General features: G+C 70.7%; 46 protein-coding genes. 28 read left to right on the top strand and 18 right to left on the bottom strand.

Annotated elements, in window-relative coordinates; translation table 11 throughout:
• Positions 1–147: 147 nt before the first annotated feature.
• The gene (locus tag D7W81_RS07195; protein ID WP_120554583.1) at positions 148–1,320 is read right to left on the bottom strand and encodes a metallophosphoesterase; all 1,173 of its coding nucleotides are present in this window, start codon (positions 1,318–1,320) and stop codon (positions 148–150) included.
• A gap of 133 nt (positions 1,321–1,453) precedes the next feature.
• On the opposite strand from D7W81_RS07195, the gene sitA6 reads away from it, so the two are divergent.
• Positions 1,454–2,125, top strand: coding sequence for a SitA6 family polymorphic toxin lipoprotein (gene sitA6 / locus D7W81_RS07200; RefSeq protein WP_120554584.1), 672 nt, complete (start codon positions 1,454–1,456; stop codon positions 2,123–2,125).
• A gap of 3 nt (positions 2,126–2,128) precedes the next feature.
• A complete protein-coding gene (sitI6, locus tag D7W81_RS07205; RefSeq protein ID WP_120554585.1) occupies positions 2,129–2,848 on the top strand; it encodes a SitI6 family double-CXXCG motif immunity protein in 720 nt (239 codons plus the stop codon).
• Here the strand turns inward: sitI6 and D7W81_RS07210 are convergent, their stop codons facing one another.
• From D7W81_RS07210 to D7W81_RS07220, 3 genes are all read right to left on the bottom strand, one after another.
• Positions 2,849–3,385 (bottom strand): FHA domain-containing protein, encoded by a 537-nt coding sequence (locus D7W81_RS07210; RefSeq protein ID WP_120554586.1) that lies wholly within the window; start codon positions 3,383–3,385, stop codon positions 2,849–2,851.
• Between the two features lie 85 nt (positions 3,386–3,470).
• Positions 3,471–5,105, bottom strand: a complete 1,635-nt coding sequence (locus tag D7W81_RS07215) for a long-chain fatty acid--CoA ligase (protein WP_120554627.1) — start codon at positions 5,103–5,105, stop codon at positions 3,471–3,473.
• Between the two features lie 104 nt (positions 5,106–5,209).
• On the bottom strand, positions 5,210–6,247 hold the full coding sequence (locus tag D7W81_RS07220; RefSeq protein ID WP_120554587.1) for a 6-phosphofructokinase: 1,038 nt from the start codon (positions 6,245–6,247) through the stop codon (positions 5,210–5,212).
• A 229-nt stretch (positions 6,248–6,476) separates the two neighbouring features.
• Here D7W81_RS07220 and D7W81_RS07225 point away from each other — a divergent pair, with 229 nt between their 5' ends.
• Complete coding sequence (locus D7W81_RS07225) at positions 6,477–7,250, top strand: glucosamine-6-phosphate deaminase (RefSeq protein WP_120554588.1); 774 nt, start codon at positions 6,477–6,479, stop codon at positions 7,248–7,250.
• Between the two features lie 372 nt (positions 7,251–7,622).
• Here the strand turns inward: D7W81_RS07225 and D7W81_RS07230 are convergent, their stop codons facing one another.
• From D7W81_RS07230 to D7W81_RS07240, 3 genes are all read right to left on the bottom strand, one after another.
• The gene (locus D7W81_RS07230) at positions 7,623–8,432 is read right to left on the bottom strand and encodes a lytic transglycosylase domain-containing protein (RefSeq protein ID WP_120554589.1); all 810 of its coding nucleotides are present in this window, start codon (positions 8,430–8,432) and stop codon (positions 7,623–7,625) included.
• 114 nt (positions 8,433–8,546) lie between these two features.
• Positions 8,547–9,098 (bottom strand): hypothetical protein, encoded by a 552-nt coding sequence (locus tag D7W81_RS07235; protein ID WP_120554590.1) that lies wholly within the window; start codon positions 9,096–9,098, stop codon positions 8,547–8,549.
• A gap of 18 nt (positions 9,099–9,116) precedes the next feature.
• A complete protein-coding gene (locus D7W81_RS07240) occupies positions 9,117–9,662 on the bottom strand; it encodes a hypothetical protein (RefSeq protein ID WP_244227029.1) in 546 nt (181 codons plus the stop codon).
• A 381-nt stretch (positions 9,663–10,043) separates the two neighbouring features.
• Between D7W81_RS07240 and D7W81_RS07245 the strand changes: the two genes are divergently transcribed.
• The 6 genes from D7W81_RS07245 (at position 10,044) to D7W81_RS07270 (ending at position 17,255) form a co-directional block, all read left to right on the top strand.
• Positions 10,044–10,721, top strand: coding sequence for a carboxypeptidase-like regulatory domain-containing protein (locus D7W81_RS07245; RefSeq protein ID WP_120554592.1), 678 nt, complete (start codon positions 10,044–10,046; stop codon positions 10,719–10,721).
• A gap of 2 nt (positions 10,722–10,723) precedes the next feature.
• Positions 10,724–11,440 (top strand): hypothetical protein, encoded by a 717-nt coding sequence (locus D7W81_RS07250; protein WP_120554593.1) that lies wholly within the window; start codon positions 10,724–10,726, stop codon positions 11,438–11,440.
• A gap of 33 nt (positions 11,441–11,473) precedes the next feature.
• The gene (locus tag D7W81_RS07255) at positions 11,474–12,766 is read left to right on the top strand and encodes a hypothetical protein (protein ID WP_147445375.1); all 1,293 of its coding nucleotides are present in this window, start codon (positions 11,474–11,476) and stop codon (positions 12,764–12,766) included.
• A gap of 159 nt (positions 12,767–12,925) precedes the next feature.
• Positions 12,926–15,730 (top strand): beta-propeller fold lactonase family protein, encoded by a 2,805-nt coding sequence (locus tag D7W81_RS07260; protein WP_438503351.1) that lies wholly within the window; start codon positions 12,926–12,928, stop codon positions 15,728–15,730.
• Between the two features lie 302 nt (positions 15,731–16,032).
• The gene (locus D7W81_RS07265) at positions 16,033–16,491 is read left to right on the top strand and encodes a PadR family transcriptional regulator (RefSeq protein ID WP_120554595.1); all 459 of its coding nucleotides are present in this window, start codon (positions 16,033–16,035) and stop codon (positions 16,489–16,491) included.
• On the top strand, positions 16,488–17,255 hold the full coding sequence (locus D7W81_RS07270) for a siderophore-interacting protein (RefSeq protein WP_120554596.1): 768 nt from the start codon (positions 16,488–16,490) through the stop codon (positions 17,253–17,255). The genes D7W81_RS07265 and D7W81_RS07270 overlap by 4 nt, the downstream gene beginning before the upstream one ends.
• A gap of 236 nt (positions 17,256–17,491) precedes the next feature.
• Here the strand turns inward: D7W81_RS07270 and D7W81_RS07275 are convergent, their stop codons facing one another.
• Together D7W81_RS07275 and D7W81_RS07280 are read right to left on the bottom strand one after the other, a co-directional pair.
• Positions 17,492–19,276 carry a hypothetical protein gene (locus D7W81_RS07275; protein WP_120554597.1) on the bottom strand — a complete coding sequence of 595 codons (1,785 nt, stop codon included), beginning with the start codon at positions 19,274–19,276 and terminating at the stop codon, positions 17,492–17,494.
• Between the two features lie 34 nt (positions 19,277–19,310).
• Positions 19,311–19,664 carry a hypothetical protein gene (locus tag D7W81_RS07280; protein WP_120554598.1) on the bottom strand — a complete coding sequence of 118 codons (354 nt, stop codon included), beginning with the start codon at positions 19,662–19,664 and terminating at the stop codon, positions 19,311–19,313.
• A 128-nt stretch (positions 19,665–19,792) separates the two neighbouring features.
• Here D7W81_RS07280 and D7W81_RS07285 point away from each other — a divergent pair, with 128 nt between their 5' ends.
• Positions 19,793–21,196, top strand: coding sequence for an FAD-binding oxidoreductase (locus tag D7W81_RS07285; protein ID WP_120554599.1), 1,404 nt, complete (start codon positions 19,793–19,795; stop codon positions 21,194–21,196).
• Positions 21,197–21,303: 107 nt separating this feature from the next.
• Positions 21,304–21,630, top strand: coding sequence for a hypothetical protein (locus D7W81_RS07290; protein ID WP_120554600.1), 327 nt, complete (start codon positions 21,304–21,306; stop codon positions 21,628–21,630).
• Here the strand turns inward: D7W81_RS07290 and serA are convergent.
• The 3 genes from serA to D7W81_RS07305 all read right to left on the bottom strand — a co-directional run bounded on the left by serA (position 21,608) and on the right by D7W81_RS07305 (position 25,165).
• Positions 21,608–22,861: a phosphoglycerate dehydrogenase gene (gene serA / locus D7W81_RS07295; protein ID WP_120554601.1), complete on the bottom strand. Its 1,254-nt coding sequence runs from the start codon at positions 22,859–22,861 to the stop codon at positions 21,608–21,610. The two genes, D7W81_RS07290 and serA, sit on opposite strands and share 23 nt — an antisense overlap.
• Before the next feature lie 161 nt (positions 22,862–23,022).
• Positions 23,023–24,660, bottom strand: a complete 1,638-nt coding sequence (locus D7W81_RS07300) for a trypsin-like peptidase domain-containing protein (RefSeq protein ID WP_120554602.1) — start codon at positions 24,658–24,660, stop codon at positions 23,023–23,025.
• 127 nt (positions 24,661–24,787) lie between these two features.
• Complete coding sequence (locus D7W81_RS07305) at positions 24,788–25,165, bottom strand: SpoIIAA family protein (RefSeq protein ID WP_120554603.1); 378 nt, start codon at positions 25,163–25,165, stop codon at positions 24,788–24,790.
• Positions 25,166–25,452: 287 nt separating this feature from the next.
• On the opposite strand from D7W81_RS07305, the gene D7W81_RS07310 reads away from it, so the two are divergent.
• On the top strand, positions 25,453–26,484 hold the full coding sequence (locus tag D7W81_RS07310) for a class I SAM-dependent methyltransferase (RefSeq protein WP_120554604.1): 1,032 nt from the start codon (positions 25,453–25,455) through the stop codon (positions 26,482–26,484).
• On the opposite strand, the gene D7W81_RS07315 is transcribed toward D7W81_RS07310, so the two are convergent.
• Complete coding sequence (locus D7W81_RS07315) at positions 26,485–31,443, bottom strand: GAF domain-containing sensor histidine kinase (RefSeq protein WP_120554605.1); 4,959 nt, start codon at positions 31,441–31,443, stop codon at positions 26,485–26,487.
• 446 nt (positions 31,444–31,889) lie between these two features.
• On the opposite strand from D7W81_RS07315, the gene D7W81_RS07320 reads away from it, so the two are divergent.
• The 5 genes from D7W81_RS07320 to D7W81_RS07340 all read left to right on the top strand — a co-directional run bounded on the left by D7W81_RS07320 (position 31,890) and on the right by D7W81_RS07340 (position 35,332).
• Complete coding sequence (locus D7W81_RS07320) at positions 31,890–32,870, top strand: fumarylacetoacetate hydrolase family protein (RefSeq protein WP_120554606.1); 981 nt, start codon at positions 31,890–31,892, stop codon at positions 32,868–32,870.
• Positions 32,867–33,526: a maleylacetoacetate isomerase gene (gene maiA / locus D7W81_RS07325; protein ID WP_120554607.1), complete on the top strand. Its 660-nt coding sequence runs from the start codon at positions 32,867–32,869 to the stop codon at positions 33,524–33,526. Before D7W81_RS07320 ends, maiA begins: the two co-directional genes overlap by 4 nt.
• A gap of 37 nt (positions 33,527–33,563) precedes the next feature.
• Positions 33,564–34,727, top strand: a complete 1,164-nt coding sequence (gene hppD / locus D7W81_RS07330; protein ID WP_120554608.1) for a 4-hydroxyphenylpyruvate dioxygenase — start codon at positions 33,564–33,566, stop codon at positions 34,725–34,727.
• 72 nt (positions 34,728–34,799) lie between these two features.
• Positions 34,800–35,093, top strand: a complete 294-nt coding sequence (locus D7W81_RS07335) for a hypothetical protein (RefSeq protein WP_147445376.1) — start codon at positions 34,800–34,802, stop codon at positions 35,091–35,093.
• A complete protein-coding gene (locus tag D7W81_RS07340) occupies positions 35,090–35,332 on the top strand; it encodes a hypothetical protein (protein WP_120554610.1) in 243 nt (80 codons plus the stop codon). Before D7W81_RS07335 ends, D7W81_RS07340 begins: the two co-directional genes overlap by 4 nt.
• Before the next feature lie 565 nt (positions 35,333–35,897).
• On the opposite strand, the gene D7W81_RS07350 is transcribed toward D7W81_RS07340, so the two are convergent.
• From D7W81_RS07350 to D7W81_RS07365, 4 genes are all read right to left on the bottom strand, one after another.
• A complete protein-coding gene (locus D7W81_RS07350) occupies positions 35,898–36,266 on the bottom strand; it encodes a hypothetical protein (RefSeq protein ID WP_120554612.1) in 369 nt (122 codons plus the stop codon).
• A gap of 132 nt (positions 36,267–36,398) precedes the next feature.
• Positions 36,399–37,190 carry a sulfite exporter TauE/SafE family protein gene (locus D7W81_RS07355; RefSeq protein ID WP_120554613.1) on the bottom strand — a complete coding sequence of 264 codons (792 nt, stop codon included), beginning with the start codon at positions 37,188–37,190 and terminating at the stop codon, positions 36,399–36,401.
• A gap of 14 nt (positions 37,191–37,204) precedes the next feature.
• Positions 37,205–37,525, bottom strand: a complete 321-nt coding sequence (locus D7W81_RS07360; protein ID WP_120554614.1) for a rhodanese-like domain-containing protein — start codon at positions 37,523–37,525, stop codon at positions 37,205–37,207.
• Between the two features lie 31 nt (positions 37,526–37,556).
• Complete coding sequence (locus tag D7W81_RS07365; RefSeq protein ID WP_120554615.1) at positions 37,557–38,258, bottom strand: MBL fold metallo-hydrolase; 702 nt, start codon at positions 38,256–38,258, stop codon at positions 37,557–37,559.
• 99 nt (positions 38,259–38,357) lie between these two features.
• On the opposite strand from D7W81_RS07365, the gene D7W81_RS07370 reads away from it, so the two are divergent.
• The 9 genes from D7W81_RS07370 (at position 38,358) to D7W81_RS07410 (ending at position 45,289) form a co-directional block, all read left to right on the top strand.
• On the top strand, positions 38,358–38,783 hold the full coding sequence (locus D7W81_RS07370) for a YeeE/YedE family protein (RefSeq protein ID WP_120554616.1): 426 nt from the start codon (positions 38,358–38,360) through the stop codon (positions 38,781–38,783).
• A gap of 12 nt (positions 38,784–38,795) precedes the next feature.
• Positions 38,796–39,257, top strand: coding sequence for a DUF6691 family protein (locus D7W81_RS07375; RefSeq protein WP_120554617.1), 462 nt, complete (start codon positions 38,796–38,798; stop codon positions 39,255–39,257).
• A gap of 44 nt (positions 39,258–39,301) precedes the next feature.
• Positions 39,302–39,823: an RNA polymerase sigma factor gene (locus D7W81_RS07380; protein WP_120561369.1), complete on the top strand. Its 522-nt coding sequence runs from the start codon at positions 39,302–39,304 to the stop codon at positions 39,821–39,823.
• Positions 39,810–40,568 carry an anti-sigma factor family protein gene (locus tag D7W81_RS07385; protein ID WP_120554619.1) on the top strand — a complete coding sequence of 253 codons (759 nt, stop codon included), beginning with the start codon at positions 39,810–39,812 and terminating at the stop codon, positions 40,566–40,568. Before D7W81_RS07380 ends, D7W81_RS07385 begins: the two co-directional genes overlap by 14 nt.
• A gap of 75 nt (positions 40,569–40,643) precedes the next feature.
• The gene (locus D7W81_RS07390) at positions 40,644–40,985 is read left to right on the top strand and encodes a rhodanese-like domain-containing protein (RefSeq protein ID WP_120554620.1); all 342 of its coding nucleotides are present in this window, start codon (positions 40,644–40,646) and stop codon (positions 40,983–40,985) included.
• A gap of 94 nt (positions 40,986–41,079) precedes the next feature.
• The gene (locus tag D7W81_RS07395; RefSeq protein WP_244227031.1) at positions 41,080–42,699 is read left to right on the top strand and encodes a bifunctional metallophosphatase/5'-nucleotidase; all 1,620 of its coding nucleotides are present in this window, start codon (positions 41,080–41,082) and stop codon (positions 42,697–42,699) included.
• A gap of 57 nt (positions 42,700–42,756) precedes the next feature.
• Positions 42,757–43,797 carry a YeiH family protein gene (locus D7W81_RS07400; protein ID WP_120554622.1) on the top strand — a complete coding sequence of 347 codons (1,041 nt, stop codon included), beginning with the start codon at positions 42,757–42,759 and terminating at the stop codon, positions 43,795–43,797.
• 27 nt (positions 43,798–43,824) lie between these two features.
• Positions 43,825–44,295, top strand: coding sequence for a DsrE family protein (locus D7W81_RS07405; RefSeq protein WP_120554623.1), 471 nt, complete (start codon positions 43,825–43,827; stop codon positions 44,293–44,295).
• A 184-nt stretch (positions 44,296–44,479) separates the two neighbouring features.
• Entirely contained in the window at positions 44,480–45,289 is an 810-nt protein-coding gene (locus D7W81_RS07410; protein ID WP_120554629.1) for a sigma-70 family RNA polymerase sigma factor, read from the top strand.
• Here the strand turns inward: D7W81_RS07410 and ygfZ are convergent.
• On the bottom strand, positions 45,276–46,343 hold the full coding sequence (ygfZ, locus tag D7W81_RS07415; RefSeq protein WP_120554624.1) for a CAF17-like 4Fe-4S cluster assembly/insertion protein YgfZ: 1,068 nt from the start codon (positions 46,341–46,343) through the stop codon (positions 45,276–45,278). The genes D7W81_RS07410 and ygfZ overlap by 14 nt on opposite strands.
• Before the next feature lie 38 nt (positions 46,344–46,381).
• Between ygfZ and D7W81_RS07420 the strand changes: the two genes are divergently transcribed.
• Positions 46,382–46,708 (top strand): cupin domain-containing protein, encoded by a 327-nt coding sequence (locus D7W81_RS07420; protein ID WP_120554625.1) that lies wholly within the window; start codon positions 46,382–46,384, stop codon positions 46,706–46,708.
• The coding region (locus D7W81_RS07425) for a vitamin K epoxide reductase/DsbA family protein (RefSeq protein WP_120554626.1) at positions 46,705–48,085 on the top strand (1,381 nt) is incomplete at its 3' end. The genes D7W81_RS07420 and D7W81_RS07425, both read left to right, overlap by 4 nt.

The raw sequence follows: 48,085 nt of genomic DNA on the forward strand, positions 1-48,085 counted from the left end.
GAGGACAGGCTTGGAAGCCGGGGTCAGCGAGAGGGGGCGGGACAGAAGCTTCGTGAGCATGGAGGACTCTCCTTGCCCCCTGTACGAAATGCGTCCGCGCCCGGTTACACCCGGACTTCCGTGGACCCTGATTCACCCACGGCGAACTCAGGCGCTGCGCAGCGTGAGGAGCGTCACCTCGGGCGGGACGCCGAGGCGGAAGGGGAGCCAGTGCCCCGTGCCGCCGGAGACGTAGAGGTGGTGGTCGCGGAAGCGGTAGCGGCCCAGCATGTGCTTGAAGGCGAAGCCGAACAGCGGGACCCCCAGGAAGGCCACCTGTCCGCCGTGGGTGTGGCCCGCGAGCGTGAGGCGCGCGCCGCGCTCGGCGGCGTAGGGGAAGAAGTCCGGGTGGTGCGAGAGGCAGAGCACCACGTCGTCCGGGTGTCCGTCCACGAAGGCGGTCTCCGCGGAGCGCTGCCAGCGCCGGTCGCGCCCGGTGCGGCTGCCGCCGGACATGGGGAAGTCCACGCCCACCACGCGCACGCGCTGGCCGCCGTGCTCCAGCACATGGGCTTCATCCACGAGCAGCCGGACCGGAGCGCCACGCTCGGCCAGCTGCGCGTAGCCGCCCAGGACCTCATCGAGCCCGCGCCAGTGCTCGTGGTTGCCGAGCACCGCGAGCATGCCGTGGCGGGCCGTCGTGGAGGCGAGGGCGGCCATCGTCTCGTCGATTTGATTCACATCGTCGATGAGGTCCCCGGTCATCACCTGGAGGTCCACGCCAGCGGTGTTCATCACCTCCACGGCACCGCGCAGGTACTCGGCGGAGATGAAGGGGCCCACGTGGACGTCGGTGATCTGCCCGATGCGGAAGCCGTCGAGCGCGGCGGGGAGGCCCTTCAGCTTCACCTCCACCTCGCGCACGGTGAAGCCCAGGCTGCCGCCGACGACGCCCACGGCGCTGGCGCCCATGGCGAGGACGGGCATGGCCTGACCGGCCTTCACCAGGAGGCTCCGGCGCTCCAGGTCCACACCCGGGGGCGCTGCCTTCTGCCGGCGTTCAGCGCGCAGCTTGAGGATGAGGAACGGCGGGCCCATCAGCATCACCATCAGCGCGGCGATGCTCCACACGACGGCGAACAGCTTCACCGGCACGAGCAGCGGGGGCGTGTGGTGCAGGCCGTAGCCGGTGACGGCGGGCACGGTCCAGGCCGCGAACGCGAAGACAGAGAGGCCCACCAGCACGCCATGGCGCCAGCCCCGCGTGACGGCGGGCAACAGCCTGCGCAGCACGAGGTACGCGCCCAGGTAGACGAACAGCAGGACCAGCAGTCTTCCCATCGTGGCAGCGCTCTTCCGTGTGAGGAGTCCCGAGGATAACGGACCCCCTGACAGCGCGCTGTCCTCCGTCACCGGGCTGCTCGCCTGGGCTCCACGGGCTTGAGCGTGGAATAACCGGGAAACCGGAGGCGGCATGCGGATGGGGTGGCTGTGGCTGGTGATGTTGCTGGGGTGTGCATCCGCACCCGGGCCCTCACCGGCGGAAGCGCGGGAGTGCGAGGACCGCGATGAGGACCAGTGCCTCACGCATGTCTGTGAGGACGACGTCTGCGCGCTGTTCCGGTGCGAGGACCTGTCACCGGACCGCATCGTGCGGACGCGAGGGGCCATGCCGGTGGCGCCCATCTTCGTGGCGCCCGGCAGTGGGCCTCAACGGACGTGGGGGAGTGCGCAGGGCCTGCCAAGAGACGCGGTGCCCGTCATGGTCTTCCGCTGGCACCGGCGCGAGAAGCTGCCCAGCGAGCTACGCCGCGAGAAGGCCCAACAGGAGTGGGCGAAGCGGCCGAAGGAGCGGCACCACATCTTCCCGCAGGCGTTCAAGGCGCATTTCGATGATAAGCGCATCGACATCCACAAGTACGTCTTGATGATCGATGCGGAAGTGCACGCGCGCATCCATCGGGGCAAGCAAGGTGGACCCTGGAATGAGGACTGGCGCACCTTCATTGCGCAAGATCCGGCTTCCATACCAATCCCTGAGTACTTTGAGCATGCCTCCTGGATGATCCAGAAATATGAGCTCTTTGGCCTGCCCATGACGTACTGGCAGCAGATAGAGCTCTCACCCGGGCCCTTCGAGGACTGAGCCATGCGCTACTTCACGGTGGAGAGCTTCAGCTTTGATGAGCCCGGGCACTGGAGTGGGGAGTACCGGGCGCGCCATCGATGGCACCTGTCAGGCGTCGACTGCCCTCGGTACGGTATCTGGTCAGGGCTGAGCGCGTTCCCTTCCGTGGACCTGTCAGCGGTGGATGAACCGGTGCTCGCCAACCCAAAGGGCCCCACGTCCCTGGAGGAGTACAATCGACTCGTTGCGCTGGTGCGTCCTTTTGTTCCTCCTGAGCTCCCCGTCCTTGCAGGTGGCTCGTTCGGGCCCATGGTCGGAACCGCTCAAGGCAGGTTCGGCCCGGTCACTTGTTGCCCTTCGTGGGAGCTGATCCTCCGTGAGGACGCGGTCGAACTGCTCAAGGCTGAAGGGCTGCAAGGCATCATCGCGGTCCGAATGGAGCTCAGATCCCGCCGGAGCACCATGCCGGCACTCTACGAGCTGGAAGCGCGCCCCCTGGCGAAGCTGCATCCGGACTGCATCGGCGAATTCAAGACGCCCGCCTGTGACATCTGCGGCAAACCCGAATCGTTCCGACTCCCTCCGAAGCGCTGGCTGCTGCGCTCCTCCATCCCGGAAGGGCTCGACTTCTTCGGCATCAAGGGAGCCAGTCCACGCGTCGTCAGCGAGCGCTTCGTTGAAACCGTGCAGCGGCTGGGCCCCAGCGACGTGCACTACCAGGAACTTCCCGCCGCCGATTAGTTACATCCCCCCGCCCGGGCTCGCGAGCCGCAGGTGCGAGTGCAGCGTCTCCGCCCGCAGGTACAGGAACTGCGCATCCCCGAAGGCCAGCGCGTCCCCGTCCGTGAGTATCCGCTCCTCGCCCTCGCCCAGCTCCGCGGCGTTCAGCCAGGTGCCGTTCATGGACCCCAGGTCCTTTACGGAGCACGTCCCCTGCGCCGCGTGCCAGCGCAGCACCGCGTGCTGCTTGGACACGGACGGGTCGTGCACCATCAGCGTGCACCCCTCCGTCCGGCCCACCCGCAGCTCCTGCCCGTCCCGCTCCGGCCCCAGGAAGTGGACCTCCAGCGAGTCGAACGCCTGGAGCATCACCAGCAGCCGGTCCACCAACCGCGAACGGTGCGCCATCCCCACCGTGCGCGCCTCCGCCAGCCGCAATGCCACCTGCTGGAACACCGGCTCCGGCGGCTGCTGGATGAGCACCACCGGCCCGGAGGCTTGCAGGAACGCCTGCACGGGCGCGTAGGCGAACGGGCGCAGTTGTTGGACGGAAGGCATCACGCACTCCAGGTTACCCCCAGCCCCGCCCCCGCGCGAGCCGCCGGGCCCCAGTGTCAGGTGCCCGGCGATTGCTTCAATCACTTCAGGACGCGACGGACGCCTTCATCAGGTGGTCCCCGTAGTCCTCCCGCAGCTTCATCTTCAGGAACTTCCCCGTCGACGTGCGCGGAATCTGGGTCACGAAGAGGATGTCATCCGGCAGCCACCACTTCGCGAACTGCTTCTCCAGGTGCGCCGTCAGCTCCGCCTTCGTCGCCTGCTGTCCCGGCTTGAACACCACCGCCGCCAGCGGGCGCTCGTCCCACTTCGGATGCCGCCCCGCGAACACCGCCGCCTCCAGCACGGAGGGATGCGCCATCAGCGCGTTCTCCAGCGCCACGGAGCTGATCCACTCGCCGCCGGACTTGATGACGTCCTTGCTGCGGTCGGTGATGTGCAGGTAGCCCGCCGGGTCGATGGTCACCACGTCGCCCGTCTTGAACCACCCGTCCTGCGTGAACCGGTCCTTGCCCTCGTCGCCGTAGTACGACGCCGCCACCATGGGCCCGCGCACCTCCAGCTCGCCCATGGCCTTGCCGTCCCAGGGAAGGATCTCCCCGCTGTCGCTCACGTGGCGCGTCTCCACGAACGGCACGGAATAGCCCTGCGACGCGTACGCCTCCAGCTGCGTCTCCGGCGAGGCCGTGTGCAAATCCCCCTTGAGCCGCGCGAGCGTGCCCACCGGGTTCATCTCCGTCATGCCCCACGCGTGCAGCACGTTCTGCCCGTGGCGCTTGCGGAACCCGTCGATGAGCGCCGGCGGCGCCGCGGAGCCACCAATCACCATGTGCCGCATGGTGCTCAGGTCCCACTTGCCGGGCTCGCGGTCCAGCTGCGCCAGGATGCCCAGCCAGATGGTGGGCACGCCGCCCGCCACCGTGACCTTCTCGTTCTGCATCAGCTCCAGGAGCGACTGCGGATCCAGGTGCGGCCCGGGCAGCACCTGCTTCGCCCCCGTGAGCAGCGCGTCGAACGGCAGGCCCCACGCCGCCGCGTGGAACATGGGCACCACCGCCAGCACCGTGTCGGCCTCCCGCAGCCCCAGCACCTCCGGCAGGCAGCACACCAGCGTGTGCAGCACGATGGAGCGGTGGCTGAAGAGCACGCCCTTCGGGTTGCCCGTCGTGCCGGACGTGTAGCAGAGCATCGCCGCGCTGTTCTCATCCAGGCGGGGGAAGTCGAACGTGGGCGACTCCGCGGCGAGCAGCTTCTCGTAGTCCAGCCGCCCTTCCGGCACCGGCCCGTCGTCCGGGATGACGATGACGTGCTTGATGTTGCCCGCGGCCTTCTCGAACTTCTCCACCAGCGGCAACAGTGAGCGGTCCACCACCACCACGGTGTCCTCCGCGTGGCGCGCGATGTAGCCCAGGTCGTTGGGGTGCAGCCGCAGGTTGAGCGTGTGCATCACCGCGCCCATCGCCGGCACGCCGAAGTAGACCTCCAGGTGCTGGTGGTGGTTCCAGCTCAGGGACGCCACGCGGTCCCCGGGCTTCACCCCCAGCCGCGTGAGCGCGTTCGCCAGCTGGCAGACGCGCTTGTGGAAGTCCGCGTACGTGTAGCGGTGCAGGGACTTGTCCGGCCTGCGGCTGACGATCTCCTGAGCGGCGTAATAGGAACGCGCGCGCTCCAGGAAGTGCGTCAGGGTGAGCGGGAAATCCATCATGCGACCGGTGAGCATCGGCACCATCCCTTCGGGAGAGGGGGAAGGGCCGGATGCTACCGGATGCGCGGCGCCATGCCCGCCACTCCCAGTGGGGGCAGGCATGGCGCATGACGTCAATGTCAGCCGAAGAAAACCTGCGCGACCTCGAAGAACTCCTTGGGCACGCGCTTGAGCTCCCGGGTGGCCTCGGCCAGCTCCTCGCTGACGATGTCGTTGCCGCGCAGGGCGGCCATCTTCCCGAACTCGCCGCGAGCGACCATGTCGCACGCATGCACGCCAAACCGGGTGGCGAGCACGCGGTCGTGCGCCGTGGGGGCGCCGCCGCGCTGGATGTGGCCCAGCACGGAGACGCGCGTCTCGAAGCCGGTGCGCCGTTCAATCTCCGAGGCGACGATGTTGCCCACGCCGCCCAGGCGCGGCCGGCCCGCTTCGTCCAGGGCGCCCGTCGTCACGAGCTGTTCGTTCTGGTCCGCGGACAGCTTGATGCGCGTGCCCTCCGCCACCACGACGATGGAGAAGGTGCGCCCGCCTGCGTTGCGGCGCACCAGGTGCTGGGCGACGGCCTCCAGGTCCGCGGGAATCTCCGGGACAAGGATGACGTCCGCGCCGCCCGCGATGCCCGCGTAGGTGGCGATCCACCCGACGTGCCGGCCCATCACCTCGCAGACGATGACGCGCTTGTGGGACTCGGCGGTGGAGTGCAGCCGGTCCACGGCCTCCGTGGCGATGTGGACCGCGGTGTCGAAGCCGAAGGTGAAGTCCGTGCCGTTGAGGTCGTTGTCGATGGTCTTCGGCACGCCGACGATGCGCAGTCCTTCCTGGGACATGCGCGTGGCGGCGGACAGGGTGCCCTCGCCACCGATGGCGATGACAGCGTGGATGCCATTGCGCTCGATGGCGCGCTTCACGCGCTCGAGGCCGTTCTCCACCTTGAACGGGTTGACGCGCGACGTTCCCAGGATGGTGCCACCCCGGTGGAGGATGCCGGACGTGGTCTCCCGCGTGAGGCGGAAGTGGTTGTCGTCCAGCAGGCCCTTCCATCCATCGCGCAGGCCCATCATCTCGAAGCCGTGCTCGCTGGCACGGCGGACGATGGCTCGGATGACCGCATTGAGGCCGGGGCAATCACCCCCGCCGGTGAGCACGGCGACTTTCATGTCTCAGGTTCTAGCGCGACCCGGCCTCCGCGCGTGAGGACGGATTGCACGGAACGCCCGTGGGAAACCCTTCCCGGTCCCCGGGCGTGCGGGGGACCTGGCCTGTCAATCGCCGGCGGAGTGCAGGTGTAATTCCCGGAAGCGGGTGGCCTTGCCGCGCGGCGCCACGCACCGGGCGGCTGGGGGGCCAGCGACCGGCGCGGGGAGGGCGGCGTATGCTGGCCAGCCCATGAACCCAAGGGTGTTCCAGACGGAGCAGGAGGCGGCCAGCACCTGCGCCGCGCGCATCGCCGAGGCGGTGCGCCACACACCGGAGCTGGTGCTGGGGCTCGTCACGGGGCGCTCGCCGCTCAACGTGTACCGGAACCTGGTGGAACTGGCGGCCCGGGGGGCGCTGGACCTGTCGCGGGCGACGACGTTCAACGTGGACGAGTTCCTGGGACTGCCGCCGGAGGACGCGGGCAGCTTCCGCGCGTACATGGACCGGCACCTGTTCCGGCATGTGAATCTGTCAACGGAGCGGATCCACTTCTTCGACGGGTGCGCGCCGGACGCGGAGGCGGAGTGCGCGCGCTATGACGCGGCGCTCGCGGCGGCCGGGGGGCTGGACCTGCTGCTGCTGGGCGTGGGGCCCAACGGGCACATCGCGTTCAACGAACCCGGGGAGGTGCTGACGGCGGCGAGCCACCGCGCGCGCCTGTCGCGGGAGACGCGGCTGTCGCACGTGATGGCGTTCGGGGATGATCCGTCGAAGGTGCCCATGGCGGCATTGACGCTGGGCATGGCGGCGGTGCTCCAGGCGCGCAAGGTGGTGGTGCTGGCCTTCGGCGTGAACAAGGCCGCGGCGGTGACGGCGATGGTGCACGGGCCGCTCACGCCCAGGTGGCCCGCGTCGTTCCTCCAGCTCCACCGCGACGTGGAGCTGTGGCTGGACACGGGCGCGGCCAGCGGCCTGCAAGGGCGCGGGCTGGAAGAGGCCCGGCCCCGCCACATCGGCACCTGACGGCGGCACCGCGAATCAGACCCGTTGGGCGAACCGTGGCCGCCCGCTCCGCCCGAGCCGCGCGAACTGGTCCGATAGTCGGACCAGTTGGGAGAGCCGTGGCAGGGGGGGACCTGCTCCCCGCCCGAGCCGCGCGAACTGGTCCGACAGTCGGACCAGTTGGGAGAGCCGTGGCCTGGAAGGGGGCCCGCGCCGCCCAAGCCGCGCGAACTGGTCCGACAGTCGGACCAGTTGGGGGAGCCGTGGCCCGGAAGGGGACCCGTTCCGCCCGAGCCGCTCGAACTGGTCCGACAGTCGGACCAGTTGGGAGAGCCGTGGCCCGGAAGGGGCCCGCGGCCTGACCTGTTTGCCGGAGAGCCGGCGAGGGCTTCGTCAGTGCGTCGCGGACGCGAGCCGCGCGGGAGGCTTGCTGGCCGGGGCAGGGCGGGACGCGGGCTTCGCGGGGACCCGCGCCTTCGGTGCGGCGGGCGGCTTCGCGGCGGCGGCGCCGGCCGGACGGGCCTTCCTCGCGGCGGCCTTCACGGCAGGAGCCTTCACGGTGACCGCCTTGGCCGGGGACTCGGAGACGGCCGGACGCTTTGCCACGACAGGCGTCCTGGGCCGGGTGTGCTCATAGGCCGCGAGCACCTTGGCCACGTAGAACTCCGTCTCCCCGTTGCGCGGCACGCGCCCGTTCACCGACCCCGGACCCGCGTTGTACGCGGCCACCGCCAGCCGCACGTCGCGGAACCTGCGCAGCTGCTCGGCCAGGTAGCGCCCGCTCGCGTCGACGGACGGCGCCGGGTCGAAGGGGTCGTCCACCCGCATCATCGCCGCCGTGTCCGGCATCAGCTGTCCCGGGCCCATGGCCCCCGCGGGCGAGATGCGGTGCACCCGCGTCTCCGACTCCACCTGGATGAGCGCCCTCAAGAGCCCCGGCGGAATCCCGTGGCGCCGCTCCGCGTCCACGATGAGCGGCTCCAGCGGCGGGTGGTCATCCAGCACGCACGCGGGCCGGTGCGCCACGTAGGCCCCCAGGGCCCTCGCCTTCGTCTGGAGGAAGGAGAAGGACAGGGGCGACACCTGCGTCCCACCCAGCCACGCCACGCCCACGTTGAGCAACACCACGGGCACCAGCGCGCACGGCACCAGCCACGCCCACTTCGGAATCTCGATGCCGCCCACGGTCCGCTTGCGTCCCACCCTCCCCACTTAAGGGCCCTGCGCGTCCCCGTCCAGCTTCCGGCCCGCGCGAGTGGACACACCGGGCCCGCCACCCGCCCCGGCGTCGTGAATCCGGGGCAGGGAGCGTGCGCGCTAGAACAGCAGGCCGAAGTAGTTGGCGCTCGCCTTGGCGCCCACGCAGACCTCGACGTCCGCGGTCCACGACTGCGTGGGGGGCGACCCCGTGGCCTGGAAGAGGAACTCCAGCTGCTCCTGTTTGGCCAGGTCCAGCACGTCCACCGCGCCGCTGCTGGTGAGCTGGAGCTTGTTGGTGGAGCCGCCGGTGCCGGTGCGCCGGAACTCGCCCAGCAGCACGTACTCCGCGGAGCCCGGCTTGCGCACGGACAGGCTCGCACGCTCGATGCCGCTGATGTCCGTGCTGGCGGTGGCGTCGAAGAGCTTCAGCCGCAGCTCCGTCTCCACGTCGGCGTCCTCGGGGAGCGCGCTGGCGAAGTCGCCCAGCGGAATCTCGAAGGACTGCTCCACGGAGCCGCTGATGGGCGGGGCGGCGGGGAAGGACAGGTCGTTCTCGGTCTTGCAGATGCGCTCGGCCTCCACCTCGAGGGTGAAGAGCGAATCACAGCCCGTGCCCAGCAGGGTCACGGCGCCGGCGAGCAGGAGGGTGCGGAAGGAATTCGTTCGCATGGGGGAAGGTCTCCTGGCTCAGAAGAAGTAGACGATGAAGCCCAGCTTCACGGACGGGATGGTGGCGCGCACGTGCAGCGGCCCGGAGGTGACGCTGTCGTCGCCGGACGCGTCCTGGATGAGCGGCGTGGGGTCCGGCACGGTGAGCGCCACGTAGCTCAAGCCCACGTTGAAGAAGAAGTTGAAGCGGCTCTTCGTGCCCACCTCCAGGCCCACGCTGCCCGTCACGTAGTTGTAGGTGACGTCGCGGATGGCCTCCGACGTGGCGCTCGGCTCCCGGCCCAGCCAGTCCAGCACCTCGCTGTACTCCGAACCGAAGTAGTGCCCGACCTCCGCGTTGAGCGTCGGCGCGATGAAGGTGTCCATCGGCAGGATGCTCAACCCGCCACGCACGCCGAAGCTGAGCGTGTTGGTGGTGGGGCCCGCGTGCAGCCGCAGCCAGTTCGTGGGGCGCACCACCGCGGACAGGCCGATGCCGTGCGGAGCGCCCACGTCCAGCAGCAGGCCCACCCGGTGCGGCGCGTCGTCGTCCTGCGCCTGCGCCGGGGTGGCAATGCCCAACATCGCCAGGCATCCCAGGGCGATGCCGGAGGAAAGAAGCGAAGGGTGTCGTCGTCTCAAGGAAGGGGAGTCCATCGTCATGACGAAAGTTCCACGGTGAATGCCGGCCCAGCGGACATTCTTCGCGGAAGGCGCACGGGAAATGAAGCGGGACGCGCGAATCCGGTACGGGGTTTCCGGGATGCCACGGCACGCGGCGGGTGGACTGCCCGGTTCCCGACACGCTGAGTCACCCGAAGAGACCCGGGAATGCGTGCAATGCCTGTCAAATCACTGGCGTCCTGTTCAATCCCGTGGGGGATGTGCAGCCAAACCCCGGCATGCGAGCGTATGATGAGAGGACACGGTGACGTGGCGTTCAGGGCCGGAACCGGGGGGCCAAGGATGATCGACGAAGTCGATCTGCGCATGAAGGCGTGGGTGGGACGCATTGCCTCGGAAGCGCCTGTCCATCTGGGCGTGCCCGACCGTGAGTCCCTGGACCGGGGTGTCTGTCTTTACCTCCTGGAGCTGGGGCCGGCGCCGCTGAACCGGGCGGGGAAGCGGGGCGCCCTGCAATTCACTGTCTGTTACCTGGTGACGGTGGGCGCGGAGACGCCCGAGCGCGCGCACCGGCTCCTGGGCGACCTGGTCTTCGCGGCCATGAGCGACAAGGAGCTGGAGGTGGACCTGAGCCCGGTGCCGGCGGCGCTGTGGGCGGGGCTTCGCTCGGTGCCGCGTCCGGCCTTCCGCCTGCGGGTGCAGGTGCGCAGGGAGCAACCCGTGGCGGAGGTGCGGTGTCTGTCATTGGTGGGCGGAGCGGCCCCTCCGGTCCCCCTGCTGGGGCGGGTGGTGGGGCCCGGTGACGTGCCCATCCGGGACGCCTGGGTGGCGCTGCCCTCGCTGCAGTTGAGCACGCGCACGGATGCGGAGGGGCAGTTCCACTTCCCCCGCGTGCCGGCGGTGGAGTCGCTGGGCCGGCTGGAGGTGCGCGCGGAGGGCGAGACGCTGTCGGTGGAGTCAGAGGTGCTGGCCACGGGGACGGCGCCGTTGATCATCCGGATGCCGGTGAAGGAGGAGTGACGATGCACGCGTGTCCGCCAGCCGAGGCCGTGGAGGCGCGGCCCCGCGCACGGCGGCACTTGGCGTGGGTGCTGGCCCTGGCGCGGTGGTTGAAGGCCTGGGCGGAGCGGGTGCTGGCGGAGCACTCCGCGGCGCTGACGAAGGCGGCGGCGGGACTGGGCGGCGCGCGGGTGCGCTCGCTGCCCTTGCGTGAGCCGGCCGTGAGGCTGCTGCCGCCGGTGCCCCTGTGGCCTCCCAGGCTGGAGCCCCTGCCGGACGCGGCATCCTTCGCGACGTACCCGGAGGCGCCCACGCCCCGCCTGAACACGCTGCGGTGCATTCCGAAGGAAGAGGGGACCGCGCCGGACGTGGAGGGCGCGGAGGGTTCCTTGCCGGCGACGCCCCGGGTGCCCTTCGGGTTCGATCCGGATGACCTGCTGCCCCCGGAGCCCGTGGCGGTGGTGGCCCTGGTGCCTTCGCCCGCGGCGCTGCTCCAGGCCGCCGCGAGGGAGGTGCCGGCGCTTCAGCCCGCCGCGCCGCGACCGGTGCGGACGGTGACCTCGTTTCCCAGGGACCCCGCGAGGGACCTCATCGCGCTCCTGAAGGAGTCACTGGGAACGCCAGTCCAGCCGTCCGTGCCCTGGTCCGAGGCCGTGCCTCCAGCGTCCGACGAGCCCACCGACGCGGAGGAGATGCTGCGCCAGTGTGAGCGGCTGGAGCTGGAGCCGACGGTCGAGTAGCCCCGGTCCGCTGCCGCTATGATGGCCGGCGCGATGTCCGAGCGCTCACGCCCCAGCGCTGTTCCTCCTGGCCTCACGGTGGCGGACGTCGAGCGCCAGCTGGAGGGTCGCGCGGAGGTGCTCGCGGCGGCGCGACGTCCCCATGCGGAGCTGGAGAAGGCGCTGTCGGGCCGGCGGTGGCGGCGCGCGCTGGTGCAGCGGCCGGAGCTGGTGCCCGCGCTCGTGGCCGAAGCTCGGGCGGTGGAAGAGGCACTGGAGCGCGTCCAGCGCCGCGCGGCACAGGAGGCCTGGCCGGACGACACGCCCGTGTGGAAGGAGGTTCGGGAGCTGTCGGCGCGGCGGGCGCGGCTGACGCGACTGGCCCGGCGCAGGCTGGCCGCGCTGACGGTGGCGCCCGGGGATGTTTCGCTGGAAGAGGCGCTGACCCGGCTGGATGCGCTGGTGCGCCACGAGGTGCGCTGGGCGCTGAAGCCGGGGGAGGTGCTTGTCCACGAGGACCATACCTGGCGGCGTTCGTTCTCCCCGCTCGTGCAGTCGCGGCGGGAGCTGCCGCGCCAGGACCTCGCCTGGGCAGCGCTGGGCATGCTGTGCGTCCTGGGGCTGCTCGTGGCTTCCAACTCGAGTGTGCTCCAGGTCATGGGCTTCCTGGTGACGGGCTGCATGGGCTTCGTGGTCTCGCAGCTCCTGCGCGGAGGCCAGCTCAGGCTCACCAGCGAGCGGCTCATCTGGAGGCCGGTCTTCGGTGAGCCGCAGGAGGTGCGGCTGGGCGCCATTGCCCCCGACGGCCTCCGGCTGGAGCAGGGCTCGGACCTCAGGGTGGAAGGGGAACGGCGGCTCCATGCGCGCTCCGTGCGAGGGGTCACGGCCGTCGCGCTGCTCGTGGAGCTGCACCGTCAGCCCCCCTTGCGCGGCGCGGCCCGGGCGGGCGTGCGGCTGGACTCGGTGGCGGTGTTTCCCGCGAAGCTCGGCAAGCGGAAGGGCTTCTGCGTGCTGGGCCCCCAGGGCCTCTCCTTCATCCCGGAGGAAAAGGGCCCCCAGGCGTTGAGGGCCGTCACCGGCCATCCTTCATCGCTGCGGAACTTCGAGTCCGACCAGGTGCTGGACGCGCTGCGCTGGCTGCCAGAGGCGGAGTTCGACGCCTGCGTGATGCGCATGGTGGAGGCCACCGGCGGCGCGGCCTGGGCCCGCGCGGAGGCTCGCTACGTGCCCGGCACCCCGGTGTGGCAGGGGATCCGCATCCAGCACCGGGACCTGACGCTGACCGGCCGCGTGCAGTGGAGCCAGCAGGATGCCGCCGAAAAGCTCCTGCGCGACTGGCCCCGTTAAAGGCAGTCCGACCAGGGAACGCCGCTCACTGCGTATGCGGAAAGGGGGGCGTTGCGCCGCGCAACGAGTCCGCCGGGTCCGGGTCCACCCGTTCCCCCATGTCAGACGCCACACCTACAGTCATGAAGGGGTCCCCAGCCCCCTTCCCCGAGAGACATCATGAAAGCCAGACACCCGGTGGTGCGCCGAGTCTTCCAGCGCACCGCATCCGCGGCGATGTTGCTGTTGGGCCTCGCCTACGGCCGCTCGTCGCACGCGCAGCACTTCACCGTCTTCGAGAGTGGCCAGGTGCGTCCCCTGGCCCTGTCTCCCAACGGCCAGTGGCTCTACGCCGTCAACACGCCCGACAACCGGCTGGAGATCTTCCAGGTCGGCGCCAGCGGCCTGTCCCACAAGGGCTCCGTGCCCGTGGGGATGGAGCCCGTCGCCGTGGCCGCGCGCACCAACAACGAGGTCTGGGTCGTCAACCACCTGTCCGACAGCGTGAGCATCGTGAAGGTGGACGCGAACGGGCAGGGCGGCAGCGTGACGCGCACGCTGCTCGTGGGCGACGAGCCCCGCGACATCGTCTTCGCGGGCACCGGCAAGAAGCGCGCGTTCATCACCGCCGCGCACCGGGGACAGAACACCGGGTTCGACCCGCAGCTCACCACGCCGGGCATCGGCCGCGCGGACGTCTGGGTGTTCGACTCGGACAACCTGGGGACGACGCTGGCCGGCACGCCGCTCACCCGGCTCACCCTGTTCGGTGACACGCCGCGCGCGCTCGCGGCCACGCCGGATGGCAGCCGGGTCTACGCGGCGGCGTTCCACTCCGGCAACCGCACCTCCGTGGTCCACGAGAGCCTGGTGCCCAACGGCGGCGAGTCCGTGGGCGGCGTCCCCGGCCCCAACGTCAACCACCAGGGCCTGCCCGCCCCGGAGGTCTCCGTCATCGTGAAGTACAACGGCGAGGACTGGTTGGACATCCTCAACCGGCCGTGGACCGACTCCCTCCGCTTCACGCTGCCGGACAAGGACGTGTTCGCCATCTCCGCCACGGCCAACCCGCCCGTGCAGGTGTCCGGCGCGGCGGGCACCTACGCGGGCGTGGGTACCATCCTGTTCAACATGGCCGTCAACCCGGTGAGCGGGAAGGTCTACGTGAGCAACACCGAAGCGCGCAACGACCTGCGCTTCGAGGGCCCCGGCACGATGACGGGCCAGACGCTGCGCGGCCACCTGCACGAAAGCCGCATCACCGTGCTGGGCGGCCCCAGCGCCCCTTCCGTCACGCCCCGCCACCTCAACACGCACATCAACTACGCGGCCTGCTGCGCGGCCACGCCCAACACGGAGAGCGAGAAGAGCCTCGCGCAGCCCACGGGCATGGCGGTGTCGTCCAACGGCGCCACCCTCTACGTCGCCGCGTTCGGTTCGTCGAAGCTGGGCGTGTACGCGACTTCGCAGCTGGAGGCCGGCACGTTCACGCCTTCCACCGCGAACCAGATTCCGCTGACGGGCGGCGGCCCCACCGGCCTGGTGCTGGATGAAGCCCGGGGGCGCCTGTACGTGCTCACCCGCTTCGACAACGCCGTCTCCGTGGTGGACACCGCGACGAAGACGGAGGTGGCGCACCTGCCCATGTTCAACCCGGAGCCGCCGAGCGTGGTGCAGGGCCGCCCGTTCCTCTACGACGCGCGCACCAGCTCCAGCCACGGTGATTCGTCCTGCGGCAGCTGCCACATCTTCGGCGACTTCGACAGCACCACCTGGGACCTGGGCAACCCGGACGGTGACGTGAAGACGAGCTACAACCCCATCGTCCCGGTGCTGCCGGAGTTCGGCACGGACCCCACCTTCGGCCAGGACACGGCGTTCCACCCGATGAAGGGCCCCCTGTCCACGCAGAGCCTGCGCGGCATGGCCAACCAGGGCCCCATGCACTGGCGAGGGGACCGCACCGGCGGCGACAGCGCGCCCAGCGTGCAGCCCAACGGCGGCACCTTCGACGAGGTCGCGGCCTTCAAGCAGTTCAACCCCGCGTTCAAGGACCTGCTGGGCCGCAGCTCGCAGCTCACGGAGACGGAGATGCAGAAGTTCTCCGACTTCATCCTCCAGGTCGTCTACCCGCCCAACCCCATCCGCAAGCTGGACAACTCGCTCACGGCGTCGCAGCAGGCGGGCAAGGACTTCTTCACGAACACGACCAGCTTCTTCCAGGGGTCGTGCGAGTCCTGCCACCGCGTGGACGTGAACGCGAACCCGGGCGAGGGCCCCTTCAAGGGCTTCTTCGGCACGGACGGGAAGAGCTCCTTCGACGCGGAGCCGCTGTTCCCCAAGGTCCCGCACCTGCGGAACATGTACCAGAAGGTCGGCATGTTCGGAGCGGGCTTCCCCTTCGGCACCACGCCGGTGGATCCGTTCCTGGGGGACCAGGTGCGTGGCACGGGCTTCAACAGCGACGGCGCCATCCCCACGCTGTTCCTCTTCAACAGCGGGTTCGACTTCCACCCCATCTTCAACCAGGTGGGCATCCCGGACACGCCCGCGGGCTTCCAGGCGAAGAAGGACATGGAGGAGTACATGTTCGCCTTCGAGACCAACCTGGCGCCCATCGTCGGACAGCAGGTGACGCTCACCGCGACCAACGCGGCGGTGGTGGGGACGCGCATCGACCTGCTGATGGCGCGCGCGGACGCGGGTGAGTGCGACCTGGTGGCCAAGGGGCGCGCGGGCACGTACGAGATGGGCTTCCGCTACCTGGGCAGCGGGCAGTTCAAGGCGGACCGCGCGGCGCTGCCGCTGGTGCCGTCCGCGTCGCTGCGCTCGGCCGTGGCCACGAACCAGGGCGTGCTGACGTACACCTGCACGCCGCCTGGCTCCGGCCAGCGCGTGGGCATCGACCGGGACCTGGATGGGTTCCTGGATGGGGACGAGCGGACCGCGGGCACGAACCCCGCGGACCCCGCCAGCCACCCGTAGCGGCGGCTCCAGCAGTCAGCGGCTGAAGACACTCGGCGGCCCGGGCACCTGTTGCCCGGGCCGCTTGTCGTTTCAGGGGTTTACGGAGCAGGCGGGCAGGCCAGGGGCTCAAGTCGAGTTGCATTCGATAATACTGAGATATATCTCAGACCCATCTGGAAGGTATCTTGAACTCCCTGGAAGGACATGACATGCGCGGCGGACACGGAAGAGGCCGAGGCGACCCGGAGCACTGGCATCACGAGGGGAGAGAGGGCCCCCGGGGACGGCACGGCGGCCATGGCGGCGGCGGGCGTCACCGGATGTTCGAGGGCGGCGAGCTGCGGCTCGTCCTGCTCCACCTCATCAATGAAGAGCCCCGGCATGGTTATGACCTGATCCGGGCCATCGAGGGCTTGAGCCGGGGCGTTTACGTCCCCAGCCCCGGGGTCATCTACCCCACGCTCACCCTGCTCAAGGACATGGGGCTGGTGGGCGAGCCGGACACGACGGACACCCAGCGCAAGCTCTTCGCCATCACGGAGCAGGGCAAGGCGCTGCTCGCGGAGAACGCGAAGGCGGTGGAGGGGCTGCTGCGGCGGCTCGGGGAGGCCGCGGAGCTGCGCGAGCGCACGGACGCGGCTCCGGTCCGGCGCGCGATGCAGAACCTGAAGAGCGTGCTGTTCGACACGCTGTCACCCGGTGCCGACAAGAAGGTCGTGCTCGACGTGGCGGCGTTGATCGACGAGGCCGCGCAGAAGATCGAGAGGCTCCGCTCATGAACACGGACACCCAGGGCCTGCATCAAATCGTTCGCGTGCGCCATGAGCTGAAGCGGCGCAGGTTGGTGGTCAGCGGCGTGGAGTCCGTGACGCCTCGCATGCGGCGCATCCACTTCGCGTCGCCGGACCTGGCGGACTTCATCAGTCCGTCACCGGATGATCACATCAAGCTGTTCTTCCCGCAGGCGGGGGAGCAGGTGATGCGGGACTTCACGCCGCGGGCCTACGACAACAGTGGCAAGACGCTGACCATCGACTTTGCCCTGCACGGCACCGGGCCCGCGACGGAATGGGCCGCCGGGGCGCAGGTCGGCTCCACGCTGGAGATCGGCGGACCGAAGGGCTCGCAGGTCGTGCCTGACGACTTCGACTGGTACCTCCTGGTCGGTGACGAGAGCGCACTGCCTGCGCTCGGGCGCCGGGTCGAGTTGCTGCGTCCGGGCGTGCCCGTGACGACCATGGCGGTCGTGGCGAACGAGGCCGAGAAGCAGACCTTCGTCACGAAGGCTTCATGGCAGCCGACCTGGATTGTTCGCGGAGAACCGGGACCGGGTGACGGTGACTTGCTGCGGCGCGCGCTCGAAGGATTCACGCCTCCGGCCGGGGACGGCTTCGTGTGGATCGCGGGCGAGGCGGAGTGGGTGCGCGAGCTGCGGACCTACGTCATCGAGGAGCGCAAGCACCCGGCGGAATGGGTCAAGGCTGCGTCCTACTGGCACCGCGACGGAGATGCCGGACACGAAGGCCCCGGGCCTCGTCATTGAGGACGCGGGAGGACGCCCTCTCTTGATGGATGCCGCGTCTGGGGGCCGGGGCTCCACGAAGACGCGCTCGCGAGGCGCAGCCGCGGACCGCGACGGGCTGCTTGAGCGGACACGGCAACGTGGGGCCATGGGCAGGGGCGTCCGCCGGGCGCGGCTCCGGGCAACTGGTCCGACAGTCGGACCAGCTGGCGGGCTTCGCCTCCGGAGGGGAGGGGCGCCGGAGCTCCGTCCTCCCGTCACAGGTCCAGGATGAGGCTCAGTTCCTCCTCCGCGGCCTCGTCCCTCTGCTCGGTGGCGTCCTGGTCATCCACGTCGTCCCCGTACAGCGACCAGCCGGCGAGTACCGCCGGGCCCAGGCACGTCATCTGCCGGGGCGTGGCTCCGACACCGTCGGCGTCCTGGTCGCGGTAGAGGTAGGTCCACCGGTAGCGGTCCGTGTCCGCGTCGTCGCAGTCGTTGCCCACGGCCTTGGCGAAATAGGGCGCGGGCAACGCCGTCCCCGTGCAGAAGGTCCGGGCGGGGATGGGCGCGGTGAAGCCGTCCCCGTCGTGGTCCGCGTGGGCGGCCGACAGGTCCTGCCAGCGGGTCGCGTCCTGCGCGTCGCAGTCCGTGCCCGTGGCGGACCAGGGGTTGGGAACCTGGCCGTTGGTGCACAGGAGCGTCGACGCTCCCGCTCCCACGCCGTCCCCGTCCGTGTCCGCCCAGGCCGTCACGTTCCGGTACACGGTGGCGCTCGTGTCGTCGCAGTCCTCGCCCGACAGCGGCTGGGTGGCGTAGCCCGTGGGCAGAGCGGAGCCCGCGCACAGCTCGCCGGTCTGGGCCACGGTGTACGTGTCTCCGTCGGCATCGCGGCGGGTGAAGCCCAGCATCCGCCACGTGGTGGCGTCCTGTGGCGCGCAGTCCGTGGCCTGCGGGGAGTAGCCCGTGGGCACGGCCGCCGTGCCGCAGATGGAGGTCGCCGCGCCGGAACCCACGCCGTCACCATCCGCGTCCGTGTGGACGCTCCAGGCGCGGAACAGCGCCCTGTTCCCGTCATCGCAGTCTTCGTTCCGCACCTCCTGGGAGTAGCCCTGGGGCAGCCAGAAGCCACTGCAGACCTCGCCCGTCGCCGGGGAGAGGCGGCCGTCACCGTCCCCATCCCGTGAGGCATAGGTCCGCGGCCGCCAGCGGGTGCCGTCACCCGGCGCGCAGTCCCCGCCCCGGAAGGTCTCTCCTGGCGAGGCTTCTTCCGGGCCCACGCAGCGGAGCACCGGCGCTCCATCGCCGTAGCCGTCCCCATCCGGATCCCACCAGCGCTCGACCCGGACCGTGCGACTCGCGTTGCGGTCATCGCAGTCCTCCTGGCCGGACACGGTGTCGTAGCCCTTGGGCAGTTGCTCGCCCGAGCACACGGTGCCCTCCATCGCCACCGCGAAGCCGTCCCCGTCCTGGTCCCGGTGCATGAAGGGCAGCTGTTGCCAGAGGCGGGTGTCTCCGGGCGCGCAGTCGCCCGCGGTGCGGACGTATCCCTGGGGAGGGGTGCGCCCCTGGCCCGGGCACCACATGATGGCCGTCCCCGCTCCCACGCCGTCCCCATCCGTGTCCGCCCAGGCCTGGGCTGGCCCCGACACCGTCGCGTCCTCGTCATCGCAGTCCGGTGTCCCCGGCTGCTCCCGGTAGCCCGTCAGTGTGGCCCCCACGCAGCCCGTCACCGGCCCGGCGCCCGTGGCCCCATCGCCGTCCACGTCCTGGTACAGGCCCGACATGGAGCGCCAGCGGCTGGCGTCCCCGGGCGCGCAGTCGCCCGCCGTCTGGGCCCAGCCCTTCGTTGCGTCGCCCACGCAGGTGACCCGTCGGCCCTGCTCGCCGTGGCCGTCCCCGTCCGTGTCCACGTAGCCCGCGACGGACCGCCACCGGGCGGGGTTCGCGTCATCGCAGTCCAGCCCCGCCGGATGGCCATCGCCGTCCAGGTCCCGGGAGTCCACGCCGCCACCGCAGCCCAACTGGAGCCCCAGGGCGAGCCACACCCATGCCCGCATCATTCGCACCCGCGTGTTCATGGAAAGGGGGCCGGGGCTACTGCCGGGTCAGCGTGCAGGTCGGGAAGTTGGCGTGGACGTCGGTGCTCAACGTCAGCAGGTAGCGCCCGGGCCGGGTCAGGGAGAGCAGCGCCAGCCGGTCACACCGCGACGCCTCCACGGAGTCGGTCGCGCTGGCCATGCCGCTGTAGACCCAGAAGCGGAAGGTGCGCGGGGTGCTCTCCCCCTGCAGGGTGCCGGTGACGTCGATCGTGGTGATGGCCACGGAGTAGGCATCCACCGTCGCGAAGACATAGGCCATGCCCGGAACGGGCTCCTCCGGCGCGGCTCCCGCGGTGCTCGGGGCAAGGGACAGGGCGGCCAGGAGGGCAAGTGCGCGGAGCGACGACATGGGGCGTTCCTTGGGAGGTCGGGGCCGCGAGGGGAACGCGGCGTCGAGCCCTATACGGAGGCTCCCGGATTCCTTGGCGGATTCCCGCCGGGCTTGTCATGCCCCAGGGGGTGCAATACGCCTGACCCATGTCCACCGCCGCGCTGCCCGCCGACTTCCTCCGCGCCATCGCCGAGTCCTTCCCCGCCGACTTCCTCACCCGGGAGCCCGCGGAGCTCCAGGAATACGGCCGCGACTGGACGCGCGTGTACGCCCCCGCGCCGGGTGCGGTGGTATTCCCGCGCACCACGGACGAGGTCGCCCGCTTCGTCGCGCTCTGCCACCAGCACCGCGTCGCGGTGGTGCCCTCCGGCGGCCGCACGGGCCTGGCGGGCGGGGCGGTGGCCATGCACGGTGAGGTGGTGCTGTCGCTCAAGCGGATGACCCGCATGGAGTCCGTGGACCTGCTGGGCAACACGGTGCGCGTGCAGGCTGGCGCGGTCACGGAGGCCGTGCACCAGCACTGCGCGCCGCACGGGCTCACCTGGCCGGTGGACTTCGCCTCCAAGGGCAGCAGCACGGTGGGGGGCAACATCGCCACCAACGCGGGCGGCGTGAAGGTCATCCGCTACGGCCTCACCCGGCAGTGGGTGCTGGGGCTCCAGGTGGTGACGGCGCAGGGGCAGGTGCTGGAGCTCAACGGCGCGCTGGAGAAGAACAACACCGGCGCGGACCTGCGCCAGCTCTTCATCGGCAGTGAGGGCACGCTGGGCATCATCACGGAGGCCACGCTCAAGCTGACGCGGCTGCCGGGCAAGCAGGACGTCTTCCTCTTCGCGGTGCCGGACGTGGCCGCCGTGCTGCGGCTGTTCCGCGACGCGCGCCATGCGCCATTGGTGCTGTCCGCCTACGAGTTCTTCACCGACAAGTGCCTGGCCCGCGTGCAGCGCCACCGCAAGCTGCGCTCGCCCTTCGAGGCCTCCAGCGGCTGCTACGTCCTCCTGGAGTCGGAAGGCGGCGACCCGGCGGCGGTGGAGGCGTGGCTCGGCTCGCTCTTCGAGCGCGGGCTGGTCACCGACGGCACCCAGGCGCAGGGGGCCGCGCAGGCGCAGGAATTGTGGTCGCTGCGCGAGTCCATCAGCGAGAGCCTCTCCGCCACGGGCGTCCTGCACAAGAACGACATCTCATTGCCGGTGGCGAACCTGGAGGCGTTCTGCTCGGAGCTGGATGCCGTGTTCGCCAGCCGCTACCCGGGCTGGGAGATCTGCCTCTTCGGCCACATTGGCGACGGCAACCTGCACGTCAACGTGATGAAGCCGGACGCGGTGGAGAAGGCGGACTTCTTCGCCCACGCGAAGCAGTCCGACCACGCCATGTTCGACCTCGTGCGCAAGCACGGCGGCAGCATCTCCGCCGAGCACGGCATCGGCCTGCTCAAGAAGGACTACCTGGACTACACGCGCGCGCCCGGGGAGATGGAGCTGCTGCGCACGCTCAAGCGCGCCCTGGACCCCGCGGGCATCCTCAACCCGGGAAAGATTCTGGACGCCTGAGCGGGCCCGGCAACGACAGACACTGTCGGCGGTCCGGAGCGGCTTCGCACGGCGGTCCCCGCTAGCTTCGGTCCGGTGAAGCACGGAGCCGGAAGGCGGGGGACGACATGAAGGTCTTCAAGTGGCTGGCGCGGGTGGTGGCGTGGGCGGTGTTGCCCCTGCTGCTGTTGATGGGCGTGGAGGCGCTGTCAGGGGACAGCGGATCCGGACTGCTCGGCTGGGGGATGGTGTTCCTGGGCATCCCCATCGGCGTCCTGTACCTGCTCACCGGGCTCTTCCCCACGTACGCGGTGAACTGGGACCCGGTGGGGGCGCCCCTGTTCTGGGCCCTGGGGTTCCTTGTCCAGGGACTGCTCCTGGAGCGCGCCGCGTGGGGACTGGCCCGGGCCATCCGCGCCTGGGCCGAACGCCTCAGGACACGATGCGTGTCTTGATGTCCGTCTCCAGCCCGGCGATGGCCTCACACACCTGGCGGGACACGTCCTGGTCCAGGTCCATCACCAGGTAGCCCACGTTGGCGTCCGTGCTCAGCACCTGCGCGTGGATGTTGGCGTTGAGGTCGGACACGATGCGGTTGATGTCGCGGAGCACGCCCGGCGTGTTGCGGTGCACGTTGATGATGCGGTGGGTGCCCGGGTTGATGGGCGCCTCCACGTTGGGGAAGTTCACCGCGCCCGTCGTCGCGCCGCCCTTCACGAACTTCAGCAGCGACGTGGCCACCTCCTTGCCAATGGACGCCTGCGCCTCCTCCGTGGAGCCGCCGATGTGCGGCGTGAGCACCACGTTGGGAATCCCCTGCAGCTGCGTCACGAAGCCGTCCGAGTTGCCCTCCGGCTCCTCCGGGTACACGTCCACCGCCGCGCCGCCCAGGTGATTGGAGCGCAGGGCCTGCGCCAGCGCCGGGATGTCCACCACCGTGCCTCGGCTGGCGTTGATGAGGCACGCGCCCGGCTTCATCGCCGCCAGCTGCTCCGCGCCGATCATCAGGTGCGTGGACGCCAGCGCCGGCACGTGCAGCGTCACGAAGTCGGACTCCGCCAGGAGCCCGTTCAGCGTGGCCACCGACCGCGAGTTGCCCAGGGGCAGCTTCGTCATCACGTCGTAGTAGAGGACGCGCATGCCCAGCGCCTCCGCCAGCACGCCCAGCTGCGAGCCGATGTGCCCGTAGCCGATGATGCCCAGCGTCTTGCCGCGCACCTCGTGGCTGCCCGTGGCCACCTTGCGCCACTGGCCCGCGTGCACCTCGCGGCTGCGGTCGAAGAGCTGGCGCGTCAGCACCACCACCTCCGCCAGCACCATCTCCGCCACGCTGCGCGTGTTGCTGAACGGCGCGTTGAACACCGGCACGCCGTGCACGCTGGAGGCGAGCAGGTCCACCTGGTTGGTGCCGATGCAGAAGGCACCAATCGCCAGCAGGTCGTCCGCGTACTTCAGCGCCTCCTCCGGCACCGTCGTCTTGCTGCGGATGCCCAACAGGTGCACGCCCCTGAGCCGCTCCGCCAGGTCCTCCGGCTTGAGCGCCGCGGACAGCCGCTCCACCTCGAAGCCCTCCAGCTTCAGCATCTCCTGGGCCGAGGCGTGGATGTTCTCCAGCAGCAGGACTCGCAGCGGACCCTCGGTGCTCACGGGGCGGCGGGGCGACGGCGGGAAGCGGGGTGTGCTCATGGCGCCTTGCGTTAGACCTCGCCCTCCATGGTGTCAAGCCTCGGGTGGGGAGGGAAGCACCTGGGGAGGAGGGAGCTGAAGGCCAAAAGACACCGGGCCCGCCACTCCCCACCATGTGGTGGGAAGGGACGGGCCCGGAAGGACAGCAGGGAGGCAGGAGGCTACTGGACGGTCCAGGCCACCGTGCCGCTGCACGCGGTGTTGTCGAAGCAGCCCACGCGGATGGTGTACGTGCCGCCCGCGCCCGAGGGCGCGGTGTAGGCCGCGCGGGACAGCGGGCCGCACGCGTCGTCGTTGAACGTCACCTGCTGGCCCGCGGCGTTGAACAGGCGCACCACCGTGTCACCCGTGCCGGACGCGCCCGCCACGCCGCAGCTGCCGAAGGACAGCGACTGGCCGGCCTGGAGCGTCACGTCGCCGTTCGCCGTGCCCGTGGTGGCGTTGGCGGTGTTGCTCACGTTGAAGGTGAAGGAGCCCTGGGTGGCCGCGCTGCCCTGGGCAATCTCCCAGGCCACCGTGCCGGCGCAGGCGCCGTTCTGGTAGCAGCCCGCGCGGACTTCATAGGTGCCCGCGACGGTGGCCGTGTAGGTGATCTTCGAACCGTAGCCGCTGGCGCAGCCGTCGTCGTTGGAGGCGACCTCCGTGCCGGACGGGCCGCGCAGGCGCAGGAAGGAGTCACCGCTGGTGAGCGCCGCGCTGGTGACGCCGCAGGTGCCCACGGTGAGCTTCTGGCCGGCCGCGAGCGTCACCTTGCCGTTGACGGTGGCGCGCGTGGCGCTGGCGGTGTTGGTCGTGGTGAAGTCGTACTTCGTCGCCGGGGGCGGCGTGGTGTTGCACAGCCGCTGGCTGGTGTTGGCCGCGCAGAACGCCGTGATGGCCTGGTTCACGTAGGTGATCTCCTCACCGCCGCAGCCCGTCTCCGTGCAGACGTTGACCTCGTAGCAGTCCTGGCCCGAGCGCTCCACGTAGTCCTCGTCGCCGCGCACCAGGATGCCCGCCACCGTGTGGGTGGCCGTCTCGTACACGCCAGAGCCGGAGTTGCCCCCGAAGGTGTCCGTGGTGGCGACGAAGAAGTCCTTGGGGCCGGAGTTGTTCTCGCGGACGGAGCCGCCCGAGTCGATCTTGAACGGGATGCCGCTGCCGCTGCCGATGACGGCCACGTTCTGGCCCACCGTCATCGCGGTGTTGCCCGGACGCACCGGGGCAGGGACGAAGCGCCCCGCCGCCGAGCGGTCCATCCGGAGGATGGCGTAGTCGACGCTGGACGTCGTCTCCCTCCGCACCACGATGCTCTTGCAGGAGAAGACGTCCGCGCTGGTGATGGTCTCCAGCGTGTTCGCGTCCGTCTTGTAGAACTTGAAGACGAAGCGCGTGTTGGCGCATGCCGTCGCGTTCCTCACGCAGTGGCCCGCGGTCAGCACCAGGTCATCGTCGATGAGCGTGCCGGAGCAGAAGGCAGGGTTCGGGTCGTCGAGGAAGCGCTGGTCCGAACAGAGGCTCCCCCATTCGCCCAGCGTCAGCGGGTCCACCTGGACGTCGTTCGGATCCGACATGTCGAGGAGGTCCGGCGTCACCAGCGCCACCGTGGCCTGCCGCGCCCGGTCCCGCAGGGTCGCGTCGGGGTGCGCGTAGACGTCCTGGCGGTTGTCCGTGCCGTAGACGACCGGCGAGCTCGACTCGTTCAGCGCGGGCTGCTCGGGCGCGCCCGATTCAGGGGCCGGCCCACAGGCCAGGGCGGTGAGGGTGCAGAACAGGGTACCGAGCAGCTTCGCTCGGGAGGCGGGGGCGGACACGGACATGCGGGGCGACTCCTGACGGGTACTGCGACAGACACAGCGAAGAAAGGGGGTGTCACTGGAAGACGTAGACGGACCCCGGCGGTCGCAAGGAAGGACCGGGGGTGGGGGACGTCGGGGGTGCTGCTTCTCAGTCCGCGTCGGGCGCTTCGAGCCAGGCCAGCGCTTCCGCGCGCGTTTCGAAGGTCTTCGCCGGGATGGTGAGGCCGGCGTTCTTGGTCATGCGCCACGCCTGCAGGCCGCTGCCGGGGTCGCTCACCACGCGCGCGGAGCGCTTCATGCCGCGCTGCTGGGCGTAGGCGTTCAGCCGCGCCATCTCGCCCACCACCGTGGAGGGCATCACCCGCAGCTTGGACTGGTCCACCAGCGCGGACCACTCCGTGCCCCCGCGGGCGGCGATGTCCTTCTTCAATTGCTCGACGTACTCGGTCACGTCCTTCGGCGTCACTTCCGAGGGATAGATGATCTCGATGATGTCGTGGGGCAGGTGGGCGATTTCAATCTTCATGCGCGGCTTGCGGCTCTCTTCCAGGCGGGGCGCGCCATCCTAACCGCAGTGCCTGTCGGCGCATACCGCGCCCCCGCATTCCCTCCCCCCGGCGAAGGGGATGTCAGGCCTTGCGGGTAGAACCGTGCCCGCCCAGTCCCACCGGACCCGGTGCGTCACGCCACGTGCGCCCGGTGTGGGCCGGGTGGTGCGCGGCGGCCCGGCTGGCCGGTTGGAGCAGGGCCTGACGAAGGGCGGAGGCGCGGGAAGTGGATGGCCTTCGCTCCCGGGTTGTCAGGAAGATGCCTATGCGCCAGCCCATCCTGTCGGTCCACGGCGCGTCTCCGCCGGTCGCGCCTGAAACCAACCACCTCGTCCTGGTGAACGCCCCCAGGGAGGAAGCGTCCCCATCAGAGGAAGCGTTCACGGAGGCGCGGGAGTGGTTGGACACCCTGCACACCCGGATGATGCAGGGTCCGGACGAAACGCTGCATGCCGGCATGATGGCCCTGCACGGGGGGCTCATCGAGCGGCGGCGGCAGTGGGCTCCGGAGCTGTGGAAGCGCTTCTGCCAGGAGCTGGCGCGCAAGCACCCGATGCGCCCCTTCCTGCACCAGTGCCCCTTCACCCGGCACGCCTTCGAGCGGCCGCGCGGCTACGCGGGTGACGCGGCCCTCATCGACTATCTCTACATGGACCACGCGGCGGACGAGCTGCACGCGGGCCGCGAAATCTACCGGTACATGCACGGGCAGCCCTCCGCGCGCAGCGTGCGCGAGCGCCGGGAACTGCTCGCGCGGATGATGGATGAGACGGCCGAGCGGCGGCCCGATGGGCGCGTCCTGTCGGTGGCGTGCGGGCACCTGCGGGAGGCGGAGTCGTCACGCGCGGTGGCGGAGCGCCGGCTCCAGGACCTCATCGCGTTCGACCAGGACCCGGTGAGCCTGGCGGAAATCTCCCGCCTGCATCCGGATGGCATCGTGCGGCCGGTGTGCGGCTCGGTCCGCTCGCTGCTCGCGGGCAAGGCGACGTTCACGGACCTGGACTTCGCCTACTCCGCCGGGCTGTACGACTACCTGTCGGACTCCGTGGCCGCCCGGCTGACGGCGCTCCTCTTCCACATGCTGCGCCCGGGCGGGCGCCTGCTGGTGGCCAACTTCGCGGTGCACCCGCCGGAGACGGGCTACATGGAGGCCTTCATGGACTGGTGGCTCACCTACCGGGACGAGGACGGCATGCGCAGCCTCCTGTCGGAGACGCCGCTGGAGCAGGTGGCGAACGTGCGGCTGTTCCGCGACTCGCAGGACAACGTCATCTACCTGGAAGTGACGCGCCGGTAGTCAGTGCACGGGCGAGCCGGAGCGGGGCAGGGTCACCGTGAAGGTGGAGCCCTGCTCCGGGGCGCTGGTGACGTCGATGCTGCCGCCCAGCGCCTGGACGATTTCACGGACAATCCACAGCCCCAGGCCGAAGCCGCCGTAGTGGCGCACGGAGACGGCCCGCTCGAAGCGCTCGAAGATGCGCGCCCGGTCCTCCTCCGCGATGCCGATGCCATGGTCGCGCACCTCCAGCCGCACGCGCGTCGCGTCCCCGTCCAGCGTCACCTCCACGGGCTTGCCTGCCCCGTACTTCATCGCGTTGGTCAGCAGGTTGCCCACCACCTGCTCCAGCCGGAGCGCGTCCCAGTGGCCCACGAGGCGCGGCTCGCTGGCGTGGAAGCGCACCTCGCACTCGGCGCGCACCAGGGCCTCGCGGCTGCGCTCCAGCTGGCCGCGCACCAGCGTCACCAGGTCCACGTCCTCGCGCTTGATGTGCAGCTGGCCCTGCGCGATGCGGGAGATGTCCAGCAGGTCGTTGACCAGCTTCCCCAGCCGCTGCGTCTGCGCGTAGGCCGACTCCAGCTTCGCGGTCAGCTTCTCCGGCGGCATGGGCGCGCCCTTCGCCTTGGCCTGGAGCCCCTGGATGTGGAGTTGCAGTGACGTGAGCGGCGTCTTCAGCTCGTGCGCGGCGATGGAGAGGAAGTCGTCGCGCCGGCGCACGGCCTCCTGCTCTTCGCGGTACAGGCGGCCCTGCTCCTCGGAGAGGGCGGCGACGCGCTCGAAGTTCTCCGCGTTCTCCAGCGCCGCGCTCGCGAGCACCGCCACGAAGGACGCCAGGCGCTCCTCGTCCTCGCCGAACAGCGAGCCCACCTTGCGGTGGCTGGCCACCACGCACGCCACCGTCTTGCCGCGCACCTGGAGCGGCGCGCACAAGAGCGAACGCACGCCGAGCAGCTCCATGCTCTCGCTGATGCCGCCGGGCAGCCCCTGGCCCAGCACGGTGATGCGGCCCGTCTCCAGCGCCCGGGCGAGCGCCGTGCGGCTGAGGCCCTGGTTCTTCGCGTCCTCCTCCGACACCACCGCGCGGGGGTCCACCACGGCGCAGCGCTCGGCACGCAAGAGCTCCTGCATGGACTGGCGGGCCGTTTCGAAGACGGCGTCGCGCGCCAGGGCGGAGGCGAGCCTGCGCCCCACCTCCAGCACGCGCGGGAAGCGGTCCACCAGCGACAGCGTCTCCACGCCGGTGCCGTGCTCCGCCTCCTTGTGCAGGCCGTCCTCCATGGCCTCCAGCTCGCGCGCCGCGGTCTCCAGGTCGCGCGCGGCGCCGGGCCAGCCCTGCACGCGTCCCACCTCGCCGCGGGCCTGGAGCGTCAGCGCGCGCTCCTGGCGCATCTCCAGCTCCTCCGCCACGCGCAGGGCTTCGTCCAGGTGCTTGCGAGAGCGCGCGGGGCGGCCGCGCAGCGCGCACATCAGGCCGCGCTCGCGCAGCGCGTGGGGCAGGTTGTTGCGGTAGGTGCGCGCGACGGCGTGCGCGCGCTTCGCCACGCTGTCCGCCTCCGCGAGCAGCCGGTCGCGCTGCTTCGGGTTCAGGGGGCTGGCCTGCTGCGCCAGGCGCCTGCGCGCGGTGGCGAGCCACGGGGTGATGGGGGCCACGTACTCCTGACGCAGGTGCGCGTCCTCCACCACGCGCTCGGCGCGCTCCAGCACCTCCGCGGCGCGCGCGGGTTCGTTCTCACGCAACAGGCGCAGGCCTTCCGCCTGGAGCACGCCCGCGAAGGACTGCGGGTCGGTGGCGGTGGGCGCCGCCAGCTCCGTCTCCAGCAGCGCCGCGGGGATGCGGCCCCCGGTGGACTTGGCCCACGCCTCCAGGCCCAGCCGCAGCGAGTACCGGTCCCCCAGCGCGAGCGCCGCCGCATGCAGCTTCTGGCTCACCGCCGCGGCTTCCTTCAGGCGGCCCAGGCGGTAGAGCGACATGGCGATCTGGAAGGTGGCGTTGTTCACCTCCCACGGGTCGCCGGTGCGCTCCAGCAGGCGCACCGCCTCGCGGCACTTCTCGATGCACTCCTTGAAGCGCGACGAGGCGTAGAGCGCCAGGCCGTAGAAGTGCAGCGACTGGCCCTGGCCCCACACGTCGCCCAGCTGCTGGCGCAGGGCCAGCGACTTCTCCGCGTAGGCATACGCGCGCTGGAACCAGGGCAGGGTGGTGAGCGCGGGCGAGTGCGCGGAGTACGCCTGCGCCAGCTCCGGCGTGGGCGGGTAGCGCTCCGCCAGGTTCATGTCGCGCAGGTGCGCCCACAGCACGGCGGCGCGGCCCCGCTGGTACCAGTAGCCGTACGCGAGCCGGCTGTAGAGGTTGACCGCGAGCAGGTCCTCCTCGCCCTTCGCCAGGGACTTGCGGCCCAGCCACAGGCGCGGCGCCACGGTGTGCGCGGCCTGCGTCAGGATTTCCCACGCGGCGCTGGCGCCGGTGGTCAGCGTGCCGGGCGGCACCCAGCGGCCCAGCAGCTTCAGGCCCTGCTCCAGGTAGGCGTTGGCCTGCACCGTCTGGCCGCGCTTGAAGGCGAGCTCGCCCAGGTGGCCCAGCGTGCGGCCCTGCTCCAACCGGTCGTGCGCCAGCGCCTGCGCGGCCTCCAGCTGCTGCTGCGCCTCGTCGTAGCGGCCACGCATCATCAGCGCGGTGCCCAGCCCGGACGCGATGCGGTAGCGGGTGTGCGCGTCCGCGCCCCCCGCGCCGCGCTCGGCGATGCGGTAGTTCACCTCCGCGGTGTCCAGCGAGAAGCGCTGGCGCGCCTGCTCCGCGGCCACCAGCGCGTAGGGCAGGGCCTGCGCGCTCTCACCCGCAGCGTCGAAGTGGTAGGCCAGCTCGAACGGATCATTGGGCACGGACTGCTGGGCGGCCCTCGCGGCCAGCCGGTGCAGCTCCCGGCGCTCCTCCGGGGACAGCAGGTCCAGCAGCACCTCGCGCAGCTTGTCGTGCACGAAGGTGGAGCGCGTGCCCTCGGTCCACAGCATGTGCCGGCGGCGCGGCGGCTCCAGCGCGGTGGTGACGGCCTCCAGCGGTGTGCCGGACAGGGCCGCCACCGCCTTCGCGTCGAAGGACTTGCCCAGCACTGCGCCCACGCTGAGCACGTGCAGGGACTCCGGCGGCAACAGTCGCAGGCGCCGCACCAGGAACGTGGCCGCCTGCCGCGACGAGCGCGCGTGCGCCATCGCCTCCGGCTGCACCAGCCAGCCCTCCGGACCGGGCATGAGGACGCCGTCCTCCACCAGGCCGTGCAGCACCGCGGAGGCCATGAACGGATTGCCCTCCGCCAGCCGCGTCACCAGCTCCACGGCCTCCGGCGGCAGCACGCCCGCCATGGACTCCGCCAGCAGCGCCACCTCCGCCGCGCCGAAGGCGGACAGCTTGAGGTGCGCGCCCGGCGTCAGCCGCCGCAGCACGTGGCCCGCGTGGATGTCCTCACTGCGGAAGGACACGGTGAGCAGCAGCCGCCCCTCTCCGGCGCGGCGGCCCTGGCACCACGCCTCCAGCGCGCGCAGCGTGAGCGTGTCCGCCCACTGGCAATCCTCCAGCACCACCAGCGCGGGCGCGTCCGGCGTGCCCAGCGCGCTCAAGAGCGCCGTGAGGCTCCAGACGCTGCGGCTCTCGCTGAGGGACTCCGGCCCCAGGCCCTGGGACTGGGGCGCCTGCGCGCCCGGGAAGAACACCTCCTTGAGCGTGGGCAGCACCGTGCACAGGCCAGCCTCCTGGCCCGCGAGCCTGTCGCGCAGCAGCGCACCCAGCGCGGGCTGCTCACGCACCTGGGCGGCGATGCCCTCCGCCACGCCCGCGAAGAGCTGGAAGGGACGTTGCGCGGCCTGGTCCTGCGCCTGGCCATGCAGCACCCACGCGCGCTGACCCACGGCCCGCGCGGAGAACTCCTCCAACAGCCGGCTCTTGCCGCCGCCGGACTCGCCCTCCACCACCACGGCGCGTGAGCCGTCCTCGCGCGCGTGCTCCAGCTCGCGCTCCAGCGTCGTCAGCTCCTCGCGGCGGCCCACGAAGGACGGCTCGGTGAGGCTCTGGCGGTGGTCGTACGCGCCGGTGACGAGCGCGGGCTCCGCCTCTCCGCGGGAGAGCGCGGCCTCCAGCGCGTTCAAGTCCGCGAGCGCGGCGTCCGCGGACTGGTAGCGGTCACGCGGATCCGTCTGGCTCAGGCGGGAGATGAGCTCCTCCATCGCCAGCGGTACCTCCACGCCCACGGGCCTCAGGCGCGGGTGCGCGGTGAGGTGCAGGCGAAGCACCTCGCCCACCGTCGCGCCCTCCAGCGCGGGGCGGCCCGATAGCGCCTCGAAGAGCACCAGGCCCACCGCGTACAAATCCGACGGTGCCTCCACCGGCCGGTTGATGAGCCCCGCCTGCTCCGGCGACAGGTAGCGCGCGGTGCCCACGGGCAAATCCCGCAGGGACGGGTCCAACCGCTCGCTGCGCGACAGGCCGAAGTCGGTGAGCCACGCGACGGACATCGGGTAGTCGCGCACCAGGATGTTGGAGGGCTTCACGTCGCGGTGGAGGACGCCTTCCCGGTGCGCCTCCGCGAGCGCCTTCAGCAGGCGCTGGCCCAGCACGATGGCCTCCGGCAGGGACAGGGGGCCGCGCTGCAGGCGCGCCTCCAGCGTCTCGCCTTCCACCCACGGGGTGACGAGGTAGAGCAGGTCCGCGAAGGTGCCCAGTTCGCGCACGGGCACGAGCGCGGGGTTGTGCAGCCGCGACAGCACCTCCGCCTCGTGCTCCAGCCGGTGGCGGGCCGTGGGGACGAAGGCGGACAGGGCGGTGACCTTCACGAGCACGCGCTCGTGCGTGAGCAGGTCCAACCCCTGCCAGGTGGAGATGCCCCGGCCGGCCTTCATCCGCTGGCGCAGCTCGTAGCGGTTGCCCAGCCGCTGGCCCGGGTGTGGCTCCCCAGGGGTGTCGCCGGCCTGTTGGAAGCCTTGCGCCATTCAGTGCCCTCGCGAGCCCCCCGACCCTGTCGCCCCGGCGGCGCGGTCGGCCGGACGTCCCTCTTCCACAAGCTGGGTTGCCACCCCGGTCCCTGCCAGGGGCGAACCGCCCACGCCGTTCGTGCGCTGCTTGGGACTTGAACAGTCGGCACGCTCCCGCTTCCCGCCCCCGTCCCCTGGTGCCCCCTGTCCGTTCGGGGGGCAGGCGGGCCGTCAGGCAGGCGTCGTGGGTTTCCACGAGGCCTTGCGGCCGGTGAACGTCCGCGCTTCGTTCTTCAGCCGACAGCCACGCGAATGCGAGCAGCCAGCAGCGTTGCTGGCGGAAGGGAGGATGCCGCGCCGCGTTCAACAGGCGTGCTTGACTCCCCTGGTGCCCCGGCGGAAAAGCCCGTCGGGTCAGGCGGCCTCCCCCTTCCTCCCCCGCAGGCCGCCGAGGGAGCGCGGAATTGAAGCTCGCGACGCTCAAGGACGGAACCCGCGACGGGCGGCTCATCGTCGTCAAGCGGGACAACTCCGCCTACGCGCTGGCCACCAATGTGGCCCTCACGCTGCAAGCGGCCCTGGATGACTGGGACCAGAAGGAGCCGCAGCTGCGCGCGCTGGCGCAGCAACTGGAAGCCGGCGCGGTGCAGAGCCGCCCGCTGGACGTGAAGGCGCTGCACGCGCCCCTGCCGCGCGCCTACGAATGGGTGGACGGCAGCGCGTACATCAACCACGTGGTGCTGGTGCGCAAGGCGCGCAACGCGGAGCCGCCCGCCACGCTGCGCACGGATCCGCTGGTGTACCAGGGCGGCTCCGGGGACTTCCTCGCGCCCACGCAGGACATCCCCCTGCGCGACGAGGCGTGGGGCCTGGATTTCGAGAGCGAGGTCTGCGTCGTGCTGGGCGACACGCCCATGGGCACGAAGGCCGAGGACGCGGACAAGCACATCAAGCTGGTGATGATCGCCAACGACGTGTCCCTGCGGAACCTCATCCCGGAGGAGCTGGCCAAGGGCTTCGGCTTCTTCCAGAGCAAGCCCGCCACCGCGTTCGGCCCCTTCGCGCTGACGCCGGATGAGCTGGGCGCGGCCTGGCGCGACGGCCGGGTGCACCTGCGCATGCGCAGCACGCTCAACGGCCAGCTGGTGGGGGACGCGGACGCGGGCCCGGAGATGCACTTCTCCTTCCGGGACCTCATCCAGCACCTGACGCGCACGCGCGCCTTCACCGCGGGCACCATCCTGGGCAGCGGCACGGTGTCCAACGCGGACCGCACGCGCGGCATCTCCTGCCTCGCCGAGCGCCGGATGATCGAGACCATCGACGAGGGGAAGCCGGCGACGTCCTTCATGAAGCCCGGCGACACCATCGAGATCGAGATGCTGGACGGGGAGGGGCACAGCCTCTTCGGCCGCATCGCCCAGACGGTGGTGAAGGCGCCATGAAGAACCTCAAGCTGCACAGCTACTGGCGCTCGTCGGCTTCCTGGCGCGCGCGCATCGCGCTGAACTGGAAGGGGCTGCCCTTCGAGTACCTCGCGGTGCACCTGCTCAAGGACGGCGGCCAGCAGCACTCGGACGCCTACCGCGCGGTGAACCCCATGGGCCGCGTGCCCACGCTGGAGTGGACGGAGGCGGACGGGCAGGCGCGCAAGCTGTCCGAGTCCATGGCCATCCTGGAGTACTTGGAGGAGCGCGTGCCCTCGCCCGCCCTCCTGCCGGGTGATGCGTACCTCCGCGCCAAGACGCGCATGCTGGCGGAGATGGTGAACGCCGGCATGCAGCCCCTTCAGAACACGTCGGTGACGCTGCGCATCAAGACCGAGCTGAAGGCGGACGAGAAGGCCTGGGCGGCGCACTGGAACGTGCACGGGCTGACGGCGCTGGAGGCGGCGGTGCAGGAGACGGCGGGGCGTTACTGTGTGGGAGACGCAGTGTCGTTCGCGGACGTCCTGCTCATTCCCCAGCTCTACGGGGCCCGCAGGTTCGGTGTAGACCTGAAGCCCTATCCCACGCTGCTGCGCATCGAGGCGGCGTGCAACGAACTCCCCGCCTTCCAGGCGGCGCAGCCGGACCGGCAGCCCGACGCGCAGCCGGTGTAGTCACGAACCCATTTCTTCATCACGAGGAGTCAGCGACATGGCCAAGCAGGAATCGCTGGGCATCAAGACCCTGGAGAGCATCCACTGGTACGTGCATGACCTGGAGCGCAGCCGCCAGTTCTACACGAAGGGGTTGGACTTCGCGGAGGTGGCGGTGTCCGGGCCGGAGCTGGACGCGCACGGCAAGCAGAAGTCCGCGCTGTTCCAGGCGGGTGAGATTGCCCTGGTGGTGAGCCAGCCCGTGGGCGAGGGCGGCCGGGCGTGGCGCTACCTGCGCAAGCACCCGGACGGCGTGGGCACGCTGAACTTCGAAGTGGAGGACGTGGAGAAGGCGTTCAAGCTGCTGGACTCGCGCGGCGCCACGTTCATCACGGACATCCAGCGCTTCACGGACGAGGCGGGCGGCAAGCTGTCGTTCTTCTCCATCACCACGCCGTTCGGTGACACCACGTTCCGCTTCCTGCAGCGGGACAACTACAAGTCCATCTACCCGGGCTTCCAGGTGCACGCGCAGCCCAAGGGCGGCAAGAACAAGTACGGCTTTGACAAGATGGACCACGTCACGTCGAACTTCCAGACGATGAAGCCCATGCTCCTGTGGATGGAGCACGTGATGGGCTTCGAGAAGTTCTGGCACATCGAGTTCCACACCGACGACGTGGCGTCGCAGCAGAAGCGCGACCACGGCAGCGGCCTGAAGTCCGAAGTGATGTGGGACCCGAAGAGCGGCGTGAAGTTCGCGAACAACGAGCCCAAGTTCCCGTTCTTCAAGGCCAGCCAGATCAACATCTTCAACGAGGACCACCGCGGTGACGGCGTGCAGCACCTGGCCATCACGGTGAAGGACATCCTGACGTCCGTGAAGGACATGCGGCAGAACGCGGGCATCCAGTTCATGCCCACGCCGGGCTCGTACTACGACGCGCTGCCGGACCGCATCGAGCGCATGGGCATCAAGAAGATCGACGAGGACATCAACGTCCTGCGCGACCTGGAGGTGCTCATCGACGGAGACAAGGAGCGCAGCTACATGCTCCAGATCTTCATGAAGGACGCGGCGAGCCTCTACAAGCAGCCGGACGCGGGCCCGTTCTTCTACGAAATCATCCAGCGCAAGGGCGACCAGGGCTTCGGCGGCGGCAACTTCCGCGCCCTGTTCGAGAGCATCGAGCGCGCGCAGAAGGCCGAAGGCCGCATCTAGCTTCACGGGTGACCCGGCCGCGAAGCACCGCGGCCGGGTTTCTTCGCCGGGCGCATGGCCTATCTTGTCCCCATGCGAATGCTCATGCCGCTGTTGCTGGCGGGCGCGATGGGGTGGGGCTGCCAGGCCGCTGACAAGGCGACGACACCGAAGGCGCCCCAGGATTGCAGCGCCACCTACGTCGCCTGTGGCTGCGGCTGCTGCGGAGGGGTGGAGCCCCAGGTGCAATGCCTGTCCTGCGCGAACGGCGACGACCTCCAGGCCCTGATTGAAAAGGACCAGGAGGCGAAGAAGGATCCGCAGTGCGCCGTGGCAGGCTGCTCGGTGGGGACGAAGTACGTGTACTGCGACGCCAACGCCCCATGACCCTCATTGAACCCATCATCCTCCTGGGAGCCGCCGTGGGCGGCGTGACGGGCGCGGTGTGGGGCTTCGGGTCGGGAGTCGGCTGGGCGGTGGCGGGCCTGCTCGGAGGCGCCGTGCTGGGCCCCCTCCTCCTGATGCTGCTGCTCCTCGTCCTGGCGATGCTGTTGACGCTGTTCAAGGAAGGGCCGCGCGCGATGCTGCGGGACCTGTGGGGAAGGCGTCCCCCGGAGCGCCCCTGAACGCGCTTCGTCTATCGTCTCCCCATGACTCCGCCCACACAGCCCCGGGACTGGGACGAATTGGAGCATCGCGTGGTGACCTGGGATCCGCTCCCCGACACGGTGCTCTGCCCACGCTGTGGCAGCCCGGTCCGGATTGAGTATTCCCACTGGGGGGCGCTCGCGTCCGCGGGCATCGACTGCACCGGGTGCTCAAGGGCCGTAAGGCTTTGTCGGTTCCCTGCCAAGGCGGAGCGGAGCGCGGGCCCGGAGCCGACGGCCCCCGTCCCTGGCGCACAGCGGCTTCTGGTTGTCGAACAGACCTTCGACATCCAGAATCGCGGAATCATTGTCGTCCCCGATGTGGACCTGGGCGCGCGGGCCCAGGTGGAACTGCGTGTTGCGTTGCGGAGGCCGGATGGTGATGTGCTGCGTGCCGTCGCGCTCGCGCAGGTCCCGCTCGGCGGCCGGTCACGGCCTCGGCACGTGCTCTGCTTTCGCACGCTGTCCAAGCAAGACATTCCTCCAGGAACGGAGGTGTGGTTGCTCGGAGAGGTGGAGGCCCCGGAGGCCCGCTAGAACTCTTTCAGCCGCAGCTCTGGTAGCAGTCGTTGCGCGTGTTGGCGCACTCGAGCGCGTCTTCCGCTGTCTTCGCGGCCCTCGCGCAAACCAGGAATTCCCTGTAGCAGGCATCCTCGCACGGAGGCAGCTGCTGAGCCTGCACGGGCGTCACGCACGCATCGAGGCAGAAGGTTTCCTGCTCGTCGCACGCGGCCCGCTGCTCGGGCGTCGTCGCGCGACGGATACAGGCATTGTAGGCCGCGATGCAGGCGCGCTCACAGGGCGGTGGGGCCAGGGCCGTCACGTCCTGGGTCTCCTGCGCTTGCTGCTCCACTCCGCCACAGCCCGCGAAGAGGCCTACCGACAGCAGTGCCGCGATGAATGACAGACGCATGGATGGTTCCTTGGGGTGATTGCCGTGAAGTGCGGCAATCCCATCCTTGCGCTGCTCATGCCCCCAAGGGCAGACGGGGCGGCCCGGCTCTGAAAGGAATTGAACGCCGGGGCGCGTCATCCCCCCCGCAGCTCACCACCACCCCGCCAACGCTTCCCGGTTCTTGAACAGGATGAAGGCGCCCATCACGACGAGGAAGAGGGAGAAGGCCCGCTTGAGGGCCGCCTGCGAGACGTAGTGGGTGGCCCAGGTGCCAATGAGGATGCCCGCCACGGCGATGGCCGTGAAGATGCCAAGGTAGAGCCAGGGCACCTGGACGTGGCCGAGGTAGCCGGCGAAGCCCACGAAGGAGTTGAGGGCGATGACGAGCAGGCTCGTGCCCACCGCCTGCTTCATCGGGAGGCCCACCAGGAGCACCAGCGCCGGGACGATGAGGAAGCCGCCGCCCACCCCGACGAGCCCCGTGAGCCCGCCCACGCCGAGGGCGGCCAGGGCCATGACGGGGAAGGACGCCTTGTGGGGCTCGGGCACGGGCGCGGACTCCTTGCGCGCGGCGAGGGCGGCCTCCTTGCGGCCGTTGCGGAACATGAAGAAGGCGGCCACGAGCATCACCGTGGCGAAGAGCAGCAGCTGCAAGGCGCCCGAGACGAAGACGGACAGACGCGCCCCCGCGTAGGTGCCCACCATGGCCACCGCCCCGAAGACCAGGGCCGCCCGGAGCCGCACGTTGCCCTTGCGCCAGTGGCCCGCCGCGCCGAAGAGGCTGGTGACGCCCACCACGGCCAGCCCCATGGCGATGGACTCCTTGGCCCCGAAGCCCAGGACGTACACGAGGATGGGGACGGTGATGATGGAGCCCCCGCCGCCGAGCAGGCCGAGCGACAGGCCAATCAACGCCGCGAGTGAGAAGCCGAGGATGGGCATGGCGTTCGTTTCCGCTAGCCCTGGGGCGCGCGGGTTTCGCGCACGGCGAGCATCCCGCCCGCCAGGTTGTAGAGGTGTTTGAATCCACACTGGGCGAGCGCCTGCGCGGCCTTCGCGGAGCGCCCACCCGAGCGGCAGATGAGCAGCAGCGGTTGTTCCCGCGGCCACGACGCGGCCGCCGCCTCCAGCGTGCCCAGCGGGACGAGCTCCGCTCCGGGAAGGTGGCTCAAGGGGCCCGTGAACTCGTCCGGCTCACGCACGTCGATGCGCCGCACCTCGGGGCCGAGCGTGTCGAGCTGCGAGGGCGTGAGGTCCTGATAGGGGTGGGGTGTCATGGCTTGCTCCTGTTGGGAAGGGCAGGGGACTTCAGGCCCCCTGCGGTGAAGGCGCCGTGTGCCCACAGGCGCGGTTGGCTGGGACGGCCAGGTCGATCTTCCTGGGCCGGGGCAGGTGGAGGTTCTCCATGATGGCGATGAACTCCTCCCGGCTCCTGCCCGCGACGCGCGGGTTGTGCCGCTTCTCCTCGCCGATGCTCGTCACCGAGTGACCGTGGTAGTCGTGCGCGGGGTAGACGAGCGTCTCATCCGGCAGGCGGAAGAGGACGCGGGTGAGGCTGTCGTAGAGCTGGCTCGCGCTCCCGTTCTGGAAGTCGGTGCGGCCGTTGCCGCGCACGAGCAGCGCGTCCCCGGTGAAGACGCGGTCGCCCAGCAGGTAGCTGACGCTGTCGTCCGTGTGGCCCGGGGTGGCGAGCACCTGGAAGACGAGCTGCCCGACGCGCACCTCGTCTCCGTGGCCCACCTGGACGTTGGCGCAGGCGGCTCCTCCCTTGCTCCCCACCACCGTGGCCTGCGTGCGCTCGCGCAGCACGCCGGACGCGGTGACGTGGTCCGCGTGCACATGGGTGTCGAGGACGTGGGTGAGGGTAAGGCCCAGCTCGCCCACCAGTTTCAGATCCCGGTCGACCTGCTCGATGACAGGGTCGATGAGGACGGCCTGTCGCGTGGACTCGTCGCCGAGGAGATAGGTGTAGGTCGAGGACTCTGAGTCGAAAAGCTGTCGGAAAATCATGTCGTAGCCTCCTGTCCTTGAGAGCCAGGGGGCGGGCAGAAGGATTCAGGGCCTTCCCCTGGCGGAATCCTTCACCTTCGAATCTGGCTCTCACGGGACATGATCTCCTCCCTCCTCCCTCCCCTCCTGGGTGGGGCGCTCATTGGCCTGAGTGCCTCCTTGCTCCTGTTGGCCAACGGCCGGGTCGCCGGCATCAGCGGCGTGGTGGGCTCGCTGCTGGCCCCCGTGCGCGGGGATGTCGCCTGGCGCGTGCTCTTCCTCACCGGGCTGCTCACCGGGGGCCTGCTGCTGGTGTGGCTGCGCCCTGGCTCCTTCCCGGCCCCCACGTCCTTGAGCGCGGACGGCGCCTGGCTGCTGGTGGGGGCCGGACTGCTGGTGGGGTTCGGCTCGCGGCTGGGCAACGGCTGCACCAGCGGGCACGGCGTCTGCGGCATCAGCCGCGGCTCGGCCCGCTCCATCGCGGCCACGCTCACCTTCATGGCCACCGGCGTCCTCACCGTCTTCCTGGTCCGCCACGTCCTCTAGGGAAAGCCCTCCATGCGTTCAAACATCAGTGCGTTTCTCAGCGGCCTCCTCTTCGCCATCGGCCTGGGCATCAGCGGCATGACGGACCCGGCCAACGTCCTCGGCTTCCTCGACATCGCGGGGGCTTGGGATTACCGGCTCGCGTTCGTGATGGGCGGCGCCATCGCCGTGCACGCGGCGCTGCGGCCCCTCATCCTCGGGCGTGAGCGGCCCCTGTTCACCGCGAAGTTCCCCACGTTCTCCGCCAGCGGGGTGGACCGCGGGCTCCTCGTGGGCGCGGGCCTCTTCGGCGTGGGCTGGGGGCTCGGCGGCTACTGCCCCGGCCCCGCGCTCACCTCGCTCGCCACAGGGGCGATGCCGTTGCTCGTCTTCGTGCCCGCCATGTTCGCCGGCATGGCCCTCGCCCAGGTGCCGCGGGCGCGACGGAGCGCGAGCGCGGGGACTCCGGTCCCGGGCGCATCGCCCGCTCCGTAGCCCCTCGGGAACTTTTCGCAACCGCCACCGTGTCCTGGAGGAACGTGAGCAGCCGGTCCTTTATTGAACGTGCCCTGGAGCACCTGCCAGCCCTGCGGCGGGTGGGCCGCCGGCTGACGGGCAGCACCGCCGAGGCGGATGACCTGGTGCAGGAGACGGTGGCACGCGCGCTGGAGCGGCACGACGAGCTGCGCGACCCGGAGCGGCTCAAGGGATGGCTGCTCGCCGTCCAGCGCGCCGTCTTCCTCAACTCCCGGCGGGGCCTGCGCCCCCGGCTGGAGGTGCTGGAGGGCGGTCTGGGGAAGGAGGCCGCTCCCGAGCCTTCCGCGGACCTGGAGGCGGAACTGCACGCCCACACGCTCAGCTCGGGCATGAAGGCGGCGCTGGAGTCGCTGGCCCCCGAGTGGCGGGATGCGCTGTGGCTGCGCGAAGTCGAAGAGTTGAGTTACGAGGAGATCGCCCAGGTCCAGGGCTGTCCGGTGGGCACCGTGCGCTCGCGCCTCGCGCGGGCCCGGGGAGCGATGCTCGACCTCCTGGAGAAGGAGAAGTCACATGGAAGCCTGTAGCCCGGCGTGGCAGGAACGTCTCTCCGCGTGGTTCGACGGGGAGGGCCCGGCGCACGAGCGGCAGGCCGTGGAGCAGCACCTGGCCCGGTGCGTGGGCTGTGCCCGGGAGGCGGCCCGCTATGCCCCGCTGCGCGAGGCGCTGAAGGCCCAGGCCGCCACGGAGACGCACGTGCCGCCCGAGCTGAGGGCGCGTGTCTCCCGCCTGGCTCCGCGCTCCCGCCCCTCCTTCCGGCGACGGTGGACGGTGGGCCTGGCCGCGGCGGTCGCGTCCGTGGGCATCCTCTGGACGTCGTGGCCCGGTGGCATGAACGACGCGCTGGCGATGGACCTTGAGCGGCACCACCTCAAGGCCTTCTCGCGCGCCACTCCCTGCGAGTTCGAGTCCTCGGATCCGGACGCGGTGAAGGCCTGGGTGGCGCGGGAGGTGGGCTATGCGGTGGACGTCCCGGTGGTGCCCGGCGCGACGCTGCTGGGGGCCCGCCGCTGCCGGCTGCATGGACAGCTCTCCGCCTCGCTGCTGTACCGGCACGAGGGGGGCACGGCGATGACGCTGTTCCTGCCGCCGCCGGGCTCACCCGCGGCGCGGGAGGCGGCGAGCTTCGCCGGAGAAGGGACGCGCTGCACGCAGGGCCCCATCGGTGAGCGCATCTGCGTGGCGCCGCGCGGGGGCGGGCAGGCCGCGCTCGCCGTCTCCGAGCTGGAGCAGCCGGTGCTCGTCGACGCCCTGGCCCGTCTGGCGCCTTGAGGTCGCGAGGCCGGGAACCGCTGTACCCCGTTCCCCAGGGCCCAGCGGGCCTCTGGGCCCGATTGGAGCCGCTCCATGAAGTCCGTTCTCGTCGTCGCTGCCCTGTTCGCCGGTCCGTTCCTCGTCTCCTGTGCTCACACGCGCTCCGCCGGGGCCGAGGCCCACCAGCGGGTGGAGGCGGGCGCCACGCTGGTGGATGTCCGCACGCCGGAGGAGTTCGCCGCGGGGCACCTTCCCGGGGCGGTGAACATCCCCGTGGATGAGCTGCCCCAGCGGCTCGCCGAGCTCGGCTCGCCGGAGAAGCCCCTCGTCCTCTACTGCCGCAGTGGCGCGCGCAGCAGCCGCGCCGAGCTCCTCCTGAAGGAGCGTGGATTCCAGGACGTCTTCAACCTGGGCCCCATGTCGGCCTGGGAGTGAGGGGAGGGGAGCGGCCGGGGCGCCGGCCCGCCGCGGGAACTTCGCGCGGCACACCTCGTGTCCCCTCCGCAGTCCCTCTTCCTCAAGGTGCTTCATGACGATGATGCCTCTCCTCTCCCTGCTCGGCGCGCTGTTCTCGCTGGGCGGCCTGGGCTCCGGCTGTGCCCTGACGCGGCCGGGAGCCATCACCCCGCCGGCCGACAGCGTTTCCTCCCAGCGCAAGCAGCTCACCGTCCTCTACGTGGCGGATCTGCACGCGCAGCTGCGCGCCCACCCCGAGCTGTTCTGGCACGAAGGGAAGGAGCGCATCGAAGAGGCCGGCGGCTTCGCTCGCGTGGCCGCCGCCATCCAGCGGATCCGCGCGGAGCGCGGCGGTGACGTGCTGGTGCTCGATGCCGGTGACACGATCCAGGGCTCGGGCGCGGCGGCCCTCACCGAGGGCGAAGCCCTCATCGCGCCGCTCAACGCGCTCGGGCTGGACGGCGCGGTGCCCGGCAACTGGGAGGTGGTGTACGGCCCCAAGGTGCTGCGCCAGCGCGCCCGTGAGCTGAAGCACCCGCTCGTCGCCGCCAACCTGCGCGATGCGGCCAGCGGTGAGCGTCTCTTCCCGCCGTACTTCGTGAAGGAGGTGGGCGGGGTGAAGGTGGCCGTCGTCGGCTTCACGGATCCGGATGTCCCGCGCCGCCAGCCTCCCGGCTACAGCCAGGGCCTGCGCTACGACGGCCCGGAGGCGCTGCCCGCGCTGGTGCGCGAGGTGCGCGAGCGTGAAGGCGTCCAGGTGGTGCTGCTGATGACGCACGTGGGGCTCGCCAAGGCGGTGGGGCTCGCCGCCCGCGTGCCCGGCGTGGACGTCCACCTGTCCGGCGACACGCATGAGCGCACCTATGCACCCATCGAGAAGGCCGGCAGCTGGGTGGTGGAGCCCGGCGCCTTCGGCTCCTTCCTCGGGCGGTTGGATTTGTGGGTGGTGGATGGCCGGGTGGTGGACCGCCGCTGGGAGCTCATCGAGCTGACCGCCTCGCGCTTCCCCGAGGACCCGAAGGTGGCCCGGCTGGTGGACGCCGCCCTCGCTCCGCACGAGGCGAAGCTGTCCGCGCCGGTGGGCCACACCGACGTGACGCTCGCGCGCTACGCGGTGGTGGAGAACCCGCTGGACAACGTGCTGGCGGACGCCATCCGCGCCGCTGGTGGGACGGAGATAGGCCTCTCCAACGGCTTCCGCTTCGGCACGCCGCTGCTGCCCGGGCCCGTGCGCGAGGCGGACCTGTGGAACTTCTTCCCCATCGTCAACAAGCTGAAGACAGGCAAGGTGAGTGGCCGGCAGCTTCGCGCCTTCTGGGAGCAGGAGCTGGAGAACGTCTTCGCGAAGGACCCGGAGAAGCGCTTTGGCGGGTGGCTTCCGCGCCCCTCGGGGATGACGCTGCGCTTCCGCGCCGACGCAACCAAGGGGCAGCGCCTCCTCGCCCTGGAGGTGGGGGGCAGGCCGGTGGAGAACGAGCGCCTCTACACCGTGACGGCCTGCGAGCGGGAAGGGGATGCCCCCGACATGGTCTGCCGCATCCCCGGCATCCAGGAGCCGCGCGTGCTCGACGTGGATGCGCACGAGGCGGTGCGCCGCTTCCTCGCCGGCAGGCCGCCTCTGCACGACGCGCTGCAAGGGCGCGCGGTGGGCGAGGACCTCCCGCCCGTGCTGCGTACCCAGCAGGTGGAGTGAGCCTTGTTTCGTCCTGCCGCGATGGCCTGACACGAAAGATGGAAACGAGAACACGACATGACTGCTCCTCTCGCAACACCCTCCACCCCCGTCGCACCTCCACCGGGAGGCGTCTGGCTTCGGCGTCTGCCGGGCTTGGGGCTCGCCGCGGGGTTGGCGGTGGCCAGCTATTGGCTTGCCACGCTTCCAGGTCTCAAGGTGGTAGGGCCGCTCACGGTGGCGCTGCTCATTGGAATCACGCTGCGCACGGCCCTGGGGCTGTCTGCTGTCCTGGTGGAGGGCACGCGCTACTCGGCTCGCACGGTGCTGCGGCTGGGCATCGTGCTGATGGGGGCGCGGCTCGACTTCGGGCTGGTGGCGAAGGTGGGCCCGCGCGTGCTGCTGCTCGCCCTGGCCGTCATCGTCGGCGGCATCCTGGGGATCCGCTGGGTGACGAAGCGCTTCGGTGTCCCGGAGAAGCTGGGCACGCTGCTGGCCGTGGGCACCTCCATCTGCGGCGCCAGCGCCGTGGTGGCCGCCAGCTCCGTCACCCGCGCCGACGAGGAGGACACCACGCTGGCGGTGGGCCTGTGTGGAATCCTCGGCACGGTGGGCGTGCTCTTCTACGTCTTCGTGGGGCCGCTGCTGGGGCTGAGCACCGCGCAGCTCGCCATTCTCTCGGGCGCCACGCTGCACGAGGTGGCGCAGGTGATGGCCGCGGCCTTCACCTGGGGCACCTCCGCGGGTGACCTGGGCACGCTGGTGAAGCTCACCCGCGTGGTGCTGCTGGCCCCCGCGCTGGTGGTGCTGGGGCTCGCCTCCGGCGCGGGCGGGAAGGTGCGCTACTCGCTGAAGGAGCCGCCCATTCCCTGGTTCGTCATCGGCTTCCTCGCCGTGGGCGTGCTGGGCTCGGTGGGCGTGCTGCCCGCGGCCGCCAGGGCCGGGCTCTCCACCGCCAGCGTCTTCCTCATGGTGATGGCCATGGCGGCCATGGGGTTGGGCACCCACCTGAGCATGGTCCGCCGCGCGGGCATGCGCGTCGTCTACGCGGGCCTCGCCGGCTTCGCGGCCCTGGCGCTGTCCGCCTGGGGCCTCATCCAGTTGCTGTCCATCCAGTAATCCTCGGCCTGATTCGGAGCTCCTCGAATGAACCGCTTCCTGTTGCTGCTCGTCACCGCGCTCGTCACCGCTCCCCTGGCCACGCTCGCCGCGCCGCTGTCCCAGCCTTCCCAGGCCACCGAGAAGAAGGCCCCCGCGCGTCAGGGCAAGCTCGTCTTCGTCTCCACCACGGGCCTGGAGGACCTCGGCACCCTCTCCAGCTCCTTCCGGCACGCGAAGACGGCCAAGGAGTCCGGCTACCTCTCGGACGTGGTGTGGCTCACCTACGGCCGTGCGGTGGTGGCGTTGGACCCGACGGTCAAGGCCGTGCCGGAGTCGGTCCGCAAGGAGGCCCTGGCCGCGAAGGCCGCGGGCGTACGGCTGGTGGCTTGCGGCAACGCGCTCGCGAAGTTCGGCATCGACCCGAAGAAGCTCCAGCCGGAGGCGGAGGTGGTGGACAACGGTGTGGCGGAGCTCTCGCGTCTGGTGGCCGAGGGCTATCAGGTCATCCGCTACTGATTCGAGCGCCTCAGCCGTCCCATGCAGAGTCCCGCGCACCCATGAGGCAGCTCGGCGTGTCCCTTCAGCACCGGCGCCACGCTCCCGCTATGCATCCACATGAGGATGGCCAGGGTGGCATCCTGACGACCGGGCGCTCTGCGTCTCGGGCGTGACGGAGACATGTGGAGGAGGCGACCGGATGATGTCGACGCGAACCGATGAGCAGCTGATGGAGGCCGCGCGCGCTGGCGACGACAAGGCGCTGGATGAGGTCCTCGCCCGCCACGAGAAGCAGGTGTACCGCTTCGGCCTGCGCATGTGCGGCTCGGAGGAGGACGCGAAGGAGGTGCTGCAGGAGACGCTGCTCGCGGCCTTCCGGGGCATCCATACGTTCCGGGGCGACGCGGAGCTGTCCACGTGGCTGTATCAGGTGGCCCGCACGCACTGCCTCCGCCTGCGCCGCAAGCGCGTCGGAGCGCCCGAGGAGTTCCAGCCCCTCGACTCCTCCCCGGCCACTCGCGTCGCCGCGGAGGAGTCCACTCCGGACATGGTCTCCCATGCGCGACAGATGGGGGAGATGTTACAGGCGGCCATCCTCGCGCTGCCGGAAGCCCATCGGGAGGTGCTCATCCTCCGGGACGTGGAGGGGCTCCCGGCGGAGGAGGCGGCGAAGGTGGTGGGCATCGAGGTGCGGGCGCTCAAGAGCCGGCTGCACCGCGCGCGGCTCCAGCTGCGCGAACACCTCTCCACGCTGATGGGGGAGGGCGCCCAGGAGCAGGCCCCGCCGTGCCCGGAGCTGGCGCGGGAACTCTCCGGGTTCGCCGCGCGGGAGGTGGATCAGGCCACCTGCGTGCGCCTGGAGGACCACCTGTCGCGCTGCCCGCGCTGTGCGGACGCATGCGATTCGCTCAAGCGCACGGTGTCCCTGTGCCGGCGCATCCCGGGGGACGCGGTGCCCGCGCCCGTGCGCGCGGCGGTGCGACAGGCGCTGTCCCAGGCTACGAGGCCGTGAAGGGCAGGGCGGCCACCGTGACGGTGCCCGCGCCTTCCCCGCCGAGCGTCAGCTCCGTGCCCGGCTCCAGCGAGTCGCGGTGCACGTAGCCCAGCGCCACCCGCTGGCCCTTCACCGGGGAACTCACCACGCTGGTCACCCAGCCCACCTTCTTCTCCCCGCGGCGCAGCTCCGTGCCGGGCGCCACGTCCTTCTCACCCAGCAGCAGCCCCGCCAGCTTGCGGTTCATCTGCCCGCGGAAGGTGGCCCGGGCGATGACCTCCTGCCCGATGTAGCAACCCTTGTTGTAGGAGATGGCGTTCGTGAGGTTCGCCTCCAGGGGGATGGTGGTGTCCACCATGTCCTGCCCGTAGCGCGGCACCCCCGCCTCCACCCGCACCAACTCCAGCGCGTCGAACCCCTGCGGCTTCGCGCCGGCCCCCACGAGCGCCGTCCACACCGCCTCCAGCCCCGCGCGCGGCACCAGGACGTCCACCCCGGACAGCCCGCCCGGCAGCGCCGTCCCCAACAGCCACACGTCCTGTCCGGCCAGGGTCACCCTGCGGCTGGCCAGGGGCGCCGGGGGCTCCACGGGGCCGCCCAGGGCAGCGGCCAGCACCTGGGCCGTCCGGGGGCCGAGCAGCTTGAGCCAGCCCCAGTCCGGGGTGCCGTCGTGCAGCTCCGCGTCCTCGGAGATGAGGTACTTGTCCAGGAACTCCCGCACCTTGGCGCCCAGGCCGGGCTCCAGGTCCAGCAGGAGGTCGTCCTCCCGCTTGAGGATGCGTGCATCTCCCACCATGGCGCCCTTCACTGTGATGAAGGCGGCATAGGTGGCCGAGCCGACCGGGAGGTTCTTCACCTCCTGGGTCACCATGCCGTGGAGGAAGGAGGCACGATCCTCCCCCGTTATCCGGAGGATTTCGCGGTAGGACGCATCGTGCAGTGCAACGGCGTCGCGCGCCGCGCCATACTCCACGCCCACGTCTCCATACCCGGCCACCACTTCACGGCCGCCCACCGGAATGAAGCGGGCATTCACCCGCTCGTGAACAAAATGCAGCGTCAGCGGTTCCATGCCCGTCGCTATATAGAGGCGCAGGAGCGGATGCCACGATGGATGTGAAGCAGCTTTCGGCCTTCCAGGGCTTCTCCATGGAGAAGCTCCAGAAGCACACCGTCTTCCAGTCGGGTCGCTTCTTCCTCGACGTCTACTGTCTGGCCCCGGGCCAGGCGCAGAAGCCCCACCGGCATGCCACGTCCGACAAGGTGTACCTCGTGCTGGAAGGAAGCTGCCGCTTCCGCATCGGCGACGAGGAAGCGGCACATGGCCCCGGTTCCACCCTTTTCGCCCCCGCGGGCACCGAACACGGCGTCGTCAATGACGGCCCGGACAACGCCCGCCTCCTCGTCCTGATGACCCCGCCTCCGGAGCACGCATGAGCAAGAAGGCCCCGACCCCGGCCGCCCCTGTCCCCACCCGTGGCGCACTCGCGCTGCTGGTGCTGGGCCTCCTCACCAGTGCGCTCGCCGTCTACCAATGGATGGAGTTGCTCACGCTGCGCGCCGGTGGCGCCACCGCCTGCGGCATCAACGAGCACGTCAACTGCGAGACCGTCTGGAACTCGGACTTCGCCAGCGCCGTGCATGACACGCTGGGGGTCCCCATCGCGGGCCTGGGGCTCGTGTGGGGCCTCACCGCCGTGGGGCTCGCCGCGCTGTACCTCGCGTGGGCGAAGGCGGGGCGCCCGGTGCGGCCCGCCGCCAACGGCCTGCGCCTGCTGGCGCTCGCGGGCGTCGTGTCCGTGGCCGTCTTCGCCACCGTCAGCGCCCGGGTGGGCGTGGTGTGCCCCACGTGCCTGGGCACCTACGTGCTGGTGCTCGCGTTCGCGGCCGTGGCGTGGCGCGGCCTGCCCGGCTCCTTCCTGCCCCAGGCGGGCGAGTGGGGCGACACGCTCAAGTGGACCGTGGGCCTTGGCGCCGTCGCCTTCGTGGCCATGCTGATGCCGGGCCGGGCCACGCCGCATGCGCAGAAGGCGGGCGCGTTCCTGCCGCCGGTGGCCTCCACGCAGCCGCAGGACATGTCCAGCACCAGCCCGGGCCTGCCGCCGCCTCCGCCCGCGCCGCCGGCCACGCTGGATGCGTTCATCGCCGGCCTGCCTCAACAGCAGCGGCAGTCCCTGTCGGACGCGCTGGCCGTGTACCGGGCGGCCACGCCGAAGCTCGCCGCCTATCCGCCGCGCGCCCTCTTCGGCCCGCCGGACGCGCCGGTGAAGGTGCTGGAGTGGACCGACAGCAAGTGCCCCCACTGCAAGTCGCTGGTGGAGGAGCTGGCCGCCATCAAGCATCACGCCCCCAAGGGCATGCTGTCCGTGGAGGCGCGGCAGTTCCCGCTGGACGGCCAGTGCAACCCGGCCATCCCCAACCGCGGGCCGGACGCGCTGAGCGTGCGCTGCGCCGCGGCCCGGGCCACGGTGTGCCTGGAGGGCGCGAAGGACTTCTGGACGCTGCGCGAGAAGCTCTTCGCCGCGCAGGCCTTCCTGGACACCGACAAGGTGATGGAGATCGCCACCTCCGGCTCCGTGGCGCGCCCGCAGCTGGAGGCGTGCATGACGGCGCCGGAGACCATCGGGAAGCTGCGCCAGGATGTCGAGTACGCCATGCGCTACAACATCCAGGGCACGCCGCTGGTGCTGGTGAACGGCCGCGAAGTGCCCCCGTCCGCGCCGCTCATCTACGCGCTGGTGCTGGCGAGCGGCAACCCGGACGCCCCCGCCTTCAGCGCCCTGCCGCCCCCCCGCGCGCGCGGCGCCGGTGACC

Origin of the sequence: Corallococcus aberystwythensis, from assembly GCF_003612165.1 — a bacterium.
Taxonomy (GTDB): Bacteria; Myxococcota; Myxococcia; order Myxococcales; family Myxococcaceae; genus Corallococcus; species Corallococcus aberystwythensis.

What these genes read in the sequence shown, in the direction of transcription:
- D7W81_RS07195 (WP_120554583.1), bottom strand. Translation starts at nt 1,320, where the DNA reads ATGGGAAGACTGCTGGTCCTGCTGTTCGTCTACCTGGGCGCGTACCTC.
- sitA6 (WP_120554584.1), top strand. Translation starts at nt 1,454, where the DNA reads ATGCGGATGGGGTGGCTGTGGCTGGTGATGTTGCTGGGGTGTGCATCC.
- sitI6 (WP_120554585.1), top strand. Translation starts at nt 2,129, where the DNA reads ATGCGCTACTTCACGGTGGAGAGCTTCAGCTTTGATGAGCCCGGGCAC.
- D7W81_RS07210 (WP_120554586.1), bottom strand. Translation starts at nt 3,385, where the DNA reads ATGCCTTCCGTCCAACAACTGCGCCCGTTCGCCTACGCGCCCGTGCAG.
- D7W81_RS07215 (WP_120554627.1), bottom strand. Translation starts at nt 5,105, where the DNA reads ATGCTCACCGGTCGCATGATGGATTTCCCGCTCACCCTGACGCACTTC.
- D7W81_RS07220 (WP_120554587.1), bottom strand. Translation starts at nt 6,247, where the DNA reads ATGAAAGTCGCCGTGCTCACCGGCGGGGGTGATTGCCCCGGCCTCAAT.
- D7W81_RS07225 (WP_120554588.1), top strand. Translation starts at nt 6,477, where the DNA reads ATGAACCCAAGGGTGTTCCAGACGGAGCAGGAGGCGGCCAGCACCTGC.
- D7W81_RS07235 (WP_120554590.1), bottom strand. Translation starts at nt 9,098, where the DNA reads ATGCGAACGAATTCCTTCCGCACCCTCCTGCTCGCCGGCGCCGTGACC.
- D7W81_RS07240 (WP_244227029.1), bottom strand. Translation starts at nt 9,662, where the DNA reads ATGTTGGGCATTGCCACCCCGGCGCAGGCGCAGGACGACGACGCGCCG.
- D7W81_RS07245 (WP_120554592.1), top strand. Translation starts at nt 10,044, where the DNA reads ATGATCGACGAAGTCGATCTGCGCATGAAGGCGTGGGTGGGACGCATT.
- D7W81_RS07250 (WP_120554593.1), top strand. Translation starts at nt 10,724, where the DNA reads ATGCACGCGTGTCCGCCAGCCGAGGCCGTGGAGGCGCGGCCCCGCGCA.
- D7W81_RS07255 (WP_147445375.1), top strand. Translation starts at nt 11,474, where the DNA reads ATGTCCGAGCGCTCACGCCCCAGCGCTGTTCCTCCTGGCCTCACGGTG.
- D7W81_RS07260 (WP_438503351.1), top strand. Translation starts at nt 12,926, where the DNA reads ATGAAAGCCAGACACCCGGTGGTGCGCCGAGTCTTCCAGCGCACCGCA.
- D7W81_RS07265 (WP_120554595.1), top strand. Translation starts at nt 16,033, where the DNA reads ATGTTCGAGGGCGGCGAGCTGCGGCTCGTCCTGCTCCACCTCATCAAT.
- D7W81_RS07270 (WP_120554596.1), top strand. Translation starts at nt 16,488, where the DNA reads ATGAACACGGACACCCAGGGCCTGCATCAAATCGTTCGCGTGCGCCAT.
- D7W81_RS07275 (WP_120554597.1), bottom strand. Translation starts at nt 19,276, where the DNA reads ATGATGCGGGCATGGGTGTGGCTCGCCCTGGGGCTCCAGTTGGGCTGC.
- D7W81_RS07280 (WP_120554598.1), bottom strand. Translation starts at nt 19,664, where the DNA reads ATGTCGTCGCTCCGCGCACTTGCCCTCCTGGCCGCCCTGTCCCTTGCC.
- D7W81_RS07285 (WP_120554599.1), top strand. Translation starts at nt 19,793, where the DNA reads ATGTCCACCGCCGCGCTGCCCGCCGACTTCCTCCGCGCCATCGCCGAG.
- D7W81_RS07290 (WP_120554600.1), top strand. Translation starts at nt 21,304, where the DNA reads ATGAAGGTCTTCAAGTGGCTGGCGCGGGTGGTGGCGTGGGCGGTGTTG.
- serA (WP_120554601.1), bottom strand. Translation starts at nt 22,861, where the DNA reads ATGAGCACACCCCGCTTCCCGCCGTCGCCCCGCCGCCCCGTGAGCACC.
- D7W81_RS07300 (WP_120554602.1), bottom strand. Translation starts at nt 24,660, where the DNA reads ATGTCCGTGTCCGCCCCCGCCTCCCGAGCGAAGCTGCTCGGTACCCTG.
- D7W81_RS07305 (WP_120554603.1), bottom strand. Translation starts at nt 25,165, where the DNA reads ATGAAGATTGAAATCGCCCACCTGCCCCACGACATCATCGAGATCATC.
- D7W81_RS07310 (WP_120554604.1), top strand. Translation starts at nt 25,453, where the DNA reads ATGCGCCAGCCCATCCTGTCGGTCCACGGCGCGTCTCCGCCGGTCGCG.
- D7W81_RS07315 (WP_120554605.1), bottom strand. Translation starts at nt 31,443, where the DNA reads ATGGCGCAAGGCTTCCAACAGGCCGGCGACACCCCTGGGGAGCCACAC.
- maiA (WP_120554607.1), top strand. Translation starts at nt 32,867, where the DNA reads ATGAAGAACCTCAAGCTGCACAGCTACTGGCGCTCGTCGGCTTCCTGG.
- hppD (WP_120554608.1), top strand. Translation starts at nt 33,564, where the DNA reads ATGGCCAAGCAGGAATCGCTGGGCATCAAGACCCTGGAGAGCATCCAC.
- D7W81_RS07335 (WP_147445376.1), top strand. Translation starts at nt 34,800, where the DNA reads ATGCGAATGCTCATGCCGCTGTTGCTGGCGGGCGCGATGGGGTGGGGC.
- D7W81_RS07340 (WP_120554610.1), top strand. Translation starts at nt 35,090, where the DNA reads ATGACCCTCATTGAACCCATCATCCTCCTGGGAGCCGCCGTGGGCGGC.
- D7W81_RS07350 (WP_120554612.1), bottom strand. Translation starts at nt 36,266, where the DNA reads ATGCGTCTGTCATTCATCGCGGCACTGCTGTCGGTAGGCCTCTTCGCG.
- D7W81_RS07355 (WP_120554613.1), bottom strand. Translation starts at nt 37,190, where the DNA reads ATGCCCATCCTCGGCTTCTCACTCGCGGCGTTGATTGGCCTGTCGCTC.
- D7W81_RS07360 (WP_120554614.1), bottom strand. Translation starts at nt 37,525, where the DNA reads ATGACACCCCACCCCTATCAGGACCTCACGCCCTCGCAGCTCGACACG.
- D7W81_RS07365 (WP_120554615.1), bottom strand. Translation starts at nt 38,258, where the DNA reads ATGATTTTCCGACAGCTTTTCGACTCAGAGTCCTCGACCTACACCTAT.
- D7W81_RS07370 (WP_120554616.1), top strand. Translation starts at nt 38,358, where the DNA reads ATGATCTCCTCCCTCCTCCCTCCCCTCCTGGGTGGGGCGCTCATTGGC.
- D7W81_RS07375 (WP_120554617.1), top strand. Translation starts at nt 38,796, where the DNA reads ATGCGTTCAAACATCAGTGCGTTTCTCAGCGGCCTCCTCTTCGCCATC.
- D7W81_RS07385 (WP_120554619.1), top strand. Translation starts at nt 39,810, where the DNA reads ATGGAAGCCTGTAGCCCGGCGTGGCAGGAACGTCTCTCCGCGTGGTTC.
- D7W81_RS07390 (WP_120554620.1), top strand. Translation starts at nt 40,644, where the DNA reads ATGAAGTCCGTTCTCGTCGTCGCTGCCCTGTTCGCCGGTCCGTTCCTC.
- D7W81_RS07395 (WP_244227031.1), top strand. Translation starts at nt 41,080, where the DNA reads ATGACGATGATGCCTCTCCTCTCCCTGCTCGGCGCGCTGTTCTCGCTG.
- D7W81_RS07400 (WP_120554622.1), top strand. Translation starts at nt 42,757, where the DNA reads ATGACTGCTCCTCTCGCAACACCCTCCACCCCCGTCGCACCTCCACCG.
- D7W81_RS07405 (WP_120554623.1), top strand. Translation starts at nt 43,825, where the DNA reads ATGAACCGCTTCCTGTTGCTGCTCGTCACCGCGCTCGTCACCGCTCCC.
- D7W81_RS07410 (WP_120554629.1), top strand. Translation starts at nt 44,480, where the DNA reads ATGTCGACGCGAACCGATGAGCAGCTGATGGAGGCCGCGCGCGCTGGC.
- ygfZ (WP_120554624.1), bottom strand. Translation starts at nt 46,343, where the DNA reads ATGGAACCGCTGACGCTGCATTTTGTTCACGAGCGGGTGAATGCCCGC.
- D7W81_RS07420 (WP_120554625.1), top strand. Translation starts at nt 46,382, where the DNA reads ATGGATGTGAAGCAGCTTTCGGCCTTCCAGGGCTTCTCCATGGAGAAG.